The organism is Polaribacter sp. (assembly GCF_036480315.1).
In the GTDB taxonomy this organism is placed as follows: Bacteria; Bacteroidota; Bacteroidia; order Flavobacteriales; family Flavobacteriaceae; genus Polaribacter.
On the sequence record NZ_JAZGGG010000009.1, the window covers coordinates 1 to 57,671 of the forward strand.

Annotated in this window: 58 protein-coding genes (1 of these 58 running past the window's edge); 24 read left to right on the forward strand and 34 right to left on the reverse strand. The window is 29.1% G+C overall.

Going from position 1 to position 57,671, the window contains the following annotated elements:
- Positions 1-132 precede the first annotated feature (132 nt).
- Genes V3V28_RS01460 through V3V28_RS01470 form a run of 3 tightly spaced genes read right to left on the reverse strand, consistent with a single transcriptional unit; the run spans position 133 to position 2,046 of the window.
- Entirely contained in the window at positions 133-576 is a 444-nt protein-coding gene (locus tag V3V28_RS01460) for a YHS domain-containing (seleno)protein (protein WP_331363241.1), read from the reverse strand.
- Positions 577-578: 2 nt separating this feature from the next.
- Positions 579-1,028: a YHS domain-containing (seleno)protein gene (locus V3V28_RS01465; protein ID WP_331363242.1), complete on the reverse strand. Its 450-nt coding sequence runs from the start codon at positions 1,026-1,028 to the stop codon at positions 579-581.
- A gap of 43 nt (positions 1,029-1,071) precedes the next feature.
- Positions 1,072-2,046: a LuxE/PaaK family acyltransferase gene (locus V3V28_RS01470; protein WP_331363243.1), complete on the reverse strand. Its 975-nt coding sequence runs from the start codon at positions 2,044-2,046 to the stop codon at positions 1,072-1,074.
- Positions 2,047-2,124: 78 nt separating this feature from the next.
- On the opposite strand from V3V28_RS01470, the gene V3V28_RS01475 reads away from it, so the two are divergent.
- From V3V28_RS01475 to V3V28_RS01500, 6 genes are all read left to right on the forward strand, one after another.
- Positions 2,125-2,484 carry a DUF6970 domain-containing protein gene (locus V3V28_RS01475; protein ID WP_331363244.1) on the forward strand — a complete coding sequence of 120 codons (360 nt, stop codon included), beginning with the start codon at positions 2,125-2,127 and terminating at the stop codon, positions 2,482-2,484.
- 13 nt (positions 2,485-2,497) lie between these two features.
- Positions 2,498-3,181 carry a hypothetical protein gene (locus V3V28_RS01480; RefSeq protein ID WP_331363245.1) on the forward strand — a complete coding sequence of 228 codons (684 nt, stop codon included), beginning with the start codon at positions 2,498-2,500 and terminating at the stop codon, positions 3,179-3,181.
- A 17-nt stretch (positions 3,182-3,198) separates the two neighbouring features.
- Complete coding sequence (locus tag V3V28_RS01485; RefSeq protein ID WP_331363246.1) at positions 3,199-3,606, forward strand: hypothetical protein; 408 nt, start codon at positions 3,199-3,201, stop codon at positions 3,604-3,606.
- 6 nt (positions 3,607-3,612) lie between these two features.
- Positions 3,613-4,146 (forward strand): RNA polymerase sigma factor, encoded by a 534-nt coding sequence (locus V3V28_RS01490; protein WP_331363324.1) that lies wholly within the window; start codon positions 3,613-3,615, stop codon positions 4,144-4,146.
- A 3-nt stretch (positions 4,147-4,149) separates the two neighbouring features.
- Positions 4,150-5,547 carry an outer membrane beta-barrel protein gene (locus V3V28_RS01495; RefSeq protein WP_331363247.1) on the forward strand — a complete coding sequence of 466 codons (1,398 nt, stop codon included), beginning with the start codon at positions 4,150-4,152 and terminating at the stop codon, positions 5,545-5,547.
- Between the two features lie 115 nt (positions 5,548-5,662).
- A complete protein-coding gene (locus V3V28_RS01500; protein ID WP_331363248.1) occupies positions 5,663-6,025 on the forward strand; it encodes a hypothetical protein in 363 nt (120 codons plus the stop codon).
- Here the strand turns inward: V3V28_RS01500 and V3V28_RS01505 are convergent.
- Complete coding sequence (locus V3V28_RS01505; protein ID WP_331363249.1) at positions 6,013-7,065, reverse strand: isoaspartyl peptidase/L-asparaginase family protein; 1,053 nt, start codon at positions 7,063-7,065, stop codon at positions 6,013-6,015. The two genes, V3V28_RS01500 and V3V28_RS01505, sit on opposite strands and share 13 nt — an antisense overlap.
- Before the next feature lie 111 nt (positions 7,066-7,176).
- On the opposite strand from V3V28_RS01505, the gene amaB reads away from it, so the two are divergent.
- Together amaB and V3V28_RS01515 are read left to right on the forward strand one after the other, a co-directional pair.
- Complete coding sequence (amaB, locus tag V3V28_RS01510; protein WP_331363250.1) at positions 7,177-8,718, forward strand: L-piperidine-6-carboxylate dehydrogenase; 1,542 nt, start codon at positions 7,177-7,179, stop codon at positions 8,716-8,718.
- A gap of 188 nt (positions 8,719-8,906) precedes the next feature.
- Positions 8,907-9,935, forward strand: coding sequence for an HNH endonuclease (locus V3V28_RS01515; protein ID WP_331363251.1), 1,029 nt, complete (start codon positions 8,907-8,909; stop codon positions 9,933-9,935).
- A gap of 156 nt (positions 9,936-10,091) precedes the next feature.
- Here V3V28_RS01515 and V3V28_RS01520 read toward each other — a convergent pair whose 3' ends face one another.
- The 18 genes from V3V28_RS01520 to V3V28_RS01600 all read right to left on the reverse strand — a co-directional run bounded on the left by V3V28_RS01520 (position 10,092) and on the right by V3V28_RS01600 (position 25,569).
- A complete protein-coding gene (locus V3V28_RS01520; protein WP_331363252.1) occupies positions 10,092-11,234 on the reverse strand; it encodes an ATP-binding protein in 1,143 nt (380 codons plus the stop codon).
- A complete protein-coding gene (locus V3V28_RS01525) occupies positions 11,235-11,870 on the reverse strand; it encodes an HD domain-containing protein (RefSeq protein ID WP_331363253.1) in 636 nt (211 codons plus the stop codon).
- Positions 11,871-11,875: 5 nt separating this feature from the next.
- Positions 11,876-12,628, reverse strand: a complete 753-nt coding sequence (locus V3V28_RS01530; protein WP_331363254.1) for an SDR family NAD(P)-dependent oxidoreductase — start codon at positions 12,626-12,628, stop codon at positions 11,876-11,878.
- A gap of 174 nt (positions 12,629-12,802) precedes the next feature.
- A complete protein-coding gene (locus tag V3V28_RS01535; RefSeq protein WP_331363255.1) occupies positions 12,803-13,744 on the reverse strand; it encodes a hypothetical protein in 942 nt (313 codons plus the stop codon).
- Between the two features lie 99 nt (positions 13,745-13,843).
- A complete protein-coding gene (locus tag V3V28_RS01540) occupies positions 13,844-14,329 on the reverse strand; it encodes a hypothetical protein (protein WP_331363256.1) in 486 nt (161 codons plus the stop codon).
- A 138-nt stretch (positions 14,330-14,467) separates the two neighbouring features.
- On the reverse strand, positions 14,468-15,334 hold the full coding sequence (gene atpG, locus V3V28_RS01545; RefSeq protein ID WP_331363257.1) for an ATP synthase F1 subunit gamma: 867 nt from the start codon (positions 15,332-15,334) through the stop codon (positions 14,468-14,470).
- A 49-nt stretch (positions 15,335-15,383) separates the two neighbouring features.
- Complete coding sequence (gene atpA / locus V3V28_RS01550) at positions 15,384-16,961, reverse strand: F0F1 ATP synthase subunit alpha (RefSeq protein WP_331363258.1); 1,578 nt, start codon at positions 16,959-16,961, stop codon at positions 15,384-15,386.
- 21 nt (positions 16,962-16,982) lie between these two features.
- Positions 16,983-17,540, reverse strand: a complete 558-nt coding sequence (atpH, locus tag V3V28_RS01555) for an ATP synthase F1 subunit delta (protein ID WP_331363259.1) — start codon at positions 17,538-17,540, stop codon at positions 16,983-16,985.
- Between the two features lie 7 nt (positions 17,541-17,547).
- On the reverse strand, positions 17,548-18,048 hold the full coding sequence (locus V3V28_RS01560) for a F0F1 ATP synthase subunit B (protein ID WP_331363260.1): 501 nt from the start codon (positions 18,046-18,048) through the stop codon (positions 17,548-17,550).
- Between the two features lie 99 nt (positions 18,049-18,147).
- Positions 18,148-18,336, reverse strand: a complete 189-nt coding sequence (gene atpE, locus V3V28_RS01565) for an ATP synthase F0 subunit C (protein ID WP_013993139.1) — start codon at positions 18,334-18,336, stop codon at positions 18,148-18,150.
- A gap of 36 nt (positions 18,337-18,372) precedes the next feature.
- On the reverse strand, positions 18,373-19,509 hold the full coding sequence (gene atpB, locus V3V28_RS01570; RefSeq protein ID WP_442957512.1) for a F0F1 ATP synthase subunit A: 1,137 nt from the start codon (positions 19,507-19,509) through the stop codon (positions 18,373-18,375).
- Positions 19,510-19,591: 82 nt separating this feature from the next.
- Positions 19,592-19,978, reverse strand: a complete 387-nt coding sequence (locus V3V28_RS14640; protein ID WP_442957513.1) for a DUF6168 family protein — start codon at positions 19,976-19,978, stop codon at positions 19,592-19,594.
- Complete coding sequence (locus V3V28_RS01575) at positions 19,971-20,189, reverse strand: AtpZ/AtpI family protein (RefSeq protein ID WP_331363262.1); 219 nt, start codon at positions 20,187-20,189, stop codon at positions 19,971-19,973. Before V3V28_RS01575 ends, V3V28_RS14640 begins: the two co-directional genes overlap by 8 nt.
- The gene (locus V3V28_RS01580) at positions 20,155-20,565 is read right to left on the reverse strand and encodes a bactofilin family protein (protein ID WP_331363263.1); all 411 of its coding nucleotides are present in this window, start codon (positions 20,563-20,565) and stop codon (positions 20,155-20,157) included. The genes V3V28_RS01575 and V3V28_RS01580 overlap by 35 nt, the downstream gene beginning before the upstream one ends.
- Positions 20,566-20,569: 4 nt before the next feature.
- Positions 20,570-22,798 carry a type IX secretion system periplasmic lipoprotein PorW/SprE gene (porW, locus tag V3V28_RS01585; RefSeq protein ID WP_331363264.1) on the reverse strand — a complete coding sequence of 743 codons (2,229 nt, stop codon included), beginning with the start codon at positions 22,796-22,798 and terminating at the stop codon, positions 20,570-20,572.
- 90 nt (positions 22,799-22,888) lie between these two features.
- Positions 22,889-23,584, reverse strand: a complete 696-nt coding sequence (locus V3V28_RS01590) for an ABC transporter ATP-binding protein (RefSeq protein WP_331363265.1) — start codon at positions 23,582-23,584, stop codon at positions 22,889-22,891.
- Positions 23,585-23,615: 31 nt separating this feature from the next.
- Entirely contained in the window at positions 23,616-25,082 is a 1,467-nt protein-coding gene (locus V3V28_RS01595) for a DUF5687 family protein (RefSeq protein ID WP_331363266.1), read from the reverse strand.
- Between the two features lie 127 nt (positions 25,083-25,209).
- Complete coding sequence (locus V3V28_RS01600) at positions 25,210-25,569, reverse strand: thioredoxin family protein (RefSeq protein WP_331363267.1); 360 nt, start codon at positions 25,567-25,569, stop codon at positions 25,210-25,212.
- A 307-nt stretch (positions 25,570-25,876) separates the two neighbouring features.
- Between V3V28_RS01600 and V3V28_RS01605 the strand changes: the two genes are divergently transcribed.
- On the forward strand, positions 25,877-28,036 hold the full coding sequence (locus tag V3V28_RS01605) for a prolyl oligopeptidase family serine peptidase (RefSeq protein ID WP_331363268.1): 2,160 nt from the start codon (positions 25,877-25,879) through the stop codon (positions 28,034-28,036).
- 69 nt (positions 28,037-28,105) lie between these two features.
- Entirely contained in the window at positions 28,106-30,181 is a 2,076-nt protein-coding gene (locus V3V28_RS01610) for a M13 family metallopeptidase (protein WP_331363269.1), read from the forward strand.
- A gap of 120 nt (positions 30,182-30,301) precedes the next feature.
- On the opposite strand, the gene V3V28_RS01615 is transcribed toward V3V28_RS01610, so the two are convergent.
- A complete protein-coding gene (locus tag V3V28_RS01615; RefSeq protein ID WP_331363270.1) occupies positions 30,302-30,829 on the reverse strand; it encodes a hypothetical protein in 528 nt (175 codons plus the stop codon).
- Positions 30,830-31,140: 311 nt separating this feature from the next.
- Here V3V28_RS01615 and pyrH point away from each other — a divergent pair, with 311 nt between their 5' ends.
- The 6 genes from pyrH (at position 31,141) to V3V28_RS01645 (ending at position 38,525) form a co-directional block, all read left to right on the forward strand.
- Positions 31,141-31,851, forward strand: coding sequence for a UMP kinase (gene pyrH, locus V3V28_RS01620; RefSeq protein ID WP_331363271.1), 711 nt, complete (start codon positions 31,141-31,143; stop codon positions 31,849-31,851).
- Positions 31,852-31,877: 26 nt separating this feature from the next.
- Entirely contained in the window at positions 31,878-32,432 is a 555-nt protein-coding gene (frr, locus tag V3V28_RS01625; protein WP_331363272.1) for a ribosome recycling factor, read from the forward strand.
- A gap of 98 nt (positions 32,433-32,530) precedes the next feature.
- Positions 32,531-34,906 (forward strand): efflux RND transporter permease subunit, encoded by a 2,376-nt coding sequence (locus V3V28_RS01630; RefSeq protein WP_331363273.1) that lies wholly within the window; start codon positions 32,531-32,533, stop codon positions 34,904-34,906.
- Positions 34,907-35,010: 104 nt separating this feature from the next.
- Entirely contained in the window at positions 35,011-36,444 is a 1,434-nt protein-coding gene (gene asnS / locus V3V28_RS01635; RefSeq protein ID WP_331363274.1) for an asparagine--tRNA ligase, read from the forward strand.
- A gap of 24 nt (positions 36,445-36,468) precedes the next feature.
- Positions 36,469-37,926: an RNA polymerase factor sigma-54 gene (gene rpoN, locus V3V28_RS01640; protein WP_331363275.1), complete on the forward strand. Its 1,458-nt coding sequence runs from the start codon at positions 36,469-36,471 to the stop codon at positions 37,924-37,926.
- A complete protein-coding gene (locus tag V3V28_RS01645; RefSeq protein ID WP_331363276.1) occupies positions 37,926-38,525 on the forward strand; it encodes a hypothetical protein in 600 nt (199 codons plus the stop codon). The genes rpoN and V3V28_RS01645 overlap by 1 nt, the downstream gene beginning before the upstream one ends.
- Here the strand turns inward: V3V28_RS01645 and V3V28_RS01650 are convergent.
- The 6 genes from V3V28_RS01650 to V3V28_RS01675 all read right to left on the reverse strand — a co-directional run bounded on the left by V3V28_RS01650 (position 38,520) and on the right by V3V28_RS01675 (position 42,894).
- The gene (locus V3V28_RS01650; protein ID WP_331363277.1) at positions 38,520-39,197 is read right to left on the reverse strand and encodes a porin family protein; all 678 of its coding nucleotides are present in this window, start codon (positions 39,195-39,197) and stop codon (positions 38,520-38,522) included. The two genes, V3V28_RS01645 and V3V28_RS01650, sit on opposite strands and share 6 nt — an antisense overlap.
- Positions 39,198-39,321: 124 nt before the next feature.
- Positions 39,322-39,786, reverse strand: coding sequence for an ExbD/TolR family protein (locus V3V28_RS01655; protein WP_331363278.1), 465 nt, complete (start codon positions 39,784-39,786; stop codon positions 39,322-39,324).
- A 17-nt stretch (positions 39,787-39,803) separates the two neighbouring features.
- A complete protein-coding gene (locus tag V3V28_RS01660) occupies positions 39,804-40,424 on the reverse strand; it encodes an ExbD/TolR family protein (RefSeq protein ID WP_331363279.1) in 621 nt (206 codons plus the stop codon).
- 4 nt (positions 40,425-40,428) lie between these two features.
- On the reverse strand, positions 40,429-40,890 hold the full coding sequence (locus V3V28_RS01665; protein ID WP_331363280.1) for a hypothetical protein: 462 nt from the start codon (positions 40,888-40,890) through the stop codon (positions 40,429-40,431).
- An 8-nt stretch (positions 40,891-40,898) separates the two neighbouring features.
- On the reverse strand, positions 40,899-41,621 hold the full coding sequence (locus V3V28_RS01670; RefSeq protein ID WP_331363281.1) for a MotA/TolQ/ExbB proton channel family protein: 723 nt from the start codon (positions 41,619-41,621) through the stop codon (positions 40,899-40,901).
- Positions 41,622-41,856: 235 nt separating this feature from the next.
- On the reverse strand, positions 41,857-42,894 hold the full coding sequence (locus V3V28_RS01675; RefSeq protein WP_331363282.1) for an asparaginase: 1,038 nt from the start codon (positions 42,892-42,894) through the stop codon (positions 41,857-41,859).
- A gap of 95 nt (positions 42,895-42,989) precedes the next feature.
- Between V3V28_RS01675 and V3V28_RS01680 the strand changes: the two genes are divergently transcribed.
- The 6 genes from V3V28_RS01680 to V3V28_RS01705 all read left to right on the forward strand — a co-directional run bounded on the left by V3V28_RS01680 (position 42,990) and on the right by V3V28_RS01705 (position 49,399).
- Positions 42,990-43,688 (forward strand): zinc metallopeptidase, encoded by a 699-nt coding sequence (locus tag V3V28_RS01680; RefSeq protein ID WP_331363283.1) that lies wholly within the window; start codon positions 42,990-42,992, stop codon positions 43,686-43,688.
- 228 nt (positions 43,689-43,916) lie between these two features.
- On the forward strand, positions 43,917-46,286 hold the full coding sequence (locus V3V28_RS01685) for an outer membrane beta-barrel protein (RefSeq protein WP_331363284.1): 2,370 nt from the start codon (positions 43,917-43,919) through the stop codon (positions 46,284-46,286).
- A gap of 5 nt (positions 46,287-46,291) precedes the next feature.
- Complete coding sequence (locus tag V3V28_RS01690) at positions 46,292-47,068, forward strand: CPBP family intramembrane glutamic endopeptidase (protein ID WP_331363285.1); 777 nt, start codon at positions 46,292-46,294, stop codon at positions 47,066-47,068.
- 5 nt (positions 47,069-47,073) lie between these two features.
- Entirely contained in the window at positions 47,074-47,616 is a 543-nt protein-coding gene (locus V3V28_RS01695) for a hypothetical protein (protein WP_331363286.1), read from the forward strand.
- On the forward strand, positions 47,613-48,620 hold the full coding sequence (locus tag V3V28_RS01700; RefSeq protein ID WP_331363287.1) for a sensor histidine kinase: 1,008 nt from the start codon (positions 47,613-47,615) through the stop codon (positions 48,618-48,620). Before V3V28_RS01695 ends, V3V28_RS01700 begins: the two co-directional genes overlap by 4 nt.
- Positions 48,621-48,634: 14 nt before the next feature.
- Positions 48,635-49,399 (forward strand): LytR/AlgR family response regulator transcription factor, encoded by a 765-nt coding sequence (locus V3V28_RS01705; protein WP_331363288.1) that lies wholly within the window; start codon positions 48,635-48,637, stop codon positions 49,397-49,399.
- Between the two features lie 104 nt (positions 49,400-49,503).
- Here V3V28_RS01705 and V3V28_RS01710 read toward each other — a convergent pair whose 3' ends face one another.
- The 4 genes from V3V28_RS01710 to V3V28_RS01725 all read right to left on the reverse strand — a co-directional run bounded on the left by V3V28_RS01710 (position 49,504) and on the right by V3V28_RS01725 (position 54,301).
- Positions 49,504-50,622, reverse strand: a complete 1,119-nt coding sequence (locus V3V28_RS01710) for an ATP-binding protein (RefSeq protein WP_331363289.1) — start codon at positions 50,620-50,622, stop codon at positions 49,504-49,506.
- A 328-nt stretch (positions 50,623-50,950) separates the two neighbouring features.
- Complete coding sequence (gene lepA / locus V3V28_RS01715) at positions 50,951-52,747, reverse strand: translation elongation factor 4 (protein ID WP_331363290.1); 1,797 nt, start codon at positions 52,745-52,747, stop codon at positions 50,951-50,953.
- Positions 52,748-52,857: 110 nt separating this feature from the next.
- Positions 52,858-53,133, reverse strand: a complete 276-nt coding sequence (locus V3V28_RS01720; protein WP_331363291.1) for an EF-hand domain-containing protein — start codon at positions 53,131-53,133, stop codon at positions 52,858-52,860.
- A gap of 61 nt (positions 53,134-53,194) precedes the next feature.
- The gene (locus V3V28_RS01725) at positions 53,195-54,301 is read right to left on the reverse strand and encodes a TolB family protein (protein WP_331363292.1); all 1,107 of its coding nucleotides are present in this window, start codon (positions 54,299-54,301) and stop codon (positions 53,195-53,197) included.
- Between the two features lie 62 nt (positions 54,302-54,363).
- On the opposite strand from V3V28_RS01725, the gene V3V28_RS01730 reads away from it, so the two are divergent.
- Positions 54,364-55,587 (forward strand): M28 family peptidase, encoded by a 1,224-nt coding sequence (locus V3V28_RS01730; protein WP_331363293.1) that lies wholly within the window; start codon positions 54,364-54,366, stop codon positions 55,585-55,587.
- A 22-nt stretch (positions 55,588-55,609) separates the two neighbouring features.
- A complete protein-coding gene (gene dusB / locus V3V28_RS01735; RefSeq protein ID WP_331363294.1) occupies positions 55,610-56,611 on the forward strand; it encodes a tRNA dihydrouridine synthase DusB in 1,002 nt (333 codons plus the stop codon).
- A gap of 44 nt (positions 56,612-56,655) precedes the next feature.
- Here dusB and V3V28_RS01740 read toward each other — a convergent pair whose 3' ends face one another.
- Positions 56,656-57,671, reverse strand: the 3' portion of a protein-coding gene (locus V3V28_RS01740; protein ID WP_331363295.1) for an ABC transporter permease. It continues 187 nt past the right edge of the window; only the last 1,016 of its 1,203 coding nucleotides appear in the window; its start codon lies beyond the right edge, outside the window; the stop codon is at positions 56,656-56,658.

The following is a 57,671-nucleotide window of genomic DNA, read 5'->3' on the forward strand; positions in this document are numbered from 1 at the left end:
TTAATACCTCTAAAATTTTCTCGTAATTTGCTCTAAAGCTGTTCATCTATTTAAATGTTTGAAATTCAATTAAATATACGATTCTCTTAATCAATGAACAGCTTTTTTATAATGCACAACAGGTAGAATTTATTATTCTTTTATAATTTTTAACCAGTTTGTATCTGCAGCTTCTTTCAATTTCTCTGCTCCTTCGTTTGTCCAAAGTTCTAATGTATTTGTTCCCCAAGAATTATAAAATAGGTACAATTTACCATCTCTAATTTCAAAGGTTTTTGGATTTATAGACACTTTTTTTGCTTTTGCGCCAATTGCATAAGCACAATATCCTCCATATTCTGGAACATACTTTTTAGACGATTTTTTAAAAATCTCTAAATTTTCTTTTGTTGAAAACTTAAATTTTACACCTTCAAATTCAGTAGTAAACTTTTTATTACCTTCTATTGCTTTGTTAAAAAAATAAGCAACAACATCATAACCTTCTGCAACGTACCCTTTTTTTAGATTAAAATTTGTTTTTTGTGCGAATACACTTGTTGAAACAAGTAATAATAAAATAACTATTTTTTTCATTTTTAATCTTTATTATTTTTTAGAGTTTTCCAATTTTCAGCAGCTTCTTTCTGCAATTTAGAAGGATTTTCTTCTAACCAACTTTCTAATTTATTAGAAAACCATTTGTTATAAAACAGGTACAGTTTTCCGTCTCTAATTTCATAAGATTCTGCGTCTATCTCTTTTCTTTCATTTCTTGTTGCAATAGCATAGGCACAAAAACCACCACATTGTGGCATATATTTTTTAGGATTCTCTATAAAAAGTTGTAAGTTTTTGTCTGATGAAAACTTCAGTTTTACTTCGTTAAAAGTAGTTTGAAACTTTTTATTGCCTTTTAAAGGTTTTTTGTTTGTAAAATAGGAAACAACATCAAAACCATTAGCTATATAACCATTTTCTAAATTGTATTCTTGTGCAAAAAAAGTAGTAGAAACTAAGAGTAATAAAATTAAGGAAAAACGCTTCATCTGGTTTGTAATTTTTTCTATAGTCGATAAAAATTTATAGTTCTTACAAAACCATTAAATTACAACCTCTAATATCAGAATTATCAAAACGACCAATGACTTCAAAACTTCCGTTATCATATGCTTTTCCTAAATCTTGTGTAGCAATAAATGAACAAGAATTATAATTTGCTAAATCAATTACATTAATTCCACCGTTTTTTCCTACCCTATTTATTGTCAATGCATCATCGGTATCTCTTGTAATAATTCTCATCCAAGGTGGTGTTTCAAAAACTCCATTTCCTTTAGAATAACCTTGACTTAATAATTCTGTCATTCCGTATTCTGAATGAATTTTTGATACTCCAAATCCGTTTTGTAAAACTTGATGCAATTCTTCTCTAACCAATTCTTTTCTTCTACCTTTCATACCGCCAGTTTCCATAACAATAGTGTTATTTAACCTGAATTCTTGCATTTCAGTCAAATCTAACAAAGCGAAAGAAACACCAATTAATAGCGTTTTTTGTCCGTTTTTATCTAATTCTATCAATTTTTTTGCTAATTCTTCTAAATTATCAAGATAAAATCCACTTTCTATGTTTTTAGATTTTCTAATTAAATCATTTACCATAAAAACCAAAGAAGAACCTTTTCGTTCTAAATAATTTGGTAACAATGCCAAAACAACATATTCTTCTATATCTCCATAAAAATGAGCAAAGCCTTTTAAATAACTTTCTTTATAAACTTCAATATCTGTTACAAAATGCTTACTTGTAGTATTACCTGTTGTTCCAGAACTTGTAAAAATTTCTTCAACTTCATCTAAAGAGGAAACTATTTTTTTACTTTTAAAAAATTGAATAGGTAAAAACGGAATTTCTTCAACTTTAGAAACATCAGAAGGATGTATATATAACAAATCGCAAAAAGACCTATAGACTTTATTATTTTTAAATTGATGTTTAAAAACTTCTAAAGCTACTTTTGTGAATTCTTGCTCGTTTTGTATGTTGAAAATTTTGTTTTCCATATATTTTTGCAAAAATAGAATTAATTAACGCAACCTTTTTACAATTTTTGCATCTTGTGTAAGAAAAGAACAAGTTTTATGAAATTAAATACTATTTTTTTAGTCTTAACTATTGCTGTTTTTTCTTGTAATGATAGTAAGAATATTTCTATGATTTGCGGAGTTGAAAATCCGTTAGAAGAATTAGTTTTTTTAAAAGAAGCTAAAAATAACATAGACAGAATAGATTGTGCTGGTAAAAGTTCTATTAAACAATACACATATAATTCAGAAATAGTTTTTGAAGTAAATATTTGTAGCCAAATTGCAGACGGACAAACATTGGTTTACAATTGTGCTGGCGAAGTAGTTTGTACGTTTGGTGGCATTTCAGGAGAAAATACGTGTCCAGATTTTGACAAAGAAAAAACCAATGAAATTATTTTATATGGAAATTAAGAAGCTTTTAATCATGAAAAAAATTATCACTCTATTAATTTTTGCAACACTTTTATCGTGTGACGAAAACAACCAAAATATAGAAGACACAAACAATCTTCTAATCGGTAATTGGACGCATTTAACTTATGATGATGAAGAAACAACCTTTTCTCGTGTAAACTCTTTACCTGAAAATAAATACGGAGTCTCCTTTAAAACAAATGGAGATTATCTAGAAAAGTCTTCCGGTTTTTGTGGAACACCACCGTTAAGTTTCTATAATATAAATGGAAGTTATGAGTTAAAAGAGGGTTTAATCAATATTAATTTAAACAATTATAGTTTTGGTTGGCGTATTATTTCACTTACAAAAACCACATTAGTGGTTAAAAGAGAATTAACACAACAAGAAATAGAGCACAGAGAATTAATGGATTTGTATAATGAATTCTTCAACTTGTCTGTTAGTGTTTCATGTACAGACTCTAAAGATTGGTCCTTTGTTGGCTACGGCGCAAAAGCTTGTGGAGGTTTTCAAGGATATATAGCTTACTCAAAGAATATAGATGTCGTTTCTTTTTTAGATAAAATAAAAACTTACACAGAAGCAGAAAAAGAATTTAATGTAAAATGGGGAATTGTGTCAGATTGTAGTTTAATTCCGCAACCAACTTCTGTAATCTGTAATAATGGATATCCTGTTTTAGAATATTAACATCATAAACCAAAATCATGAAAAAAATTTCACTTTTATTACTTTCACTCTTTATATTATCTTCTTGTTTAAATAATGATAATAACACCTCTAATCATACATTTGAATATCTATCTATAGATGAAGCAATAACACCTACTAGTTTTACTTTCGGAGAAAAAGATACCATTACCGTTAAATATTCTTTAACCAATGGTTGCTATTCTTTTGATAGAATGTATTACGAGTATGAAGACAGTACAAGAATCGTTGCTGTTATTGCTCTTCTAGATTTAAATGAAAATTGCACACAAGACATAAGACAAGAAGAGTATAAATTTGAAGTTACGGCAACTCAAAGAGAAGATTATATTTTTAAATTTTATAAAGGAAGAGATGCAGATGGAGAAAGTATTTTTGAAGAAGTTGTAATTCCTGTAAATTAAAAAAAAATCAATTTAGAAGAACTCATACAACAATGTTGCCAACAAAAATTGGCAGCGCAAGCACAGGTTTATCAGCTTTTTTCTGGTAAGCTTTTTGCACTTTGTTTAAAATATTCTCGAAATCGAGAAGATGCAGAAGACACATTACAAGACAGTTTTTTAATCATTTTTGATAAGATAAAGCAATATAAAAACAAAGGTTCTTTTGAAGGTTGGTTAAAACGAATTACCATAAACACTGCATTGCAAAAATACAGGCAAAAATCTCCTTTACAAATTGTAAAAGAAATTTCTGATGTTGATGAGGTTGCAGAATTTGATGTAGAAAACACTGTTTTTAATGTTGATGTTTTACTAGACTTTATTCAAAAATTACCAGATAGATATCGATTGGTTTTTAACCTATATGTTTTAGACAAGTACTCTCATAAAGAAATTGCAAGTCTTTTAAATATTTCTGAAGGAACCTCTAAATCTAATTTATCTAGAGCTCGTAAAAAATTAAAAATACAATTAGAAATTCATCAACAAAAAGCATAACTGATGGAAAACAAAAATATAGATAGATTATTCCAAGAACAACTTAAAAACTTAGAGGCAACTCCAAATAAAAAAGTGTGGAATAATATTGAATCTAAACTCACAAAAAAGAAACGTAGAATCTTACCTTTTTGGTGGTTTTCTGGCGGAATTGCTGCGTTGCTAATTCTTGGTTTATTTTTATTCCCTTTTTCAAAAAATAAAAATTCTATTGAAAATAAAACCAATATTATAATTACAAATACACCTGATAAGAAAAAAGATATTGATAATAGCCTTACAAAAAATCTAGATTCAGTTATTTTAAATAAAAACGAACAGAAAAACATATTGGTTGCTGAAGAAGAAACGGGTATAAAATTTAAAAAAGAAGGGATAAATAACAGGAAAAGCAAGTCAAAAGAAAAAATAATTATTACAAAAAACGATATAAAGAATACTGAAGAAAAGAAGGAATTAGTTAGCACAAAAAACGCTATGAAAAAGATTTTTTTAGCTGACAATTCCTCAAATGAAATTTTAAATTCTTCGAAAAAAGAACCTGTAATTATTGATGAAAGTTTAGATAAAAAGTTAGAAAATAATCAAAAAAAGGTTCAAACAAATTCTGAAGTTTTAAAAGAAAATACAATTGCAAAGAAAACGGATTTAAATGAATTCATTAATCAAAAAGATTCTTTAAAAATTAAAAAAACAATCAAAAAACAATGGACCGTTGCACCGCTTTTTGCTGTTTTAAATTCTAATTCATTTACAAACACATCACCAATTGATAAAAATTTAGCAAATTCAACCGAAGGGAAAAATACATTTTCTTATGGTCTACAAGTTGCCTACAAAATTAATAGTAGGTGGACGGTACAATCTGGAATTCACTTTCAAGAAATGAGTTATGCAAATAGTAAAGTTGCTGTGGTAGTTACAAACTCAAGCAGCGCAGCTTCTGTTGCATTTAATAATGGAGAATCGTTTTCTTTTAAAGGAAATACTGCAGAAAATTTCGATTTTGCAACAAGTTCTTTAGCAAGCGTTGTTAGCTCTAGCGGTAGTTTAACTCAAAATTACGGGTATATAGAAATCCCTGTAGAAATAAAATATAATTTTTCTAGAAACAAAAAACTAGAAACCCAATTAGTGGCAGGTTTTAGTTCATTATTTTTAAATACGAATAGTATTCAATTAAATACAAATTCGTTTTCTAAAAAAGGTAAGGCAGACAATTTAAATAACATTAATTTCAGTGGAAATTTAGGTTTTGATATTAATTATTTCTTTGATAAAAATTGGTCTATAAACCTAAACCCAATGTTTAAAGCACAATTAAATACGTTTAAAAATAATTCTAATGGGTTTTCTCCGTTTAATGTTGGTGTTTATACAGGAGTGAGATACACCTTTTAACGAGGTTATTTAACAGTTTAACGAAAACAACAAAAGAGAATTACTTATAAATAGTAATTTGGTCTTGTTTTTGATTCAAGTTTTATAATACATATTTAATTTAGATTCAGAAAAAATGAAAAAAAATAAAAAAATGAAGTTTTTAGCAACAACATATAGAACATTTAGCGGTACAAAAGAAATTTTGGAAATCCCTAAAAAGAAAGAAACACAGTGGGTTATTTATCAAGATAATAAACCTAAATTCTTTGTAGATTTTTTCGATTTAGCAAAAGAATCTAACGCCATGATGAATAGTTTGGTATTATGTACCAAAAGATCAATGGATGAAGTTCTTGAGATTATTAATAAGAGAAACAACATCAACTTATCTGTACCAAAAATATCTCGTTTAGGTTTTAGTATGAAAGTAAAATCTGAAGTAAAACATATAGAATTACAGACAATTCCAAAAGAATGGTTAGCTTATTCTTTATAAATTTTTACAATTAGTTCACCCTTATCATTCATAGAGGCTCTGTACATTCCGGCTGTATTAAATTCAAAAGACATGTTTCCATTTTTGTCTAAAGCTACAACACCGCCAGTTCCACCAAGTTTTGTTAATTTATTCTGAATTACATCTGTGGTAGCCTCTTTTAAAGATTTATTTTGATATTCCATTTGTGCAGAAATATCATAAGCTACTTGACTTCTTATAAAATACTCACCCCAACCCGTAGAAGAAACACCACAAGTAAAATTATTTGCATAGGTACCAGAACCAATAATAGGTGAATCACCTATTCTACCCCAACGTTTATTTGTCATTCCACCAGTAGAAGTTCCAGCAGCAATATTTCCAGCTTTATCTAAAGCTACACAACCTACAGTTCCAAATTTTGCGTTTTTAATATCTGCATCATAAAAAGCAGCTTTTTTATCATCATGATCTAGTTCAGTTTTATTTCTATTTTTTATTCTTTGTAAAGATTTAAAACGTCTTTCTGTGTAAAAATAACCTGGATCTACAATTTCTAATCCTTTTTCTTGAGCAAATAATGACGCACCCTTTCCAGACAACATTACATGATCTGAATCTGTCATAATTTTTACTGCCAATTCAATCGGACTTTTTACATTTGTAACTCCAGCAACTGCACCAGCATTTAATGTTTTTCCGTCCATAAAAGAAGCATCTAATTCGTTCGTTTCTTCATGTGTAAAAACAGCTCCTTTTCCTGCATTAAATAATGGAGACTCTTCCATTACTTGTATCGTTTTCATTACTGCTTCTTGGCTTGTTCCTCCATTTTTTAAAATTGCATGACCAACTTTAATAGCTTCTTCTAATTTTAATTTATATGCTAATTCTTTTTCATCAGACAAGTTTTTCTTTAAAATAGTACCAGCACCGCCGTGAATTATAATGGCAAAATCATTTACTTTTTTAGGTATTTCTTTTTCTGTTGATGGTTTTTCTGTTTTACATCCAAAAGAAAGTAATAATAACACTGTAATAAAAAAGGCTTTTTTCATAAAAATTGTTTAGTATTAAACAAAAATAGTTATTTGTGTTTAATTTATAAATGTGTAAAATTATTCGTAAATTCGTTCTTCAAATTTAAACAACTAAAACGTAACAACAAAATGGCAGATTTTGGTATCAAAGAAGCTTTAGCCGAATTAGGCGTAAAAGACATAAATAACGGAACTTCTACAGGTTCTAACAATTTTTCTAACGGAGAAATTATTGAATCATATTCACCAGTTGATGGTAAATTAATTGGTAAAGTAAAAACTACTACAAGAGCAGATTACGATAAAGTAATGGATGCTGCAACTAAAGCATTTTTATCTTTTAGAGATATGCCTGCTCCTCAAAGAGGAGAAATTGTACGCCAGTTTGGTAATAAGTTAAGAGAAAAGAAAGAAGCACTTGGTAAATTAGTTTCTTACGAAATGGGAAAATCTTACCAAGAAGGTTTAGGTGAAGTTCAAGAAATGATAGACATCTGTGATTTTGCAGTTGGTTTATCTAGACAATTAAACGGACAAACAATTCCGTCTGAAAGACCAGGACATGTTATGAGAGAACAATGGCACCCAATTGGTGTTGTAGGTATTATCTCTGCATTTAACTTTCCAGTAGCAGTTTGGGCTTGGAACACAGCTTTAGCTTGGATTTGTGGTGATGTTTGTGTTTGGAAAGGTTCTGAAAAAGCACCTTTATGTACAGTTGCTTGTCAGAATATTATTGCAGAAATATTAAAAGAAAATAATTTACCAGAAGGAATTTCTTGTATTATAAACGGAGATTATAAAGTTGGTGAAATGATGACTACAGATACTAGAATTCCACTAGTTTCTGCTACAGGTTCTACAAGAATGGGAAGAATTGTTGGTGCAACTGTTGCACAACGTTTTGGAAAATCTTTATTAGAATTAGGTGGAAATAATGCAATTATTATTACACCAACTGCAGATTTAAAAGTAGTGGTTCCTGGAGCTGTTTTTGGAGCTGTTGGTACTTGTGGACAACGATGTACTTCTACTAGAAGATTAATTATTCACGAATCGGTTTATGATAAAGTACGTGATGCTATTGTTGGAGCTTATGGCCAAATTAAAATTGGTAATCCTTTAGATGAAACTAAACATGTTGGTCCGTTAATCGATCATGATGCAGTGAATACATATTTAGCTGCAATTGAAAAAGCGAAGGCTGAAGGTGGAAACGTATTAGTTGAAGGTGGAGTTTTAGAAGGTGAAGGTTACGAAAGTGGGTGCTACGTTAAACCAGCTATTATTGAAGCAGAAAATCATTTTGAAATTGTACAGCATGAAACTTTTGCTCCTATTTTATATTTAATGAAATATTCTGGAGAAGTAGAAAATGCAATTGCAAAACAAAACGGTGTTGCTCAAGGATTATCTTCTGCAATTATGACCAATGAAATGAAGGAAGCAGAGAAATTTTTGTCTTACGCTGGTTCAGATTGTGGTATTGCAAATGTAAATATTGGTACTTCTGGTGCAGAAATTGGTGGTGCTTTTGGTGGTGAAAAAGAAACAGGTGGTGGACGTGAGTCTGGATCTGATGCTTGGAAAGTGTACATGAGAAGACAAACCAACACTGTAAATTATTCTGATGAATTGCCATTAGCGCAAGGGATTAAGTTCGATTTATAGTAAGTAATACATATTTTTATTTTTAAAAAGCTCAACTTTTAAGTTGGGCTTTTATTTTTTTAGCATAATACTAAAACTTGACTTTCTAAAAAAAAACCGCTAACTTCGTTTAACTTCTGATATAAAACATTAAAACGTCCCATATCATTAGAGTTGTGTGCAATGAGGGGAAACTGAACTGAATTCAAATGAATAACAAAAAAAGAAAAGAAATTCTATTCAAAATTTACTCGGAGAATTTTAAATTCATAAAAGATAATTCAAGTTTAAAAGATAATTTTGACAAAGGTTTTGGCTGTTTTTGCCCAATTTGTTTAGACTTCTTTGTAAAAGAGGATTTAGAAGACAAAATAAATCCTCTGACTCTTGAACATAATCCACCACAATCTTTAGGAGGAAAAAGTAGCATTTTGACCTGTAAAAAATGTAATTCAGACGCTGGACATAAAATAGATAATGAGATTTTAACAGCATTATTAGAAATTGATGCATTACACTTCAAACCAAACTCTGAAATTAAAACACAATTCTATAATGAATCAACTGATGGAAAAGGTGTAAATGCAAAAATCAAAATTGAGGAAGATGGAAAGTTCTTGATTAATATAGATACTAAAAACAACAATCCTAAAATTCATAAGAAATTTTTTGACAGTGAAGTTCAAGAATATAATTCACCTTTATTTAGCAATGATATATCTAAAAGTGGATGGAGTAAAAAACTAAATTTCACATTTGATAAACCAAATAAAACAAACGAAAGATTAGCCTCAATTTCTCTATTAAAAATTGCTTATTTAATGGCTTTCGAAAAACTTGGATATCTTTATATTTTTAATAAGAATACAGAAATAATTAGAGAACAAATAAAACATCCTGAAAAGGAAATTATTAAAAATCCTTTTTGGATAACATATCAGTTTCCTGATAATCTTCTTGGAGTAAACATAATTACTAAACCTCGTGAATTACGTTCTATTTTAGTAATCTTTAATTTAAAAACTAAATCTGATAGTTATAAAATTTCGATTTGTTTACCTGGATTTAGTGAAGGAGATGAAAAAATATATGAAAAGATTAAAGACATTTTATGTCAAGGAAATGGATTTCAAAATATCGAAGTGAATAATTATATAAATTCTGAATACAACATTAAGGATATCGAAAAAACATTTCGTTTAGTTCAATTTTGGGAATCTTTTGTAGAAAAACAGTAAAATAAATAAATCACTGCACACAACAACGCGTATAATCAATTGCTAGTTCTAGCCTACTTACGAAAATCCTCGCGGATTTTCTATTCGGTTTATATTTGCTAAATTAGTTGCTTGAAACACGCAACTAATCATACACAAACCGTTAAACGAACCATTCTAACCATACTTTACTTTTCTAATTATACGTAATGTCTTTTTATATTTTACATAGGTGAATTTTCTTTCTAAATTTTTAATATAATTTTTTGCTTTTTTAAGTTGTTCTTCAGCATCTAAAAAACCATGTAAATAACAAATTAGATAATTCGTAGGTAAACGTAAAACATCTTCTTGTTCCGTTTTAGAAAGTAGTTTATGCAATTCAATTTTCTTGATAATTAAATTACAGTTATTATAAATATGTACCATTATTTCATCATTAAAAACTGGCGGTTTAAATAGAAACTTTGCTACAATATCATGTTTTCCATTTTCTTTAAAATTGATAATTGTTTTCTCTAAAGGATACAGCTTTTCTTGTTTTTCTAATCCTAAATAAATGAACTCTGTAATTAGAAATGAGTTTTTATTATATCTAATTTGTACATCATCTAAAGCAGAAAAAAAAAGTTGCACTTGCTCATTTATTAATTCAATATCTACTCTAGAAAAGTAAATTTCATTATTAATAATTTTTTGTTCTCCTGCCCAACACAAAACAAACTGTTCGTTAAAAACTTTGTATTGTGGTTTATGATCTGGTTTGTGGTTCTTAATAAAATCGAAAACGCCGTTTAAAGTCAACTCTATATTATTGCTAGCATTTTTTTCAATTGCAGTAACAATTTCTTTGTTGGTATTATTTAATTCGAAATTTTTACCTAAAAAAGGCATAGAATTACTGCCTCTTCTATAAAAAATGATATCTTTTTTATATTTCCATGCATTTTTTAATAGTGATGTAATTTTTTTATTCGAGTGAATAGTAACCAAACCAATTACTTTATTACGCGGTAAACTAGGAAACGGAACATTTTCATATTCTATTTTTGGTGGGTTTTTTAAATACGCATTTACCAAGTTTTGTATTTTACTATCATCAAAAAAATCGACTCCAAAAATCTTGTTTTCTTCGTCTTCAACACCAATAATTATATAAGAATTGTTTTCTGGATTAGAATTGGAAAGTGCACAAATATGTTTTAAAAACTTCGCTTTTCCGTCTTTTGAAGTTAAGGACAATTTTTGCTTTTTATCATAAAAACTATTCTCATCATTATGAGATAGTAAATTTTTGATTAAAAGTCTTTTGTTAATCATCTAGCTAAATAAGTCTAATTCTTTTTGAAGGTTTCTTCTAGCTTGTTCTTCAAATAATTCTTGATACTTTTCAGTAAAAAATAGTTTCTCTCTATTTAAAAAACCTTGTAAAACTTTTTTTCTTGCTGGGATATATAAAAAGTTGGGAAACATTCTATATTCTTTTCTAATTTGTTGCGTATATTCTTGATAAACATCCCAATTTTTTCCTAAAATTGATAAATCGAAATCTAATAAAAAAGCATTATCTAAATCAGTATCAACTATAATTTGATGTTTTTTTGTAGCCATGATTAATTGGTCTATTTTATCATTATTTAAACCTTTGAATTTAGATTTTCTCAAAAGTTTCTTCAAGTATTTAGCACTTTTTTCTTCATTCTTTTTGGATCTAGACTTGTAAATGATATCATGAAACCAAATAGCAAATAAGACTTCGTCTAAATCTTTTATTTCGGATGCATTTTCTTTCGCAAGTTTCAACATAGTATCAATATGTTGTAAATTATGATAATGCCTATTTCTTTCTGAATACTTCTTTTTTATTTTTATTGAAATGGTATTTAGAACCGACAAATCTTGGCAATATTTTTCTGCTAATTCTATCCAATCTTTGTATAATTCTTTAATATCCATTTTAATTAATTTTTATTCATAATTGTTGCACTTGCTTGCGCTGTTGGATATACTACTAAATCTTCTATATTTACGTGATAAGGTCTTGTTACCACAAAATGAATAATATCTGCAATATCTTCTGCCTGTAATGCTTTATAGCCTGCATAAACTTTTTTTGCTTTTTCTGTATCTCCTTTAAATCTTACTTCAGAAAACTCGGTTTCTACAGCGCCAGGATGAATTGCCGAAACACGGATGTTATGTTTGTTTAAATCGATTCTCATACCCTTATTTAAAGCATCTACAGCATGTTTAGAAGCACAATATACATTTCCATTAGTATATACTTCTTTAGCGGCAATGGAGCCAATATTTACAATAAAACCATTGTTTCTATTTACCATTTGAGGTATAATTGCCTTAGAGACGTATAACAAACCTTTTACATTTATATCTAGCATTGCATCCCAATCATCAATATTTCCATCTTGTATGGTTGATAAACCATGTGCATTACCTGCATTGTTAATTAAGATATCTATATGTTTAAATTCTTTTGGTAGACTTTTTACTGCAGCATCAACTTCATTTCTTTTGGAAACATTGAATTGTAAAGTGGTAACTTCTGTAAGTTTACTTAATTCTTTTTGAAGGTCTTGTAAACGTTCTACCCTTCTTCCGCAAAGAATTAAACGAATATTATTTTTGGCAAAAATTTCTGCTGTTGCTTTTCCAATTCCGGAAGTTGCGCCTGTTATAAATGCAGTAGTTTTCATTATATTTTTTAAAGTTTAATTTCTTTTAAAATTATGAAAAACATATTGTTCTTTATTGTTTTTAAAGTATTTTATTTTTATTGAAAAAAGAGCATAAAAAAAACCGCTCTCTTCAGAGCGGTTTTCCATTCAATTGACTATAAAATAGTCAACCAAAAATCAACTAACCAAACTTTATTTTAAATTTCTTCTAATCTTTGTCTTTCTTACTACTTTAGTACGTTTTCTACTTGTATTCCTTACAATACTTTTAGCTTCTTTTTTTACAGTTTCGCCTTTTAAATATTGTACAAAACCTCTTCCTAAAAAATCGTATGTAGTTTCTGAATTTACATTATACAAACGAATCTTTCCATCATTTATAACGCTTAACTCAAACTCTTCAACATCTCCACCATCATAATTAAGTGTTAATATTTTTAGGTCTTCATAACCTGTTACATCATACACTTCATATCCGCCTACGTAACTCCAATTAATAGAATCAATATTTGTGCCAAAGTTATCTTGTGAACTATAAAAAGTTGTTATATTTTCTGGTGTAAATGCTAAGTAGTTTTCATCATCAAAAGCATTTGGTACACCACCAGTTGTAGTTGTTTTTTCCCAAGCAACATATTCTTGTAAAAAATATTCTATGTTTTCATAAAACAGCTTATCGTAATCGAATGTGTTTGTTTGATATCCTATTAAATAATAGTTCACATTTTCTCTGTAATTATATAATCTAATTTCATTGTTAGAAACTATAGTAACTTCAAAGTCATTTGCGCCATCTAAATCATGGTTTGTTTTTAATATACCACTGTAAGTATTGTAGGTACCAACATCTATTCCTAGACCGTTTCCTGTAATACCAATATCTGCAATGTTATTATTTGCATATAACGTTCCATTAAAAAACGATAATGTAAATGCTTTAGAAACATAAGGAACATCTCCGTTACCAGAAGTTCTATGATAATCTACATACCATAAATCATAATCTGTTACAACTTGCTCTAAAGAAATTTCATTTTGAAAATCGTCTTCAAATGAATCTTGAAATACTGTTGTACAAGAACTTAATAAGGTTCCTGTTAGTATAATTGTTAAAAGTAGTTTTAAAGATTTCATAAGCTTGTAATTTAATGGTTATGCTTATGTAATTTCAAAATGCGTGCCAAAAATAAAACCACTCAAGACTGAGTGGTTTATTTACTGATTATCAGTTATTTAATTTATTTTTTTAGCTTTAGGATAAAAATCAGATTTTGTTGCTTCAATATTTTCAATTTTATAAAATTTTATTTTACCTGCTACTTTGTAACTTAGTACAGCTTCATTTTCTTTTAATTCAAAAGGAAAATCATCATTTTTAGGAACTTCATTTTTTATTTCCTTTCTAGAGTCTGAATCTAAAATAAGATCTCTACCACCACGTGATTTTGAAGTATTAAAATGAGCCGTTAAGAAAGTCTTTCCGTTTTCTTCTCTCACTTCTATTTTTGTTGATTTATTTTTAAAAAACAAAGATTCAAAATCAATGTTTTCTTTTTCTGATAAACGAATTTCTACTCTTGTTCCGCTTACACCAGGCAAACCACCAACCCAATTATTATAGGTTGCAGAAGCTATTTTAAAAGGTGGAGTTTTTACTAATTTTGAAGTTCCACATTGCGTAAAACCAAATAAGATTGCGATTACCGATAAAATTTTCATTGTTTTCATTGTATTACTATTTCTTTAATAAGATTCAAACGCTATGCCAAGATATAAAAAAAGAGCTTATCAAATAAATGATAAGCTCTGTATTATAAAAATTAAACTTCTAAAAAATCAGAAGAAAAATTAAGATGTCTAGTTTTTCAATGCTTCCGCTCCACCAACAATTTCTAAAATTTCATTAGTAATTGCTGCTTGCCTTGCTTTGTTATAAGTTAATAATAACTCATCTCTTAATTCAGTTGCGTTGTCTGTTGCTTTGTGCATTGCAGTCATACGTGCTCCATGTTCCGAAGCAAAACTATCTCTAATAGATTTGTATAATTGTGTCTTTAAAGATTTTGGTATTAAAGCTTCTACAATTTCTTCTTTAGTAGGTTCAAAAACATAATCAGAATTTACTGCTTCTGCATCACCACCTTCAATAGGTTTAATTGGTAAAAACTGTTCTACTTGTGGAAGTTGTGTTGCTGCGTTTTTAAATTGATTGTAAACAATTTCTATTTTATCATAAGAACTATCAACATACAATTCCATTAACTCTTCTGCAATTGCTGCAACATTATCAAAAGTTAAATCATCAAAAATATCATTTCTTCTTTCAACAACGCTAAATTGTTTCGCTAAAACATCTCCTCCTTTTTTACCAATAGCAAAAATATCTACAGAAGTATTAGTGTACTTTTCTTCAATTATTTTAATAACTTTTTTAGTAATAGATGAATTAAACCCACCACATAAACCTCTATTTGAAGTAATTGCTACTAATAAAACTTTAGAAACTTCTCTTTGTGTAGAATATGCTCCACCAGCATCACTATCTAAAGTTGCACTTAAATTTTGCAACAATTCAGTTAGTTTAGAAGAATACGGTCTCATTGCCGTAATTGCATCTTGTGCTTTTTTCAACTTTGCAGCAGATACCATTTTCATGGCAGATGTAATCTGCATTGTTGATTTAATAGAGGTAATTCTATTACGTATTTCTTTTAAGTTTGCCATTCTATTGGAATTTTGAAATTCCCGCTTCCGCGGGAATGACAACTATGTTTTATGCGAAATGAGTAGAAATTTCTTTAGCTGCTGCTTCTAGAACAGAAATTGCTTCTGGTGTTAATTTACCAGACTTCAATGTATCTAAAGTATCTCTATGTTTTGCGTTTAAATAATCGATATAATCTTTTTCGAATTTTTTAACTTGATTAACAGGTACATCTTTTAACAAGTTTTTAGAACCTGCATATATAATTGCAACCTGATCTTCTACTGAAAAAGGATCATTTTGAGCTTGCTTTAAAATTTCAACATTACGTTGTCCTTTAGAAATTACGCTCATTGTAGCAGCATCTAAATCTGAACCAAACTTTGCAAACGCTTCTAATTCACGATATTGAGCTTGATCTAATTTTAAAGTACCAGATACTTTTTTCATTGCTTTAATCTGTGCGTTACCACCAACACGAGATACAGAAATACCTACGTTAATTGCTGGACGAACACCAGAGTTAAATAAATCTCCATCCAAGAAGATTTGTCCATCTGTAATCGAAATTACATTTGTTGGAATATATGCAGAAACATCTCCTGCTTGAGTTTCAATAATTGGCAATGCAGTTAAAGAACCTCCACCTTTTACAATTCCTTTTAAAGAATCTGGTAAATCGTTCATTTCACTAGCAATTTTATCATCATTGATTAATTTTGCAGCTCTTTCTAATAATCTTGAGTGTAAGTAAAATACATCACCTGGATATGCCTCACGTCCTGGAGGTCTTCTTAATAATAAAGAAATCTCACGGTATGCAACTGCTTGTTTAGATAAATCATCAAAAACAATTAAAGCTGGTCTACCAGTATCTCTAAAAAATTCTCCAATTGCAGCTCCAGCAAATGGTGCATATACTTGCATTGCTGCAGGATCTGATGCATTTGCTGCTACGATTGTAGTATAAGCCATTGCGCCTTTTTCTTCTAACATATTTGCAATTGCTGCAACTGTAGAAGCTTTCTGACCGATAGCTACATATATACAATATACTGGTTCACCAGCATCGTAAAATTCTTTTTGATTTAAAATAGTATCTAAAGCAACTGTAGATTTACCAGTTTGTCTGTCTCCAATGATTAACTCACGTTGACCTCTACCAACAGGAATCATTGCATCAATAGACTTAATACCAGTTTGTAATGGTTCTGTTACAGGCTCACGATAAATTACACCAGGAGCTCTACGCTCTAATGGCATTTCGTAAGTTGTTCCTTCAATAGGACCTTTACCATCAATAGGACTTCCTAAAGTATCTACAACTCTACCTACAATACCTTCACCTGCTCTTAAAGAAGCAATACGTTCTGTACGTTTTACAACAGAACCTTCTTTAATTGAAGTAGAAGCACCTAATAATACAACACCTGCATTATCTTCTTCTAAGTTTAATACAATACCTTCTAACCCATTTTCGAATTCTACTAGTTCACCGTATTGAACATTAGAAAGACCGTAAACACGAGCAATTCCATCTCCTACTTGTAAAACAGTACCTACTTCGTTTAAAGTAGCTTTTGCTTCGAAATTTGTTAATTGTTGCTTTAAAATTGCTGATACTTCAGCTGGTTTGATACTTGCCATCTTGTATAATTTGATGTATAATTAAATTTTTGGAATGTAATGACTGTTGTCAAATTCCTTTTTCAATTCGTTTAAATAGTTAGAGATACTTGCATCGTATTGCACATCTCCTACACGTAAAATAAATCCTCCTAAAATATTTGGATTGATTTCGTTTTCTAAATTTGCATTGTTACCAGTTAAAGCAACTATTTTAGCTAAAACTTTTTCTTCTAATTCTTTTGATAAAGGAACCGCTGTAGTAACTTTTGCTACTTGTAAGTTTTTATCAAAATCATAAATGATTGCATATTGTTTTGCAACAGAATGCAACATTGCTATTCTTTTATTATCTTGTAATAAGTGAAATAAACCTAACGTAATATTGTTTACTTTACCGCCAAACAAAGCATTTAATACTTTTATTTTATCTGAAGCTTTAACAATAGGGCTTCTTAACATTACTTCAAATTCATCATTTTCAGAAATTGTAGTTGTAATAAATAACATATCGTCATTAACTACACTTTCTTCTTTAGAATCTTTAGCAAGATTTAAAATTGCTTTTGCATAACGTATTGCTGCTCTTGCGTTTTTCATTCTTTGCTTAATTTAAGGTAACATCTTTTAAAAGTCCTTCAACTAATTCTAATTGATCGTTCTTATTAGATAATTCTTTCTTAATTACAGATTCTGCTATACCAATAGATAATTCTGCAACGTTCTTTTTAATTTCTGCTAAAGCTGCTTGCTTTTCTTGTTGAATAGCTGCTTGTGCTTTTTCAATTAAACCAGAAGTTACTTCTTTTGCATCTTCTTTTGCAGTAGCTATAATGTTATCGCTAATATCTCTAGCTTCTTTCATCATTGCATCTCTTTCTGCTCTTGCTTCTTTTATAAGCTTTGCATTGTCTGCTTGTAAATTTTGCATTTCTTTACGAGCATTTTCTGCTGCTGCTAATGCATTTTCTATACCAGATTCTCTTTCTTCTAAAGAGTTTAAAATTGGTTTCCAAGCAAATTTTACCATTAAAGCGATTAACGCTAATAATAAGATTAACGAAACTACAAATAACCCTGGTGAAAAATCGTTTAATAAAGTTTCCATTCTATAAACTAATTAATTTTTTGTTACTTTTTAATGCTTAATTAAAAACATACTCTGTAACCAACCGTTACAGAGATATGCTTTTTGTTTTTGTTTGGATTATTTCCCTAAGAATAATGCACCAAATGCTAAACCTTCTAATAATGCAGCGATAATAATCATTGCTGTTTGAATTTTCCCTGTCGCTTCTGGTTGTCTAGCAATACCTTCCATTGCTTTTCCACCAATTTGACCTAAACCAATTCCTGCTCCGATTACGATTAATCCTGCTCCAATTAAATTGTACATAATAAATGTATTTTTATTAAATTAAACAAATGTGTATTAATGAGCCTCTGAATGGTCTGCTACTGCCATACCTATAAATAATGCTGAAAGCATTGTAAAGATATAAGCCTGTAGAAAAGCCACTAAAACCTCAATTAATGTTATAAAAAATGATAATACTAAAGACAATCCTGTTGCTCCAACCACACCAAGTGATTCTTTTAGAGTAAACATAATTGCTATTAAGCTCATTACCACAATATGACCTGCTGATATGTTTGCGAACAAACGTACTAATAATGAAAATGGTTTAATTATTAAAGCTCCGGCTAATTCTATAACTGCTAAAACTGGTCTAATTAAAACAGGAACTCCTGGCATCCAAATCATGTGCATCCAGTAATCTTTGTTTCCACTAACTGTATAAATTACTAATGTAAAAATTGCTAAACAAGCAGTTACTGCTAACTGACCTGTTACATTAAAACCTAATGGAGTTAAACCTGCAAGGTTTAAAACCCAGATAAAGAAAAATACAGTTAATAAATACCCTGTAAATCTTCTATAATGTTTTTCACCAATGTTTGGTCTTGCAATTTCATCTCTAACATATAATACTAAAGGCTCTAAAACTCTTGCAAAACCAGTTGGTATTTGTTTTGTTTTATATTGTCTTGCCAATCTAGAGAACCAAAATAATAATAAGAAACCTATTAATAAGATACCAAAAACACTTTTAGTTATAGAAAAATCTAATAATTTATGTGCGTTTGTTGCATGATGTGTTTTATCAAAAGAAACTGTTGCTGCCCCGTTATCTAATTCATAGATTTTAGAGTGAATCTTTGCAAACTTTAAACCTTTCTTTTCAACAATTACATGACCATCATCATTATGATGAAATTCTGAAGACATAAAAGAAACCAAACCTTCACTAGACCAAATAATTACTGGTAAAGGAAAACCAACGTGTTTTCTTTCCCCTGCATCTGATGTGTAAGAAAATAAAGAAAAATCGTGCGAATCTTTAATGTGATGAAGTATATACTCATCAACTTCTGTTTTTGTATTAACACGACCTCCATCATTTTGGTTGTCTTGTTTTTTATCAGAATCTGAAGCAAAACCAGTAGCTGTAAAAAAGGCCATAGCTGCTATTGTAAGAAACTTGATTGTTTTATGTGCAATACCCATTGTTATAATACGCTTTCTAAATTCGGCGCAAAAATACGTAATTATTCAAACTTACAAAGTATTTTTAAGGAATTATTTTTGTTTATTTTTTGTTTAAGATTTTTACAGTAAAGAGAGCTTCTGCAAATAAAAAAATAAAAAGAGGAATTAGAAGCGATGTTTTTTCTGACAAAGTAAAATCAACTACTGTAAATACTGGATTGTAAAAAATAATACAGAACAATACAAGTTTAAAAATTAAGCTTCCTAAATAGATAAAACCTAGTTGTGGTTGCACTTTTTCGAATGTATAGAAGACTCTTAAATTAATGCAAACAATTGCAGAAAAGAAAGCATGAAAAAAATATATGTTTTCTAAAGAGAAAGACAACGTAACTTCTTTTGAAGTTAAAATTAAATTATGGGAATAAAAACCTACTAAAAATAAAATAACAAATACCACTATGTAAGTAAAAATGTCTTTATTCATTAATTTTATTTGCTTGTTTTATTAATGAATACATCGCTAGAAAAATGGCCAATAAAGTAATTGTTTCTGTTAAAAATTCGAGTTCAAATTTTTTATCTAACCATGTACCCAATAAAAAACCGAGATAAATCGTTAAACCCATTTGTAAACCAGCACCAGAAAGTGCCAATGCTTTATTAAGCGGTTTTTTCGGAACGCTTTTTTTGTTCATTACTGTTTAGTTCTTTTAAAGCCCCTTTCATTGCACAAGTTGCATTAAATGTTGCTCCTGGCTCTATAGATAACTTACCAATAATAACATCTCCAGAAATATTCGCTGTTCCTTTTATGGTTAATGTTTGTGAAACTTGTAGTTGTCCAGAAAATTTTCCTTCAATTTCTGCATTTGTAGCATCTACGTTTCCTTTAATAAAACCGTCTACACCAATGATTACACGTCCGTTTGTTTTTAAAGTACCTTCTAGAGTACCATCTATTCTAAAATCACCATCAGACTTAATATCACCAACAATTGTTGTGTTTTTTGCAATCACATTTCTTTCCATAGCTTTTGGTTTTTGCGAATTTTTATCTTTGTTGCTAAACATTTGGTTATTTGCTTAATTGTTTTACTATTTCTCTTGCTTTCTTTCCTTCTTCTGTATTTGCATATTTTATTGCCACAGCTTCTAATGCAAATTTATATTCTTTGTCTCCATTGTATTTTCCTATTGCATAAGCTCTTAAAAGTTCAAATTTAGCAATTAATTTTGAATTCTGAATTGTTGGTAGATAATCAACAATACTTTTTACCGTTTCTTGGTACTTATGTTCTTTATATAAGTAATAGATTTCTTTATACTTATCTTTTACTTCATCAATTTCAACATCTTGAGTTATTTTTTCATTAGGATTCAAAATTATTTTTGCAAATACAGTATTTGAGTATTTTGTGAGAATGATATTTTTATGAATATCCGACTTTGCTTCTTCGCCTACATCTTTGTAAACTTGATATAAATGCCAGTTAATTGGTAAAATTAAATCTTCTTTCGGATTTAAATTTTTAACTCTCTCTAATCGATTAACAGCAAAAGTTGGATTCTTAAATTGCTCTTTATAAATGATGCCAAGTTCGTACAAAGCTTGATTTCTATCCATTTTTAAGGTATCAATTACTTTTTCATTGGTTGGGATTCTTTCTAAATAACTCGCCAAATCATAACGTAAATCTTTTGAATTAATTTGTAAAGAATCTTTACTTATATCATTCGTTGAAATTTTTGACGACCAACGCCAATCATCTGCTAACTTTCTATTTCCCCAAACTTTTAAAAATTCAGTTTTACCAAATCCTAAAGATTGGTTGTTATAAAAATACCATTTTCCTTGTTTGCTAGATTTTAACGAACTACCACCAAAAGAACCACCAAAAGCAATTTGATTTAATCTTAATTGAGCAGCTTCTTCGTCTTTCACTTTTAAATCATCTATATATTTTTGAAAAAACAACTCTTGATCGTTTTTAGAAAGTGATACTATTTTAAGAATACTATCATTTTCTGCAACCACGTTTTCAAACTTAATTAAGGAAGCTAAATTTTTGTGTTTTCTTTTTATACGTCTAATACGAAGATCTGAACTGCTAGATGCTGCATTTAAAACGCTATCATAATAAGCACTTGCTAATAGGTAATCATCTTTTTTAAAATACAAATTACCTAATTTTTCATAAGTAAATGTTTTCTGTTTATTGCCACCATTTTTTGCTTTTATAGACTGATTATAATAATCTATTGCTAAATTAATACTATCATTTTTTTCATGTAAAAAACCTACTTGGTAATACAATTCATCTAAATAAGGTCTGTTATCTCTATTCTTAATTAGCTTTTGCATTTTCTCAATTAATGCAACTGTAGAAGAATCTTTAGTTGCATTTTTAGCAATTTCTATATTGGCATGAATCTTAAATTTATAAGGTGCTTTTTTAAAACTTGCCAATCTATTAAAAACCATTATTGCTGAATCTTTTTTATTTTCTGAAGCATAAATCTGACCTAAAATAAATAAGTTTCTAGCTCCTTGAGCTCTATTTAATAATGTTTTTGTTGCTAAATGTAAATGTTTTTTTACTTTTTGAACACTATCTGCTTTAACATAAGCCATTGCCAAAGCAGTATGCCCTTGTTCTTTAATTTCGTCTGGCAAATCTGCTTCTAAAGTATCTTTTACTTGTAAAAGTAGCTTCATAGATTCTATAGCAAACTCTTCATTATCTAATCTTACATTTGTTTTTGCTCTCCAAATTTTTGTTTCAGCAATTAAACTTGCATCTGGATAATTGGCAATTACATAATTAAAAGCTTCAATTGCAGGAATAAAACGCTGCGAATAATAACGAGATTTGCCTAATAAAAAATAAGCATCATCAATTTGATTATTACGTTCTAAACCGTCAATATTCATACCGTGTCTTTGAATTGCTTTTACGGCTTTTTCTTCAGCTTTCTCAAAAGGAGTTGATGCTTTTTTTGTTGCATCCTTTTTATCATTTCCAAAACCAGCTCCCATTCCACCATTAGAATATGTAGGAATTGTTATTTTATCCTCTTCAAATTCTATAGGTTCTATTGGTAATTGTGTAAAATAATCGTCTTTATAACCATTATTTATTCCTGCCATTCCTTCTTTAAAGGCTTCTTTACCATTAAATAATACGTTATATTTTGTGGTAAGTGCGTGGAAATTTCTATTAATAACTGTGTCTTTTTTTGTACTGCATGCATACAGCACTCCAAAAACAGCAAGTATTAAAATAATTTTTTTTATATATTTCATAAACATAAAAAGCTCTTATTTACAACTGATTTCTTTAGGAAATAGTATAAGTAAGAGTGTAAAAATAGTAATAAATTAAGAATAGTCTACTTATACTGCAAAATAGCTTTCTAATTCTTTTAAAGTTTCTGATGATGTAACGATGTCTTTTACCACATTTCCTTTGTCTAAAACAACAATTCGTTCACAAACTTCGGTAACATGTGTTAAATCGTGACTAGAAACTAACACCGTAATATCTCTATTTTCGGTTAACGTTTTTATGATTTTCTTTAAACGAATTTGTGTGGTTGGATCTAAATTAGCAAAAGGTTCATCTAAAATTACTACTTGAGGGTTACCCATCATAGCAGCAACAATTCCTGCTTTTTTCTGATTTCCTTTACTTAAATCTCTTAAATATTTTTTCTTTCCAATAATTTCATCATTGAAAAATTCTTCAAATTGTGTAACATATTTTGTAACATCGGCTTTATTCATTCCGCGTAAATCTCCAATAAATTCAAAATATTCTTCAGCTGTTAAGTAACCTATCAAAAAAGATTCATCAATAAAAGATCCTGTAAAATTTTTCCATTCTTCACTTTTATTCACTTGAATCTCATGATTTACAATTGCGCCAGTTGTTGGTCTAATTAAATCTAATAAAATGTTAAAATAAGTGGTTTTTCCTGCTCCATTATTACCAACTAAACCAAAACTTTGTCCTGTTGGTATTTCTAAAGAATCTATGTTTAAAACCTCTGCTTTTCCGTATTTTTTTGAAAGTTGTGTAGTTTGTATCATTGTAATTTTTACTTAAAAGTTTGTATTGTAATTATGCTTCTTTTCCAAATGCATTTATCATAATGTATTTGTCTTTAATATATTTTTTTTCGATAAAATTCATGGCGTAATTTTTTAGTAATAAACTAATAATACCAATTGCGGCAACAACTATAAAACCAGTGTTGTGTCCAACAAATTTATCGAAAACCCAAAACAATAACATTGGTAAAACCATTAATGGAATAACAATTAAAAACTGTGTAGCACTTGTACCTTGTGTATTTCCAAAACCACCTTTTGTTAAGTCTATTCTTTTTCTATTAAAAGAACCTGCATATAATAAAAACAACGAGTTAAAACCTATATTAAAAATTGCTCCAGCAGTAATCATTAAGAAAATTTCTGTTCCAAAATACAAATAAGGAAAACTTAAAAAGTAAAGAATAGTGGTCATTGCAACCATTAAAACCCATTTAGATTCTAAAAATTTACGGTACCTAAAACTCTGACTCATCAGCATTTTATAATGCGCACTGTCCCAAGCAGGTATAAATTGTCCGTAATTTAAAGTAAAACCACCTGTAATAAATAAAGATGCAAACATCAACATAGCTGGCATTTTATTATATGTGTCACTTGTAAAAAAGATTAACCCATAAAACAAGAATAAAAAAGACATTAGAAACACCGTTTTAGTTCTTTTGTTTCTCCAAATTAATCGGATATCATTTTTAATAAACGGTGCAACATCACCAAATTTATCTGCCCAAGATAAATCTACCGAATTAGCTTCTTCTACTTTAGTTGCAACTGCTTCATCTAAATAGACTTGGTTGCGTAATTGTTTGTAATTCAATTGATATAAAACAGCTAACACTACAACACCAATTAAAGAATATATAGGGTTTTGATAAATAAAATCGAAAACCGAACCCCCAAAACCAACAACATCTGCAAAACCAAATTTCTGTAATCCTATTAAACCAGCTAAAATAACACCAATTACAATGAATGCTTTATTATTTTTATTGATTAAAAAATTTAAAAAGTTTGAAGATTGAATTATTAAAATCATAGTTGATAACCAACCCAAAACTCCTGCTGTATTATAACCTTCTTTTATAAGAACAATAGAAAACGGAATGTAAAAAAATAGACTTAAAATATTAAAGATGGAAAATGCAGATTTCCCTAAAACATAATGCACCAATTTATTTTTCTTTATTGGTAAAATAAGCATCGGTTTAATATTCATTATGGGCAACTTCTGCATTAAATAGCGGACAATTAAATCACTTAAAATTGCAAAAAGTAAGTATGAATTTACTAGCTGTAAAGGATCTGATTCTGGAAATTCTTTCTTTAAAAGAAAATATCCTCCAATACCAATTGCTAAAAAAATAACTAAAAAATAGAGCACAAAAAAGCCCGTAATTATTTTTAAAGCGATTCCTTTTTGCCAATGTGATGAACGAAAATATTGTTTCCATTCTAATTTTAAAAAGTGAGAAATCATAAGTTTAGTAAATTAGTTTGATTGGTTATAAGTAGTTTAAAATTTGAGTTTGTTACAAAAAAACTAAAATAAAAAAATCCTGAATTATAAATTCAGGATTTAAATTAAACTTTATTATAATTAAGTTTTACTTCTCTATCTTTAAAACATCTGCAATAATACGCTCTAAATCTGCTTTTGGTAAAGCGCCATTTGCCATTTGCGGTTCTCCCTCTAAAGGACAAAACAACATAGAAGGTAAACTTCTAATACCAAATGCAGCAGACAATTCTTGCTCTACTTCTGTATCTATTTTATAAATATCTATTTTCCCTTCATATTCATTTGAAAGTATTTCTAAAATAGGCGCTAATGATTTGCAAGGCCCACACCAGTCAGCATAAAAATCAATTAATGCTGGTCTTTTCCCTTCAAATTTCCAATCTTTATTTTTTTCAAAATTGAAAACTTTTTCTAAAAATGTTTCTTTTGTTAAATTCTCTGTCATAATAATAAACTATTTTTCTCAACATAGTTGAGGTTTCTTTAATACTTCTTTTCCTATACAGAAAAGATTTCGCAAAAGTAGTCGTTTTTATAATTGATAAATAACACTTAATAGGTAAAAGCTAAAAAATATTAAATCCACTTGTAATTATGCTGAAAAACACCTTCTTTTTTAATTTGATAAGTCACAAACTATTAAAGAAAGTATATTTAAAACGTTAAAAACTGTTAAAACATTAAGTATAAGTTATATGTAAGTAGTTTTTTACTGTAACTTTGATTTTTATCGACCAAATTTATTAGAACTTATGAAAAATAAACTAATCATACCAATCTTACTTGCAGGCACACTATTTGTCTCTTGTAAAGAAGAAATCAAACAAAGAAATATTGAAGTGAATTACCCAGAAACAGCCAAAAAACCAGTTACAGATACTATTTTTGAAACAGCAGTTGTAGACAATTACAGATGGTTAGAAGATGATAGAAGTAAAGAAACTGAAAATTGGGTAAAAGCAGAAAACGCGGTAACTTTCGATTATTTAAGTAAAATTCCATACAGAGAACAATTAAAAGAACGTTTATCTGAACTTTGGAATTACGAAAAAGTAGGAACACCTTTTATAGAAGGCAATTATACTTATTTTCGTAAAAATGACGGGTTGCAAAATCAATCTGTAATTTATAGAAAAAAAGGAGATGCAGAACCAGAAGTATTTTTAGATCCAAATACTTTTTCTGAAGATGCAACTACTTCTTTGGGCTCATTAAGTTTCTCTAAAGATGGTAAAACATTGGCATATTCAATTTCTGAAGGCGGTTCTGATTGGCGTAAAATTATTATTATGGATGCTGAATCTAAAATAATTAAAGAAGATACGTTGGTAGATGTAAAGTTCTCTGGAATTTCTTGGTACAAAAACGAAGGTTTTTACTATTCGAGTTATGATAAACCAAAAGGAAGCGAATTGTCTGCAAAAACAGATCAACATAAATTATATTATCATAAATTAGGTACTTCACAAAAAAATGACGCTGTTATTTTTGGTGAAATTCCTTCAGAAAAACATAGATATGTTGGTGGTTATTTAACTGAAGATGATAAATATCTAGTAATTACAGCTTCAACATCAACTTCTGGTAACAAGCTATTTATCAAAGATTTATCGAAATCAAACAGCAAACTAGTTACGGTTATCAATGATGTGAAAAGCGATACCTATATTGCTGAAAGTCGTGGAAGTAAATTATATTTAGTAACCAATTTAAATGCGCCAAATAAAAAAGTAGTTACTGTTGATGCTTCAAATCCATCACCAGAAAACTGGAAAGACTTTATTCCTGAAACAGAAAACGTTTTGAGTTTAAATTCTGGTGCAGGTTATTTCTTTGCAGAATATATGGTAGATGCTGTTTCTAAAGTTTTACAGTACGATTTTGATGGAAAATTAATTAGAGAAGTAAAATTACCAGGAGTTGGTTCTTCGGGTGGTTTTGGTGGAAAAACAGATGCTAAAGAATTGTATTTCTCTTTTACAAATTACAACACTCCAAATTCATCTTATAAATTCAACCCAAAAGATGGAACTTATACATCTTATTGGAAACCATCAATTGCTTTTAATTCTAATGAATATGAAAGTAAACAAGTTTTTTACACTTCAAAAGACGGTACAAAAGTACCAATGATTATTACACATAAAAAAGGCGTTGAATTAAATGGTAAAAACCCTACTATATTATATGGATACGGTGGATTCAACATTAGTTTAACACCTTCATTTAGCATTGCAAATGCTATTTGGATGGAACAAGGCGGAATTTATGCAGTACCAAATCTACGTGGAGGTGGAGAGTACGGTAAAAAATGGCACGATGCAGGAACGCAGCTAAAAAAACAAAATGTTTTTGATGATTTTATTGCTGCTGCAGAATATTTAATTGCCGAAAAATATACATCTTCAGATTTTCTTGCCATTCGTGGAGGTTCTAACGGAGGTTTATTAGTTGGAGCAACCATGACACAAAGACCCGATTTAATGAAAGTTGCATTACCAGCAGTTGGTGTTTTAGACATGCTGCGTTATCACACTTTTACGGCTGGCGCAGGTTGGGCATATGATTACGGAACTGCAAATGATAGTAAAGAAATGTTTGATTATTTAAAAGGATATTCGCCAGTACATAATGTAAAAAAAGGAACAAAATATCCTGCAACAATGGTTACCACAGGAGATCATGATGATAGAGTTGTACCAGCACATAGTTTTAAATTTGCAGCAGAATTGCAAGACAAACAAGCTGGAGAAAACCCAGTTTTAATAAGAATTGAAACAAATGCTGGTCATGGAGCTGGAACGCCAGTTGCAAAAACAATTGAACAGTATTCAGATATTTTTGGGTTTACTTTATATAATATGGGTTTTGATCAATTACCAAATCCGCCAAAAGAAAAAATTAAATCATAGTTTTTTTTAGTAAAAACTGTAACATTTTAACTAAATAACTACTAATCAAATAAATTAACACAAATAACAATGAAAATAATTAAAAAGGTATTTTTTGTAACAGCAATAGCTTCTTTAGGAATTGTTGCCTGCAAAACGGATAAACCAGAAGAGAAAGCTCCTGGAATCGCTTTGGAAAACATGGATAAAACGGTGAAACCAACCGATGATTTTTTTAGACATGTTAACGGAACTTGGATTGATAAAACTGAAATTCCAGATGATCAAACTTCTTGGGGTGGATTTAATCAACTTCGTAAAAAAACAGATGCAGATGTTTTAACTATTTTAAATAGTGCAATTGAAGAAAGAGATTTTCCAAAAGTAAAAGACGCTAAAGGAAATGAAATTGATTCAGATCAAGAAAAAGCAGTAAACTATTATGAAACTATAATGGATACTGTTGCTAGAAATAAACAAGGTAAAGCACCTGTTATGCCTTATTTATCAAAAATTGATGAAATTATTACCAAGAAAGATGTTGAAACCTATTTAACAAACATGGCACCCTATGGTGGTGGTGGTTTTTACGGTTTTGGCGTTTTTAACGACTTAAAAAACAGTAGTCAATATGCTGGTTATATGAGTGGTGGTTCTCTTGGTTTATCCAGAGATTATTATGTAGATGCTAAAGTTAAAGACAAGCTTGTAAAGTATCAAGAATTTGTAGCAAAAATATTACAAGAATTTGGTGATGATGAAGCAACTGCTATAAAGAATGCGGGTACAATTGTTGCTTTTGAAACTAGTTTGGCAGAACCAATGATGACTAAAGAAGAGGGTAGAGATATTAGAAAATTATACAATCCAATGACCATTGCAGAATTGCAAAAATTATCTCCTGCCATAGATTGGGCAGCTCATTTAAAAGGTGTTGGTGTAAAAGATCTTGAAACAGTAATTGTTACAGATCTTGGGTATTTTAAAGCAATGAGTGAAATTTTTACAAAACGTTCTGTAAGTGATATTAAATTGTTACTACGTTGGAACACTATTAACAACTCTTTAGGTTCTCTTTCTACGGATTTAGAAACTGCAAACTGGGAATTTTATAGTAAAGAAATGCGTGGAGCTAAAAAGCAACGTCCGAGAAATGAACGTGCTTTAAGCAACTTAAATGGAGCTGTAGGTGAAGCTTTAGGTAAATTATATGTAGAAAAAATGTTTCCACCAGAAGCAAAAGCGAAAGCAAAAGAAATGATTGATAATGTTATGCTTGGTTTTGAAGTTAGAATTGCACAATTACCTTGGATGAGTGAAGTTACTAAAGAAAAAGCTTTAGAGAAATTACACAAATTAACCGTTAAAATTGCATATCCAGATAAATGGAAAGATTATACTGAATTACAAGTTACTGGCTTAAAAGATGGTGGCTCTTATTTCGAAAACGCAATAAACGTTACTAAATGGAACTATAATAAAAACATGGCAAAATTAGGAAGTGAAGTAGACAGAACTGAATGGGGAATGTCTCCTCAAACAGTAAATGCTTACTTTAATCCTGTAAACAATGAAATCGTTTTTCCAGCTGCAATTTTACAACCTCCTTTTTATGATTATAAAGCAGATGAAGCTGTAAATTATGGTGGAATTGGAGCCGTTATTGGTCATGAAATTTCTCATAGTTTCGATGATTCTGGTGCTCGTTTTGATGGTGATGGAAACCTTAATAACTGGTGGACAGAAGACGATTCAGCAAAGTTTAAAGATATTGGTGGTCAATTAATAAAACAATATTCAGATATTATTGCAATAGATAGTATGCATTTAAATGGTGAATATACTTTAGGTGAAAATATTGGAGATTTAGGTGGTGTACAAGCTGCTTATGAAGGTTTACAAGTTTTCTTAAAGAAAAGTGGAAGACCAGCAGATATTGATGGTTATACACCAGAACAACGTTTTTTCCTTTCTTGGGGAACTATTTGGAGAACAAAAATGCGTGATGAAGCACTTAAAAACTTAATCATGACTAACACTCACTCACCAGGAATGTACAGAGCCTATATGCCACTTAAAAACGTAGATGCTTTTTACAAAGCTTTTGATGTTAAAGAAGGTGATAAAATGTATTTAAAACCAGAAGAAAGAGTTAGAATCTGGTAAAATTAAATACCTTTTAAAATAGTTTAAAACCTAATATTACATTTAGTTTAGACACTTTATAAAAATATAAAACCTCGCAATTTGCGAGGTTTTTTTATGCTTAAAAATACTAATGATAGCCTATAATTTATGGAATTCGTTATCTAAAGGTAAATTTTTAAAATCAAAACTTATTCCACTCCAGACTTCACCTAAACCTGCTCCTGATCCATCGTCATGAAATGCTACCGCTTGTATAAAAACGCTTCCAGAAACAGTATTACATTCTTTGTTGATGGAACTTATATAGATTTCGCCTATCGGAGGTATTGGGTTATTTGGTAATGATCGTCCATTACTTTCATAATAAGTAGTAAAAATTAAATCTTTTCCTAAAAATTGTTCGGTAATAATTCCATTAGGATTGCTTTTTAATTGTTGTAAACCCTCATTTAAAACAAAATTATTTACTTCAACAATAGTCCATTTTGTATATAATTTTATACTAGTAGAATTGGCTTTTATAGAATCGTAAGTATGATTATGATAAAAAACAGCACCAGATGAAGGGTTTACAGTTTCTAACTCTGTTAATTTAATTTCACTTTCAACACAATCAACTATAACATCTTCCTCTGTAGTACAATAACACAAAAGTATACATATCAAAAAAAGATAAAAATATTTCATTTTAATAAACTTTATTTTTGAATTCATAATTTGTAATTATATTTATATTTTTCTTATCAAGAAATAAAATCAAAAACCTTAATAAATCTCCAGTTTATTCTTAAGTACAAATTAACGAAAGTAAAAAAGCGTTTAAACTACCTATAAATAGGTATATTATGTGTTTTAAATTTAGGTTTACAAAACATTAAGCTTCACTATTAAGGCAAAACTTATACTTCATTTTTTTTATATACTAAAAAAGGAAAATCAAAAAAAAAACGTAATTTCGCATAACTTTTAAAGAAACTATGGAATATAAAAGAATCCTTTTAAAATTAAGTGGAGAAGCCTTAATGGGCGATAGACAATATGGTATAGACCCAAAACGTTTATCTGAATACGCTAAAGAAATAAAAGAAGTAGTAGAAAAAGGAATCGAAGTTGCCATTGTGATTGGTGGTGGAAATATTTTTAGAGGAGTTGCTGGTGCAGCAAATGGTATGGATCGTGTACAAGGAGATCACATGGGCATGTTGGCAACTTGTATAAATGGTTTAGCTTTACAAAGCGCTTTAGAAGACCAAGATGTAAATACTCGTTTACAAACAGCTTTAGAAATTAAAGAAGTTGCAGAACCATATATTAAAAGAAAAGCAATTCGTCATTTAGAAAAAGGAAGAGTTGTTATTTTCGGCGCAGGTACAGGAAATCCGTATTTTACGACTGATACTGCAGCAGTATTAAGAGCCATTGAAATTGATGCTGATGCTATTTTAAAAGGAACGCGTGTAGATGGAATCTATAATGTAGATCCAGAAAAAAATAAAGATGCCGTTAAATTTGAAACAATTACCTTTAAAGAAGTTATAGCAAAAGGCTTAAAAGTAATGGATATGACAGCATTTACTTTAAGTGAAGAAAACAACTTATCAATTATTGTATTTGACATGAATACTAACGGAAACCTACTAAAGTTAGTCTCTGGTGAAAAAATTGGTACTATTGTTGATAATAAATAATCAAAATCTTTAAATTATTAAAAAAGATGAACGAAGAAATTGAATTTATATTAGACACAGCTAAAGAAGCAATGACAAATGCTCTTGAGCATTTAGAAAAAGAGTTACGCTCAATTAGAGCTGGTAAAGCAACGCCTGCAATGTTAGGAACTGTAATGGTAGATTATTATGGGTCTCAAACTCCATTAGCTCAAGTTGCTAATGTAAACACGCCAGATCCAAGAACATTAAGTATTCAACCTTGGGAAAAAAACATGTTGCAAAACATAGAAAAAGCAATTCAAATTGCTAATCTTGGTTTAAACCCAATGAATAATGGTGATATTATTATGATTAATGTACCACCATTAACAGAAGAACGTAGAATTGGTTTAGCAAAACAAGCTAAAGCTGAAGCTGAACATGCAAAAGTTGGAATTAGAAATGCACGTAAAGATGCAAACAATGATATCAAAAAAGTTGACATTTCTGATGACATGAAGAAAAATGTAGAAGGTGATGTTCAGAAAATGACAGATACTTTTGTAAAAAACATTGAAGAAATACTTTCTTTAAAAGAAAAAGAAATTATGACGGTTTAAAAGCCAAAACAATATATAAAAAAGAGCGTTTTAAAAAACGCTCTTTTTTTGTTTAAAACAATTCTACAAATTAAGTATCTTTGTATAAAATTTATTAAATGAATTTCTGGACAAAAGTTGCAGGTATTATTTTAAGAAACCGCTACTTGGTTTTATTAGGAATTGCCATTATAACAGGATTATTAGCTTCTCAAATGAAGTATATGAAATTTTCATATACAGAAGCAAATTTATTACCAGAAGACCATATTGCAAATCTTGAATACAATAAATTTCTTGAAATTTTTGGTGAAGAAGGTAATTTAGTAATTCTTGGTATTAAAGATTCTACAGTTTTTACACCAAAAAAGTTTAATGCTTGGAATAATTTAGTTCAAAAATTTGATTCATTAGAGGAAGTAGATTTTACACTTTCTATTGCCGATGTTCAAAAATTAAAAGCAGATAGAAAAAAAAGAAAATTTGTTTTAGAACCTTTATATGAAAAAGAGCCTCAAACTTCTGAAGAGGTTTTAGCAATTAAAAAACAGCTTTTCGAAAAACTTCCTTTTTACGATAATTTACTTTTCAATAAAGAAACAGGTACTTTACAAACCGCTATTTACATTAAAAAAGAAATCATTAATACGCCAAAACGTAGAGATTTTATTTTTCACATTCTAAAACCAACTATAGAAAATTTTGAAGAAGAAACAGGATTAGATGTTCGTATTTCTGGTATGCCTTATATTAGAACTTTGAATGCGCAGAATATTCAAGATGAAATTCAACTATTTGTTATAGGTGCTTTAGGTATTACTGCTTTAATTTTCTTCTTCTTTTTTAGATCTTTTAGGGCTACTTTTATAACACTTCTAGTTGTTATTATTGGCGTTGTTTGGGCATTTGGTTTTATTGGTTGGTTTGGTTATGAAATTACCGTTTTAACAGCTTTAATACCTCCTTTAATTATTGTAATCGGTGTACCTAATTGTGTTTTCTTAATCAATAAATATCAGCAAGAAATAAAAAAACATGGGCAACAAGCCAAGGCTTTACAACGCGTAATTTCTAAAATTGGAAACGCCACTTTAATGACCAACATAACAACAGCATCTGGTTTTGCAACCTTTGTTTTTGTAAAAAGTGATTTGTTAAGAGAATTTGGAATTTTAGCCTCTGTTAATATTATCAGTATTTTTATTTTGGCTTTATTGATTGTTCCAATCATCTATAGTTTTATGCCACTTCCAAAGAAAAAACATTTAAGCCATTTAGAAAAAAAATGGATTGAAAATGTAGTAGATTGGATGGAGAAAGCTGTAAAAAACAAAAGAATTAGTATTTATATTGCCACAGTAGTTACTATCGTTTTAGGAATTATTGGCGTTTATCAAATTAAAGTTTCTGGTAGTTTAATTGAAGATATGCCTAAAAGCATGGAATTTTATAAAGATATAAAATTCTTTGAAAAAGAGTTTGGAGGTATTATGCCATTAGAAATTTTAATTGATACTAAAAAAGACAAAGGTGTAATGAAATTATCCACTTTAAAAAAGATGGATAAAATTAACGAAACCATAGAAAATTTTTCTGAATTATCGAAACCTCTATCGGTAGTAAATTTAGTAAAATACTCTAAACAAGCTTACTATAAAGGCAATCCAAAATATTACCAATTACCTACAAATCAAGAGCAAAGTTATATCTTTTCGTATACCAAAAACTCAAACAATGATGCAGGAATGCTTAAGAATTTTGTAGATTCTACAGGACGATATGCAAGGATTACAACCTTTATGAAAGATATTGGTACCGATAAAATGGATGCCATTCAAGAACGATTAAAAGCGGTTATTGCAAAAGAATTTCCTTCAGATAAATATAAAGTTTCAGTAACAGGAAAAGCATTGGTTTTTATAAAAGGAACCAATTATTTAATTAAAAATCTAGTAATATCATTAGCATTAGCAATTTTACTAATTGCAATTTTTATGGCTTGGATGTTTAGATCACCACAAATGATTTTAATTTCTTTAGTTCCAAATATGCTTCCATTGTTAATAACAGCAGGTTTAATGGGCTTTTTAGACATACCTATAAAACCTTCAACAATTTTAGTGTTTAGTATTGCTTTTGGTATTTCTGTGGATGATACCATTCACTTTTTAGCAAAATATAGACAAGAATTAATTGCTAATAAATGGAGAATAATACCATCCGTTTATGCAGCATTAAGAGAAACAGGAGTAAGTATGTTTTATACTTCTATTGTTTTATTCTTTGGTTTCTTAGTATTTACACTTTCTAGTTTTGGTGGTACTATAGCATTAGGTGGTTTAGTTTCCGTTACTTTATTATTAGCAATGGTTTCTAACTTGCTTTTATTACCTTCTTTATTGCTAACTTTTGAAAAGAAAATAGCAAACAAAAAAGTATTTAAGGAACCTAAAATGAGAATATTTCCTACAGAAGAAGATAAAACAAAAGAGTAGATTTTAAGTTTTTATTGACATTCCTTTCGTTGTTTAATTTAGAACAATAAAGTATCTTTACTCTTTTAATTAAGACAATTTTCTAATACAATATATTTAAAGCGATGATGAAAAGTAACGTAGCAGAGATTTTAAAATCAGGAACAGTTTTACAAGAAATAGAAATTAAAGGTTGGGTTAGAACTTTTAGAAGTAATCGTTTTATTGCTTTAAATGATGGTTCTACAATTAACAATATACAGTGTGTTATCGATTTTGAAAACACATCAGAAGAATTACTAAAAAGAATTAATACAGGCGCTGCAATTGCTATAAAAGGAACTTTAGCAGAAAGCCAAGGAAAAGGACAATCCGTAGAAATTCAAGTTTCTAATATTGAAATTTTAGGTGATTCTAATCCAGATGAATATCCTATTCAACCTAAGAAACATAGTTTTGAATTTTTAAGAGAAAATGCACATTTACGTGTTAGAACTAATACTTTTAGCGCAGTTATGCGAGTGCGTTCTAAACTTTCTTTTGCAGTTCATAAATATTTTCAAGATAACGGCTTTAACTACGTAAACACACCAATTGTAACTGGTTCTGATGCTGAAGGTGCTGGTGAAATGTTTAGAGTAACTTCTTTTGAAGACAACAAAGCACCGGTTACTGAAGATGGTAAAATCGATTATTCTAAAGATTTTTTCGGGAAAGAAACCAACTTAACTGTTTCTGGTCAATTAGAGGCAGAAAGTTACGCAATGGCTTTGGGTAAAGTATATACTTTTGGACCAACGTTTAGAGCAGAAAACTCAAATACCACTCGTCATTTAGCTGAATTTTGGATGATTGAACCAGAAGTTGCTTTTATGGATTTAGATGGTAATATGGATTTATCTGAAGATTTTATTAAATCTGTTTTAGGTTATGTTTTAGAACATTGTAAAGATGATCTAGCATTTTTAGATCAGCGTTTAACCCAAGAAGAAAAAAGCAAACCACAAGCAGAACGTTCAGATATGAACTTAATAGATAAATTAAAGTTTGTGGTTGATAACAATTTTAAACGTGTTTCATATACGGAAGCTTTTGATATTTTACGAAATTCAAAACCAAATAAAAAGAAGAAATTTCAATTTCCTATTAACGAATGGGGTGTAGATTTACAATCTGAACACGAACGTTATTTAGTAGAAAAACATTTTAAATGTCCGGTTATTTTATTTGATTATCCAGCAAATATTAAAGCATTCTACATGCGTTTAAATGATGATGGAAAAACAGTAAGAGCTATGGATGTTTTATTTCCAGGTATTGGAGAAATGGTTGGTGGCGCGCAACGTGAAGAACGTTACGATGTTTTATTAGAAAAAATGAAAGCCATGAATATTGATGAAAAAGAATTATGGTGGTATTTAGATTTACGTAAATTTGGTACAGCTGTTCATTCTGGTTTTGGTTTAGGTTTTGAAAGATTGGTACAATTTACTACAGGAATGGGAAATATTAGAGACGTAATTCCGTTTCCAAGAACTCCACAAAACGCTGAATTTTAATAAGATTTATGTATCTTTAAAAATATGCTAAAACAAAGTCTACATTATAAACTTCTTCAGAAATTATCTCCACAACAAATTCAGTTGATGAAGTTAATTCAATTACCTACGCAAGCTTTTGAAGAACGTTTAAAGCAAGAAATTGAAGAAAACCCAGCTTTAGATACTGGTAAAGATGAATCTGATTCTATTGATGATGATCTATCAAATGAATTTGATGATGCTGCAACAGAAAAAACAGAAACAGAAGATATAAATATTGATGAATATTTAAGTGATGATGATGTGCCAAGTTATAAAACACAGGCAAACAATTATTCTGCGGATGATGAAGAAAAAAATGTGCCTTATGCCGCAGGAACAAGTTTTCATCAATCCTTAAAGAATCAATTAAGCACCTATAGTTTTGATGATGAAGAACTTGCAATTGCAGAATTTCTAGTAGGTAGTATAGATGATAGTGGCTATATAAGAAGAGATATTTTAGATTTAGTAGATGATTTAGCTTTTACGGCAAATGTTTTTACTACTGAAGAAAAAGTAATTGGTATACTTAAAAAAGTCATCCATACATTAGATCCAATTGGAGTTGGCGCTAGGGATTTAAGAGAATGTTTAATCATACAATTAAAGTTAAAAGATAAAACCAAAATAAGAAGTTTAGCAATAGATATTTTAGAAAATGCTTTTGATCATTTTGTAAAAAAACACTATAAAAAACTTCAAGAGAAATTTAATATCTCTGTAGATGAATTGAAAGAAGTAAATACCGAAATTTCTAAATTAAATCCCAAACCAGGTAGTTCTTATGCAGGTAATAATAAAATAGCGGAACAAATTGTACCCGATTTTTCTATAAAGATTATAGATGGTGAATTAGATTTAATTCTAAATTCTAGAAATGCTCCAGAATTACATATTTCTAGAGAGTACAACAATATGCTAAAAGGCTATCAAGAATCTACTGTAAAATCCAAATCACAAAAAGATGCAGTATTCTTTATCAAACAAAAACTAGATTCAGCAAAATGGTTTATTGATGCTATTATACAGCGTCAGCAGACTTTATTAGTGACAATGAACACCATTATGCATTATCAGTACGATTACTTTTTAACTGGCGATGAACGAAAGTTAAAGCCAATGATTCTAAAAGATATTGCAGATAAGATTAACATGGATGTTTCTACTGTTTCTAGAGTTGCAAATAGTAAGTTTGTCTCTACACCTTATGGTACAAAGTTAATTAAAGAGTTCTTTTCTGAATCTATGAAAAATGATCAAGGAGAAGACGTTTCTACAAAAGAAATAAAGAAGATTTTAGAAACAGTTGTTATAGAAGAGAACAAGAAGAAACCGCTTACAGATGAAAAATTAGCTGCTATTTTAAAAGAAAAAGGGTATCCGATTGCACGTAGAACTGTTGCAAAATATAGAGAACAGTTAGATTTACCAGTAGCTCGTTTACGAAAAGAAATTTAGTGAGATTTAACAGAATCATATCTGTAATGTTGCATCCTATTGTAATTCCTACAATTGGTGTAATGTTGTATTTTCTATTGATTCCCAACAATTTTGGTAGTAAACAAAAACTTGCAGTTTTAGGTTTAATATTTGCCACTACTTACCTAATTCCTTTATTTATTTTAATTCTTTTCAAAAAAATTAAACTTATTAAATCATTTAGAGCAGAAACTATTTCAGAAAGAAAGATACCTGTTATTGTTATGATTATTTTGTTTTATCTATTAGGAAACACACTTCAAAACATACCTAATTTAAGAGATTTAGGACTTTTGTTTTATGCTACCTCTTTAGGGTTAATTTTTATTTACCTCTTTTTTGCTTTCAAAATAAAAACTAGTATTCATTTACTTTCTTTAGGAATTTCAACAGGATTTTTTATGGTACTAGGTAGTATATATTCACAATTTTTTTTACCTGTTATTCTAGTTGCTTTCTTACTTGCTGGTTTGTTAGCAAGTGCAAGATTGCATTTAAATGCACATACAACAAAAGAAGTCTATCTTGGTTTTTTATTCGGAATTCTATCTCCTTTTGTAGTTTTTTATATCTTATAAGATATAAAATATCAGTCCAAATTTTAATATTTTAGTGTTTATAGATTCTGCATTTAAAGCAGCATCTTTAAAAATTGATGTTAATCCGTAAAAAATATTAATATTAAATTCATCATAACCAGCAGAAATGGTTAAACCATATTGCAATTTATTATATTCAGTAATATTAGAATATTGAAATGCATTACCATTATTATCTTCAAATTGAAATTTGTTAGATAGGTTATACATAAATTTAATTCCGGTATAGACTCTCCAAAAACTATATCTATTTGCTGTAGAAGTTCTCCAACGTATTTCTAAAGGAAATTCTATATTATGAGATTTAAAAATATTTGCACTTATTGTAGCATCACTACTAAAGGTTGTAACGTTATTTAATTCTTCAACTTTTAATTTATGATTGAATAAATCGAATCCGTAACCAATTCCACCAGCTATTGAAAAACTGCCTTGTTTATTTAGAATAAAGTCTTTCATAAAACCAGCTGAAATTCCATAAGAAAAACTACTTTTTATAATTAAGGAAGGTTGATCAGTAAATTGTGCAAATGAAACAGATGCATAAATTTGATCGTCTGCATAACGATCTCCTAATTCTAAAGTTTCTTTTTGTGAGAAAGTATTCAGTGTAATAAAAAATAAAAAGAGTGTTTTAAAAGCTTTATTCATAATATTAGAAACGTAGTATAAAGATACAATATTTCATAACAAAGAGATATTACTTAAAAAATAAGTTCAAAAAAAAAGGATGATTCTTTCGAATCATCCTTTTTTAATATTCTATTTTGAATAATTAATTTGAACTTGCTTTAGAAGCAGAATAACTAATTTTAAGAGCATTTACATCTCTTAATTTTAATCTAATATCAACTATAGTTCCAACACTAGATTCTTTATCTGCTTTAATTGAAGTTGTCATAAATGGAACTTCAGCTTCAGATACTTTTAATCTTGCATTCATAATAAATGCAGGAACATCTTCTGCTGTACCAATTTTATCATTCAATTGTATTCTATTAAAGCTTGTACCGTATTTACCATCTTTTGCTTTACCAACATAAATAGTACTTACCAAACTTTTGTGCTCCAATTTTTTCACTTCTGATGCAGAAGGAAGTCTTGGATTCTCAATTTTTAAATCAGTTTCTCTCATGGTAGTAGTAACCATAAAGAAAAATAACAACATAAAAACGATGTCTGGTAAAGCTGCAGTATTAACTGCTGGCATTCCTTTTTTCTTTTTTCTAAATTTAGACATATTGTTATATTTAAAAATTAATTGGTTGGTTCTGCATCAGAAATAATTTGAGGATAACTTGTTTTGATATCTTCAACTTTTTTCTTTAATGCCTCATTGTTCTTGTCGTCTTTGTAAGCTTCTTCTAATTCGTTAAAAGGAATCTTATACTTTTCCATAGATAATCTATTTCTTAATTCAGTATAAGCTCTTAATAACTCATTTTGAACAATTAGATAAGTACCATATTCAGTACCTCTATCACTTTGAACAGAAATAATTGCCTTGTTAGGGTGATCGGATGATGATTCACTTTTTTCACCTTTACAATAAGTACAAGGCCCTGTCTTAACACCATCTTCTACTTTACCTTCACCTCCACCATTATCTACAAAAGCAATTGTAGCATCTTTTAAGTCTTTAACTTCCATTCTTTCGCCTTCTACTAAAAGCTCATTATTTCTGTTAATATTTACCTCAAAGATATTTTTTTGCTTTATAATTGGTGGTACATAATCTGGTGGTGGTTTTTCAGATAGCTTTTTAGAAATACCTGAATCTACATTCATTGTGGTAGTTACTAAAAAGAAGATTAATAACAAGAAGGCAATATCTGCCATAGAACCTGCATTAATTTCTGGATTCTCTCTTCTTGCCATAGTTTTATGATTTTATTAATCCTTTTACTAAATCTAATACAAAGAATGCACTTGCTACTAAACCTAAAATAATACTATAATAGATTCCTGCACCTACCCATTTATTCATAGCTGTACCTGCTTCTCCTCCCTTTAAGATAGACCCTGTAGTATCTAATACTGCATTATCATCTGCTAAAAAGTAAGCTATAACAAGCACTACTGCTAAAACAGCTACTCCTAAGAAGGTCTTCTTTAAACTTTCTGGGTTACGTATTAAACTTAACATAGAAAGTACTAGTGTAATAATTACTGCTGCATAAAACAAAAAGGTAGAGAAATAAATAATTGGACTAATTACTTTATTCTGCAATGCTCCGTCTGTTTGAAGTGCATCTGCATCTTCCATAAAAATTCTTATGAAAAGGATAGCACCTATGATCGCTATAACAGCAATTAAAATATTTAATATTTTATTACTTTTCATAATTATTTTTATTTTTTATATTTTACTAATAAATCGATTAATTGAATAGAAGAATCTTCCATACTATTAACGATACTATCTATCTTAGAAACGATATAATTATAAAAAATCTGTAAGATAATTGCAACAATTAAACCAAATACTGTTGTTAATAATGCAATTTTAATACCACCTGCAACTACTGCTGGAGAAATATCATTTGCTATTGCAATTCTATCGAATGCATCAATCATACCAATTACAGTTCCCATGAAACCAAGCATTGGTGCTAATGCGATAAATAAAGATAACCAAGAAACATTTTTCTCTAAAAGTCCCATTTGAACTCCTCCATAAGAAACAACTGCTTTTTCTGCTGCCTCAACTCCTTCATCTACTCTATCTAAACCTTGGTAAAAGATAGATGCTACTGGTCCTTTTGAGTTTCTACAAACTTCTTTTGCAGCTTCTACACCACCAGAACTTAAAGCCTCATCTACACTAGCTACTAATTTCTTAGTATTAGTTGTTGCCATGTTTAAATAAATAATTCTTTCAATTGCAATAGCTAAACCTAAAATTAAGGCTACTAATACAATTCCCATAAATCCTGGGTCACCTTCAATAAAACGAAGTTTTAATTCTTGGTGAAAAGTTCTTGATTCTTCAGCTGCATCTTGTGCGAAAGTTGATTGAATAGCTCCAAAAAACATGAATCCTGTTACAGATAGTACATTTACTACTTTTTTCATCTTTGTTATAATTAATTTTTAATAGTTAACGGGTTAAAGATATAGATTTTCATTTCAAATAAACAAAAATATTTAATACTTTCTCTTCTTTTTTTAAGTAGCAAAAGCTAATTATCTATTTTAGAGAGTGCCAAGTAACAAAAAAAATGTCAAATTCTAAAAAATATTTTATTTAATTTATGATAAAAATACTGTTTTTATTCTTTTTTTACTTTTTTATCAATTAAACAGCTTGTTATTTATTAGAAATCTCTCCTCGTAAAGATTTCTCGAAATAATGTTTAAAATCTTCTTTCGATAAGTTTTTACTTAACAAATACATCAATTTTGCAACCGCAGATTCAGTAGTAATATCCTTACCACTTACAACGCCAATTTTTTTTAGACCTAAACTTGTTTCATAATGACCTTGTATTACACTTCCACCTGCACATTGTGTAACATTTATTATTTTAATACCTTTCTCGATAGCATTTTTTAATAAGCTTACAAACTCTTTTGTATCAGGCGCATTTCCTGCTCCGTAGGTTTCTAAAACTACTCCTTTTAAATCTTTAATATTTAGAATACTTTCGATAACATTTATAGTTATACCAGGAAATAATTTTAAAATAACAATATCAGATACCAAGTTCTTTCTAACAATTAAAGGTGGTGTGTCTTTTTTTGGTTGATGAATTAAATGCTCATTAAAATTTAAATGAACACCACTTTCTGCCAAAGGCGGATAATTCATAGAAGTAAATGCTTCAAACTGTTCTGAATTAATTTTGGTAGTTCTATTGGCTCTGTACAATTTATATTCAAAATACAAACAGACTTCTGCAAGTACTGGTTTGTTATTTTTTCTAGTAGCAGCAATTTCAATAGAAGTAATTAAGTTTTCTTTTGCGTCTGTTCTTAAATCTCCTATTGGCAATTGAGAACCTGTAAAAATGATTGGTTTTTGTACATTTTCTAACATAAAACTAACCACAGAAGACGTATAAGACATAGTATCTGAACCTGTTAAAACTACAAAACCATCAAATTTTGTATAGTTTTCTTCTATAATTTCTACAATATCTATATAATAGGTTGTATTCATATTTGATGAATCTATTGGTTCATCAAAAGAAATACTTTCTATATTACAATTTAACTGCTGTAATTCTGGTATTTTGTTTATAATTTGACTAAAATCAAATGCTTTTAAGGCATTTGTTTTATAATCTTTAATCATACCAATAGTACCACCAGTATAGACTAATAAAATATTAGGTTTGTTTGTCATTTTGTCATTTTTATATTCCGAATAATAATTTGGAACACTTTATGTTGTAAATTTATCAAACAAAAGTGATATAATTATTTAAAACAATATACATTATGATGGGATTTTATATTTTAATTGGTCTAATCTCTTTAGTAAGTATGCTAGTTAGCAACAAACTAAAAAGTAAATTCAAAAAATATTCTCAAGTTGAATTAAGAAACGGAATGAGTGGTGCAGAAATTGCTGAAAAAATGTTAAAAGACAATGGCATTTTTGATGTAAAAGTAATTTCTACTCCAGGTATGTTAACAGATCACTACAATCCGCAAAATAAAACAGTCAATTTAAGTGAAGGTGTTTACAACCAAAAAAACGCAGCCGCAGCTGCAGTTGCTGCTCATGAATGTGGTCATGCAGTACAACATGCAGCTGCTTACAGTTATTTAAAAATGCGTTCTCAATTGGTACCAATTGTTAGCGTTACTTCTAAATTTTCTCAATGGTTAGTAATTGGTGGTTTATTTTTAGGAGCTGCTTCTGCCTCTGCCGGAATTGGATTTTACATTGCCATAGCTGGTTTAGTTTTTATGGGTTTAGCAACACTTTTTAGCTTTATAACATTACCTGTAGAATATGATGCAAGTAATAGAGCTTTAGCTTGGTTAAAAAATAAAAATATGGTTTCTCAACAAGAATTAGCTGGCGCAACAGATGCTTTAAAATGGGCTGCAAGAACTTATTTAGTTGCTGCTTTAGGTTCTTTGGCTGCCTTATTATATTGGGGACTTCAAATTTTAGGAGGAAGAGATTAACATTACAAATGTTCTTTACACTTTACTACTGTTAACTTAATTGAAAAATACTCTTGAGAAATTCTAGAGTATTTTTTTTTTGCAGGAAACTTTTTTGGAATTAATGACGTCTAGCTTTTAAGATGTAAATTCTATCAACTTGTCGGGAATTTATCCCAATTCGGCAGATTATAGTTTTTCTTCTGTAACAAAATGAACATTTTTGATGTCTATTATAAAACCAACCAAATGAAATTTTTAACTACAATTTTTATTTTACTTTTCGGAATTTTATCATTCACAGCACAAAACACCATTTCTGGTAAAATAATGGATGAACAAAATGAATCTTTACCGTATGCAAACATTATTTTATATAAAATAGGTGATGAAGCAAACCCAAAAGGAACTGTTTCTAATGATAATGGAGCATATACTTTTGATAATGTTGCTTCCGGAAAATACAAAATTGAAGTTTCTATGTTGGGCTTTCAAACTCAAAAAATTAAAGAATTTGACTTAAATTCAAACAAAACTTTTAACATCATATTAAAAGAAGAGACACAAACTTTAAATGAAGTTATAGTAAAAAGCAAACGACCTGTTATTAGACAAACTGCAGAAAAACTAATTGTAGATTTAGAAAAATCTGAAATGTTGAATTCTAGTTTACAAGATGTAATGCGTAAAGTACCTGGGATTTTAGTTACAGATAGAGGAATTTCGATTGCAGGAAAAGGTGGTGTTCGAATTCTAATTAACGGAAAAACTACAGAATATATGGATGTTGAAACTTTACTTCGTGATTTTCCAGCAGACAATATTGCTAAAATTGAAGTTGTAGAACAACCTGGTGCTGAATATGATGCATCTGGTTCTGGAGCAATCATTAATATTATTTTAAAGAAAAATGTTCGTTTAGGAACTCATGGAAGTATAACAGGTTGGGTAGGTGAAGATGAAGGTTTCGAATACGGAACAAGAGCTTCTATTGCTAGTTATAAAAACAAATTAAATTGGCAAACAAGTATTGGACACTCAAAACCTACATGGAGAGATGATTTGTTTTTAGTGAGAACTGTTGGAAATGAAACGTATGATCAAACAACTAAATCTCCTTATAAACCAAATCGTTTTAATGTGAGCGGGAATGTAGATTATTATATTAATGATAATAATTCAATTGGAATTGGTGGACGATGGAATAATAGAAAATCCGACAGAATTACTTCTAGTAAAACATTTATTATAAAACCTACTGAAACTAAAGTATTGTTTTCAGAAAATAGATTCGATAGAGATCGTGTAGACTTCAATATCAACCCATATTATGAATATAAGTCTGATACAGATAAATTAGTTATCGATTTTAATTATATTGATTATAAAAATGACAACATAAATATGTTAGTTGACGTTCCTGGAAGTACTGAAGTTTTTCAGGACAGAAAATATATACAAGATGGAAAATATACTATAAAAACATATAAGGCTGATTACTCTAAAACTTTTTCAGAAAACTTAAAATTAAGTATTGGTAGCAAGTATGCAAAAATAAATACTGATAGTGATTTGCAATCTTTTTTAGAAAACACTTCTAGCGGTTTTGATTTAGACGTAGATGGAACTAGTCGTTTTTTAGTAGATGAAACTATTTTCGCTTTATACTCTAAAATAAACGCAACGTCTGGAAAATGGTCTTTTTCTGGTGGATTACGTTATGAAGATAGTAATACAGAAGGAACATCAAACTTTATGGAAAATGGAGTTTTAAAAACAGTAATTAAAAAAAGACCTATTCAAAAATTATTTCCAAGTGCGTCTATCAGTAAAAAATTAACAGAAGTTCTAGGTGCAAGTATGTCTTATAGTTATAGAATTAGAAGACCTTCTTATGGAAGTTTAAATTCTTTTCAAGAGTTTTTAGATCCATTTTCTTCAGAAAAAGGAAACCCAAACTTAAAACCCGCTTTTACTAATAATTATCAGTTTAATTTAACTTATGAAGGTCAACCGTTTTTTACAGTTGGATATAGTAAAACAGATGATGTTATTTTCGATCTAATTCAACAAAATGGAGCTCAAATTACTCAACAAGCGGTTAATGTTGAAGATTACACAAATTGGAATTTTAGATTATTTGCTCCGTTAAGTTTTCTAAAAGGAGTTGAAGGTTATACTGGTTTTATTGTAAATAAAAACTCATATAATTCGTTAATGCATGGTGTAGATTTATCTAAATGGAATATGTTTTGGTTTATCCAAGCGAGTTATAAATTACCTTGGGATGTAAATTTTGAAATGAGTGGAAACTATGGAACAGGTGCTTTAGAAGGTCAAATACAAGTAGATTGGTTAGCAGGTTTAGATTTCTCTTTTGGAAAGAAATTTTTAGATGATAGATTAAAAGTAAATCTTGGTTTTAATAAAATGCTAAACAGAGGTTTTAACGGAACTATTGATTATGGCGGAAGTGAAACTGCACAAGTAGAAAGCAATGGCTCTAGACAAAACATTCAATTACGATTAGTGTATAGTTTCGGTTCTAAATTCGGTAAGAAGAAATCGAAACGTAATTCTTCAAAAGATGAAGAGAATAGAATTCAAAATGATAATTAATCGCAATGAAAAATAAATCAATTTTAAATCAAATTACATTGTTTACAATCTTTATTGCTGCTATTTTAGTTGCTAATAATGTATTAAAATCATATTTAATAAATAATGGAATTGAGGATTATAACATTCATCTTGGTTTTAAAACTTTAAGTAATTGCATTCTTGGTTTTGGTTCTTTTCTGATAGCAAAAGAATTAGATTTATTTCATCTTGGAGGATTAACTAAAACGAGACCAAAAAAACTATGGCTAATTATTTTTCCGTTAATATTTCTTGTTTTATTAAATGGTTTGTTTTTAGATACAATTCCAAATGTTAGTATTTTAAATCTGATAATATTAGCCGTTTACTGTTTAAGTATTGGTTTTTCTGAAGAGTTAAGTTTAAGAAGTGTATTGCTTCCTTTAATTTCTAAATATTTTGGTAATAACAGAAAAGCACAAATAAAAGCTGTTTTTATTTCTGCTTTAATATTCGGTTTATTACATCTAATTAAATTTGATAAAGGTCTTTATGGTGAAATTTCTCAAGTATTTTTCGCAACTTTTATTGGTGTTATGTTTGGGGCAATTCTTATGGTAATAAAAAGAGTGTATCCGTTAATTATTATTCATGCAATTATAGATTTTGTCGCCAAATTAGATACTGTAGGGCAACCAATAAAAGAAACAACTTCTAACGCTATAGATGTAGAAAGTGCAATACTCACAATTTTATTAACTTTACCATGTTTAATTTATGGTATTTATGTTATAAAAAAGCAATTGCCACTTAATAATTAGTTTAAATGAATTACAAACCATTTTTTATATTAGGTTTACTTTTTGAAGCAATTGGACAATTGCTACTAGCTCAAGGAAATGACTTTGTCTATGCTTTAAAACCTATAGATTTTGCACATTGGTCTTTATTGATTGGGGTTGCTTTTTTAATTCCACAATTAGGTCAATTTCCGAAAAGTTTATTTACTTATATTGGTGTTCCAACTATAATAATTGGTATTGTGTGTATTATTGGAATGTGTGTTTTAGATTTTATTTGGTGGAGTCAATCAACTCAAGAAATTAGAAGTGAATTTGCAAGTCATATTTCTAAAATTCCATCAATCTGGAAACCATTTATTACTATAGGTCCAAATTTTTTAAATGTTGGTCTGTTACTTTTAGCATTAAACTATTTTAAGGAAAATAAATTAGGCGTTTCGCTAATTATTTTAGCTACATTAATTGTGTTTTTTGGAAGATTTTTTCCATCTAGATTAATTTATACATATTTAATTACTGCATTAGGGTTTAGTTTAATCTTCTACAAAAAAAAACAAATTAAATGAATATCAAGCTTAATAAATCTGATTGGATAATACTTTCTGTGGTATTTGTTGTTACAGCTATATTAAATTGTTTAGATTATTATAGAGTTGGAAATAAGTTAATTGAATATGTAGTAGACTTACCAATCTCTATAATAATATCAATTACTTTAATTCTTATTTTTATTCAGATATTAGTACCACGGCTTTTAATTAAAGAAAAAAAATATTTACAATTTTTTGTTTTTGCCTTATTAATACTAATCTTTTTTGGTACTCTAGATAATTTAATTGGAAGATTAAGTGCAGGTAAAACTTTTAAAAGCATTTCTAATATTTTTTTATATTTACAAAATGGATTATACAATGCAACAAGTATGGTTGGTTTTCCATTAGGATTACTTCTAATAAAAAAGTTTTACGAAGGGCAAACACAGTTAGTTGAATCACAAAAACAACAAAAAGAAAACGAATTAAAATTATTACGTTCTCAAATAGATCCTCATTTTTTATTCAACAATTTAAACACGTTAGATAGTTTAATAGATAGCAATCCTACAAAAGCAAAAGAATACATAAACAGATTGTCTTTAATTTACAGGTATTTAATAAAAACAAAAGACGCTGAAGTTATGGAACTTGCCAGCGAAATTGAGTTTGCAAAAAATTACATTTTTTTAATACAAACAAGATTTGGTAACGATTATGAGTTTAATATTAAAGAAAATACTTCTTTGGCTGATAAATTTATTCCAACAGGTGCAATACAATCATTATTAGAAAACGTGGTAAAACACAATAAATCTGATGGTAAAACTTCAATAAAAACAACCATTGCAATTAATGAAGGTTGGTTAATTATTACCAATTGTAAATCTGCTGTAAAGATAAAAGAAGAATCTTTTGGTACTGGTTTAGAAAACTTAAAAGCACGTTATAAATTACTTTCAGATGAACAAATTCAAGTTCATAATATGGATTTAAAATTTGAAGTTTTTATACCGATAATTACTTTGAGTGAATAATAAAGTTGATGAAAATGAAAATACTAATTCTTGAAGACGAAATACCTGCATATCAAAAACTACAGAAATGTTTAGACCGTTTTTTTGATATAAAAATATCTCATGATTGGGCAAGAAGTATTGCTGATGGAGAAAAATTTTTAAAAGAAAATACCTACGATTTTATTTTGTCTGACATTCAACTTTTAGACGGTCTTTCTTTTGATTTGTTTGATAAAACAGCGATTAATTGTCCGATTATATTCTGTTCAGCTCATGATAATTATCTATTTCAAGCTTTTAACACCAACGGAATTGCATACATTTTAAAACCTTATTCTCAAACGGATTTTAATAAAGCATTGGAAAAATACCAGTCATTATTTAAAAAAGGTGATTATAATTCTTTGGATAAAACCACAATTAATGCTTTAAAGTCTGCTTTACAAGAAGAAAATACCAATTACAAAAAAAGATTTGTAATTAAAAAAGCAACAGGAATTCAATTACTAAATGCAATTGACATTGCGCTAATTACTGCTTCTGGTGATTTTTGTTTGGTAATAGATAACAATGGAAAACGACATACAATATCACAGAATTTAGGAAGTATTTTACTGCAACTAAATCCTAAAAAATTCTTTAAAGTGAATAGAAGTGAAATTGTAAATATCGATTTTATAGAAAAAATAGAATCTCATTTTAAGAACCGTTTGCTAATTTCTATAAAAAAACACAAAGAAAAAGTAATGACAAGTTCTTCTACAACATCTGATTTTAGAAAGTGGTTGGAAAGTTAAGTTAGTTCTATTTGTCATTCCTGTGAAAACAGGAATCTATAATAAGTTAGTTTAGCTTCCTGCCTTGGCAAGAATGACAAAAAGTTAGCAAACAAGTTTACTTGTTAACCATCAACAAAAACCCTAAAGTTACTAGAATCAATAACATTAACTTTTACATTATAAGTACTTTCAAAAGTTTTAGGGATTTTTACTTTTTGTTTGCTATTCCATTTAAACTCATAAGCTTCAATAGAATTGTGTAAAGTTTCTACATAATCTACTTCTTGTTGTCTTGTAGTTCTCCAAAAAAAGGTTTTTGCAAAAGATTTGTTATATAAATTGCTCTTTAAACGTTCTGTAATTAAAAAATTTTCCCACAACATTCCTTTATCTTGTCTAATTGACAAGGGTCTAAAATCTTTTATAACTGCATTTCTAATGCCTAAATCGTAAAAGTATATTTTTTGATTGCGTTTTATTTCGGTTCTTAAATTCTTACAAAAACTTGGCAATCTAAAAATCACATAGTTGTTTTCTAAAATATCTATGTAAGTACTTACTGTATTTTTATCGATTCCTAATAGTCTAGAAAGCTCATTGAAACTAACCTCTTGCCCAATTTGGTATGCTAAAGCTTGCAGTAATTTTTCTAAAATTTCTGGTTTTTTAATTTCATGAAAAGACAAAATATCTTTGTACAAATAACTGTCTGATAAATTGGTTAACAATTCTACTTCTTCACCTAAATTATTAATAATGTCAGGATACATTCCGTATAGAATACGTTGCTCTAGTTGTTGTGTAGCTTTTAAATAACCAACATTGTCTTCAAACTCTTTCCAAGAAATAGGTAATAAATTAAATTGAAATTTCCTACCTGTTAAAGGTTCATTTGTAAGATTTTTTAATTCGAATGCAGATGAGCCACTTACTAAAAGTTGTACTTCTTTAAACTGGTCTGTTATTATTTTTAAAGTCAGCCCAATATTAAGAATTCTTTGAGCTTCGTCTATAAAAATGAATTTAAAACCACCAATAATAGATTTTAGTTGCTCTGTATTTACTTTTTCTAAAAGTGTTCTTACTGTTGGATCATCTCCATCTAAAAAAAGATGCTTATTTTCTCTTAAGACAGTGTTTAATAAAGTTGTTTTACCTACTTGTCTGGGTCCTACTAAAACAATTGCTTTTCCTTTATGATATTTTTCTATAATTTGATGATACAACTGTCTTTTTATCATTTTTTATAATTACAATTCACCAAATATACGCTTTTTTAGTGAATACATTCACCAAATATACATTTTAATAGTGATTTAATTCACTAATATTACTTTTTATAGATAAAAAAACTAGCAAACGAGTCTAGCCCAGATTGAAACGGCATCCTTTTTTATTTTTCAGAAAAAAGATATAGTGAAAAGCTGGAAATAGCTTCAAATAAAAAACCTTCTTGATTTCTCAAAAAGGTTCTTATAATATTTATTTTGTATAGATTCCTGCCTACGCAGGAATGACAATTATATTGTTTTTGTCTTGTTTCTTGGTTCTAAAATCTTGATTATCTACTTAATCATTCAACTTTAAAACGGCCATAAATGCTTCTTGCGGAATTTCTACATTACCAACTTGTCGCATTCTTTTCTTTCCTTTTTTCTGCTTTTCTAATAACTTACGTTTTCTAGAAATATCACCACCATAACATTTTGCGGTAACATCTTTACGCAATGCTTTTGTAGTTTCACGTGCAATAATTTTTGCTCCAATTGCTGCCTGAATAGGAATATCGAACTGTTGTCTTGGAATTAATTCTTTTAGTTTTTCAACTATTTTTTTACCAATTGTATAGGCATTATCGGCATGTAAAAGTGCAGAAAGTGCATCTACACCAGAACCGTTTAATAAAATATCTACTCTTACCAATTTAGAAACTCGCATACCAATTGGCGAATAATCGAAAGATGCATATCCTTTAGAAACGGTTTTTAAACGATCGTAAAAATCGAAAACTATTTCTGCCAAAGGCATATCGAACGTTAGTTCAACTCTTTCTGTTGTTAGATAAGTTTGGTTTGTGATTTCTCCACGTTTTTCGATACACAAACTCATTACTTGCCCAACAAAGTCAGATTTTGTAATAATACTTGCTTTAATATATGGCTCTTCTACTCTTTCTAATCTTGATGGATCTGGTAAATCTGTAGGATTGTTTAATAAAAGAATCTCTGTAGGATTTTTCTTTGTATAAGCATGGTAAGAAACATTGGGAACTGTTGTAATAACAGTCATATTAAACTCACGTTCTAACCGTTCTTGAATAATTTCCATGTGTAACATTCCTAAAAATCCACAACGGAAACCAAAACCTAAAGCTGCAGAGCTTTCTGGTACAAAAACCAAAGAAGCATCGTTTAATTGCAGTTTTTCCATAGAATAACGCAACTCTTCATAATCTTCTGTATCAACAGGATAAATTCCTGCAAAAACCATTGGCTTTACATCTTCGAAACCTTCAATATTTTCTGTTGTTGGATTTACTGCATCTGTAATTGTATCTCCAACTTTAACTTCTTTTGCTGTTTTAATTCCTGTAATTAAATATCCAACATCACCTGCTTTTACAGACTTTCTTACAACTTGCTCTAATTTTAAAGTACCAACTTCATCAGCAAAATACTCATTATCGGTTGCCATGAACTTAATACGCTGACCTTTTTTTATTTCTCCATTAAAAACACGGAAATATGTTTCTATACCTCTATAAGAATTGTAAACTGAATCGAAAATCAATGCTTGTAATGGTGCATCTGGATCTCCTTTTGGAGCTGGAACTCTATCTATAATTGCTGTTAATATATTATCTACACCAAAACCTGTTTTTCCACTTGCATGAATTACATCTTCTGGGTCACATCCTAATAAATCTACAATATCATCTGTTACTTCTTCTGGATTTGCAGAAGGTAAATCTATTTTATTTAAAATAGGAATAATTTCTAAATCGTTCTCTAAAGCTAAATATAAGTTAGAAATTGTTTGTGCTTGTATACTTTGTGCAGCATCTACAATTAACAACGCTCCTTCACAAGCTGCAATTGAACGAGAAACCTCGTAAGAGAAATCTACGTGACCTGGAGTATCAATTAAATTTAAAACAAATTGTTCTCCTTTATGCTCAAAATCCATTTGAATGGCGTGCGATTTAATGGTAATACCACGTTCGCGTTCCAAATCCATACTATCTAACAACTGATCTTTCTTTTCTCGATCTGTTACAGAGCCTGTATATTCTAATAATCTATCTGCTAACGTACTTTTACCATGATCTATATGTGCGATAATGCAAAAGTTTCTAATATTCTTCATACTTCGTTTTCTAACTGCGTTCAACTTACAAATATATGCTATTTACAAACCTTGTCAAATAAAAAAAGTACAATGAAATTCATTGTACTTTTCTTTAAATTGTAAACTGATTATAAATCTCTTTCTAATTCTGAAATTGCGACTTTAAACTCTTCCCAGTTTATGGTATCATCACTAGATTTATCATATCCTTTTAGTAGTTCTCTTGCAACAACGCCTCTTATAAAACCATTAACAGCTGCACTTTTTAACATTTTTTTGATTTCAGATTTTTTTAATCTACCATCTTTGTCTGAATCAAAAAAACTAAAAGCTTCTTCTGGTGAATCAAATTGATTTGTTATTAAAATTCTAATTTTTCTTAAAATATTTTCTTTTGCCCCCAATAGTTTATAATTTTTAGATTAATATGCTATAAGATAGCAAATAAAATTGAATATAATCCTTTTAGTCTTGCCATTCTGCAATAAACAAGTTGGTATCATGACCACCTCCATTATTTCTATTAGAGGAAAAGATTAGTTTTTTTCCATCATTAGAAAACACTGGAAAAGCATCAAATGTTTCACCATGTGTTACTCTTTCTAGGTTTTTTCCATCTAAATCTATCATATATAAATTGAAAGGAAAACCTCTTTCTGATTCAAAATTTGAAGAAAATAAAATCTTTTTTCCTGAAGGATGAAAAAATGGGCTCCAATTTGCGCTTCCTAAATCTGTTAATTGACGTAGTTCAGAACCATCCGCATTACAAATGTATAATTCCATTTCAGTTGGTTGCACCAAACCTTCTTTTAATAAATCTTGGTATTCTTTTATAGCTGCTTCCGTTTTTGGTCTCGAAGAACGGAAAATCAATTTTGTTCCGTCTGGTGAGAAAAATGCGCCACCATCATATCCTAATTGATCTGTAATTTGTTTTACATCAGAACCATCAATATTCATTGTAAATAACTCTAAATCACCAGTTCTCATAGAAGTAAAAACAATTTTATCTCCTTTTGGAGAAACCGTTGCTTCTGCGTCATAACCTAGTTCTGTAGTTAATTGGTTTGTAATGTTTCCTTCTAAATCTGCTACAAAAATATCATAGCTTTCATAAATTGGCCACACATATTTCCCTTCTCTTCTTAATGGAGCTGGCGGACATTCTTTTCCTTCTAAATGTGTTGATCCATAAACATAACTCTTATTGTCTGGTAAAAAATACGCACAAGTTGTACGGCCTAAACCTGTAGAAATCATTGGTGGTATAGAATTTTTAAAAGTTTCACCAACATTCATTAAAAACATTTGATCGCAATTTACTCCCCAATTTTTATTATTAGATTGAAAAATGATTTGTTTGTCGTCAAAACTCCAATAAGCTTCCGCATTATCACCGCCAAACGTAATTTGTTTCATGGTTTTAAAATGAGTTTCTTCAGGGAAAATTAAACCACCTTCCCATTTTTTTGTTTCGCCAGATTTAGCATCAGCATTCTCTTTTTTGTTGGTTTTACATGCAGTTATAGAAACTACTAATAGAAGTAAAAAAAGGATTTTTAATTTCATTTTTTATAGATTATAATAAGTGATAATAATTCTCTAATTTTGCAAAAATAATATTTATCATCATGAGAAACATCCTATTTTTAATCTTTTTCAGTTTTTTAATTTCTTGTAAACCAGCAATTAATCAAGAAACCCGAATTCAAGAAGATGTTACGTTTTTAGCTTCAGATAAATTAGAAGGTAGGCAAACAGGAACAAAAGGAGAAAAGGCAGCTGCAGAATATATTTCTAATCGTTTTAAAGAATTAGGATTACAACCAAAAGGAACGCAAAAATATTTACAACCTTTTACTTTTAAGCCCAAAACAAATCCGCATGATGAAGTGAAATTTGATGTAAATGGTGATGGAACAATTACTGGAAATAACGTGCTTGGTTTTGTAGATAATAAAGCTGAAAACACAGTTATTATTGGTGCCCATTATGATCATTTAGGTTTTGGAGGTGAAGGTTCTTTATACAGAGATTCTATTAAAGCAATACACAATGGTGCAGATGATAATGCTTCAGGAATTGCGATTTTATTAAATTTAGCTGCAAAATTAAAAGCAAAAAACATCAAGAATAATTATCTTTTTATGGCTTTTTCTGGAGAAGAAATGGGACTTTTAGGCTCTAATTACTTTGTAAAAAACCCAACAATAGATACAAAATCGGTTTCTTATATGATTAATATGGATATGGTTGGTCGTTTAAAAAAAGATTCTGCTTTGGCTGTTTATGGAACAGGAACTTCACCAATATTTAAACAAACTTTAAAATCTCATAATGACAATTTTAAATTAATTCAGCAAGAATCTGGAGTTGGACCAAGTGATCATACAAGTTTTTATTTGGCTGATATTCCTGTTTTACACTTTTTTACAGGACAACATGAAGATTATCATAAACCAGGTGATGATTCAGAAAAACTGAATTATGAAGGAATGGAAACGATTAGTAAATATATTTTTAATATTATTTCTGATTTAGATGATAACGGCAAACTTGCATTCAGAAAAACAAAGAATGAAGGAAAAGATTCACCACGTTTTAAAGTTGGTTTGGGTGTAATACCAGATTATATGTTTGATGGAAAAGGAATGCGTATTGATGGTATTTCTGAAGGTAAACCTGCACAAAAAGCTGGTTTACAAAAAGGTGATATTGTGATAAAGTTGGGTGATAGTTTAGTAACAAATATGATGAGTTATATGCGAGCGTTATCAGTTTTTGAAAACGGAAACAAAACAAAAGTAGTTGTAAAAAGAGGTAAAAAAGAAGTTGAAAAAGAGATTAACTTTTAAGAAGAAAACATAAATTTGCAACATGATTAAAATTGGCAACATAGAACTTCCAGATTTTCCACTTTTATTAGCACCAATGGAAGATGTTTCAGACCCACCATTTAGAGCTTTATGCAAAGAAAACGGGGCAGATGTTGTGTATACAGAATTTATTTCTTCGGAAGGATTAATTCGTGATGCTGCAAAAAGCATGATGAAATTAGATATTTACGAGAAAGAACGTCCTGTTGGAATTCAAATTTTTGGAGCCAATTTAGAATCGATGTTAAAAACGGTGGAGATTGTAGAAAAATCGAATCCAGATATTATTGACATCAATTTTGGATGTCCTGTTAAAAAAGTAGTTTCTAAAGGTGCTGGAGCAGGAATTTTAAAAGATATAGATTTAATGGTTTCACTTACTGAAGCTATGGTAAAACACACCAATTTGCCTGTTACTGTAAAAACTCGATTAGGTTGGGATCATGATTCTATTAGAATCGTTGAAGTTGCCGAACGCTTGCAAGATGTTGGTTGTGCTGCAATTTCAATTCACGGTAGAACACGTGCACAAATGTATAAAGGTGATGCTGACTGGAAACCTATTGCTGAAGTAAAAAATAACCAAAGAATGCACATTCCTGTTTTTGGAAACGGTGATATTACAACTCCAGAAAAAGCAATGGAAATGCGAGATTCTTATGGCTTAGATGGTGCTATGATTGGTAGAGCAGCTATTGGCTATCCTTGGTTTTTTAATGAAGTTAAACATTTTTTTAATACCGGAAAGCATTTGGCTAAACCCACTATTGCAGAAAGAACACAAGTTGCTAGAACTCATTTACAAATGGCAATTGATTGGAAAGGTAATCATCTAGGTGTTATGGAAACTCGAAGACATTACACCAATTATTTTAAGGGGATTCCACATTTTAAAGAATACAGAATGAAAATGGTAACTTCTGATGATGCAAAAGATGTTTTTGATACTTTTAATGAGGTTGAAGCAAAGTTTGGGAATGTTATTATTCCACAGAATTATTAAAAACTCTACTTATCTGCAAGGTTTTAAAATCTTGTAGAATAAATTTACTTTTCTATAAAATCTTCAGAAATTCTACTACTTGCAATTTTAGCAGCTATAAAACCTAACACTGTAATTGTACAAATAACAATAAAAAGATTTGTAAATCTAAATTCTACTGGATATGCTAAGTTTGGTACAATCATAAATAACTCAAATTTCTTTTGAAGAAATACCAAAACTACTCCTAGAAATAAGCCAATAGACATTCCAAATAAAGTGAGCAAGAAACCTTGAAAAACAAATATTTTCTTAATTTCTTTTATAGTTGCTCCTAAATTAAAAAGTGTTTTTAGGTTTTGTTTTTTATCAATAATCATCATAATTATTGCACCAATTACATTGAATAATGCAATAATTACAATTAGTGTAAATATTAAATATGAAACAAAATTTTCAGTATTTATAACCTTATAAAAAACCTCGTTAAGTTGTTCTTTTGTTTGTACTTTAAAATTTGCTCCTAGTTTTTCTTGAATTTCTTCTGAAATAAGATCAACATCTACATTCTCAATTAGTTTTAATTCAATACCCGTAATTTGATTTTCTTTAAAACGAAGTAATTCTTTTGCTTGCTCAATTGCTACAAAAACAAATTTACTTTCAAACTCTTCAGTTCCGGAATACAAACCAACTATTTGAACATTTGTTTTATAAAAGGCATTATTAGGGTTGATAAAACCTGTACCTGGTTTAGGAACCATAATGGAAAGCGGTTCTCCAAAATTAAGAACACCTAATGATAATTTATTAGAAATTTGACGACCAATAACAGCCGTGTTTTTAAATTCTTTGTTTAACCAATTACCAACAATTATTGCTGAATTTATAGGTGTAACTATGGCATAATTAGAATCAACTCCTTTAATATATGCAATTTCGTTTTTATCATTATATTCTAAAAAAACACGTTCTTCAATAATTTTAGAAGTAGCTGCTATTGATTGATTCTTTTTTAAAATGTCTTGAATATCATCTGTAAATAAAAAAGATTTTCCTATAATGGATGTGATTTTAATAT

What these genes read in the sequence shown, in the direction of transcription:
- V3V28_RS01460 (WP_331363241.1), bottom strand. Translation starts at nt 576, where the DNA reads ATGAAAAAAATAGTTATTTTATTATTACTTGTTTCAACAAGTGTATTC.
- V3V28_RS01465 (WP_331363242.1), bottom strand. Translation starts at nt 1,028, where the DNA reads ATGAAGCGTTTTTCCTTAATTTTATTACTCTTAGTTTCTACTACTTTT.
- V3V28_RS01470 (WP_331363243.1), bottom strand. Translation starts at nt 2,046, where the DNA reads ATGGAAAACAAAATTTTCAACATACAAAACGAGCAAGAATTCACAAAA.
- V3V28_RS01475 (WP_331363244.1), top strand. Translation starts at nt 2,125, where the DNA reads ATGAAATTAAATACTATTTTTTTAGTCTTAACTATTGCTGTTTTTTCT.
- V3V28_RS01480 (WP_331363245.1), top strand. Translation starts at nt 2,498, where the DNA reads ATGAAAAAAATTATCACTCTATTAATTTTTGCAACACTTTTATCGTGT.
- V3V28_RS01485 (WP_331363246.1), top strand. Translation starts at nt 3,199, where the DNA reads ATGAAAAAAATTTCACTTTTATTACTTTCACTCTTTATATTATCTTCT.
- V3V28_RS01495 (WP_331363247.1), top strand. Translation starts at nt 4,150, where the DNA reads ATGGAAAACAAAAATATAGATAGATTATTCCAAGAACAACTTAAAAAC.
- V3V28_RS01500 (WP_331363248.1), top strand. Translation starts at nt 5,663, where the DNA reads ATGAAAAAAAATAAAAAAATGAAGTTTTTAGCAACAACATATAGAACA.
- V3V28_RS01505 (WP_331363249.1), bottom strand. Translation starts at nt 7,065, where the DNA reads ATGAAAAAAGCCTTTTTTATTACAGTGTTATTATTACTTTCTTTTGGA.
- amaB (WP_331363250.1), top strand. Translation starts at nt 7,177, where the DNA reads ATGGCAGATTTTGGTATCAAAGAAGCTTTAGCCGAATTAGGCGTAAAA.
- V3V28_RS01515 (WP_331363251.1), top strand. Translation starts at nt 8,907, where the DNA reads ATGAATAACAAAAAAAGAAAAGAAATTCTATTCAAAATTTACTCGGAG.
- V3V28_RS01520 (WP_331363252.1), bottom strand. Translation starts at nt 11,234, where the DNA reads ATGATTAACAAAAGACTTTTAATCAAAAATTTACTATCTCATAATGAT.
- V3V28_RS01525 (WP_331363253.1), bottom strand. Translation starts at nt 11,870, where the DNA reads ATGGATATTAAAGAATTATACAAAGATTGGATAGAATTAGCAGAAAAA.
- V3V28_RS01530 (WP_331363254.1), bottom strand. Translation starts at nt 12,628, where the DNA reads ATGAAAACTACTGCATTTATAACAGGCGCAACTTCCGGAATTGGAAAA.
- V3V28_RS01535 (WP_331363255.1), bottom strand. Translation starts at nt 13,744, where the DNA reads ATGAAATCTTTAAAACTACTTTTAACAATTATACTAACAGGAACCTTA.
- V3V28_RS01540 (WP_331363256.1), bottom strand. Translation starts at nt 14,329, where the DNA reads ATGAAAATTTTATCGGTAATCGCAATCTTATTTGGTTTTACGCAATGT.
- atpG (WP_331363257.1), bottom strand. Translation starts at nt 15,334, where the DNA reads ATGGCAAACTTAAAAGAAATACGTAATAGAATTACCTCTATTAAATCA.
- atpA (WP_331363258.1), bottom strand. Translation starts at nt 16,961, where the DNA reads ATGGCAAGTATCAAACCAGCTGAAGTATCAGCAATTTTAAAGCAACAA.
- atpH (WP_331363259.1), bottom strand. Translation starts at nt 17,540, where the DNA reads ATGAAAAACGCAAGAGCAGCAATACGTTATGCAAAAGCAATTTTAAAT.
- V3V28_RS01560 (WP_331363260.1), bottom strand. Translation starts at nt 18,048, where the DNA reads ATGGAAACTTTATTAAACGATTTTTCACCAGGGTTATTTGTAGTTTCG.
- atpE (WP_013993139.1), bottom strand. Translation starts at nt 18,336, where the DNA reads ATGTACAATTTAATTGGAGCAGGATTAATCGTAATCGGAGCAGGAATT.
- atpB (WP_442957512.1), bottom strand. Translation starts at nt 19,509, where the DNA reads ATGGGTATTGCACATAAAACAATCAAGTTTCTTACAATAGCAGCTATG.
- V3V28_RS14640 (WP_442957513.1), bottom strand. Translation starts at nt 19,978, where the DNA reads ATGAATAAAGACATTTTTACTTACATAGTGGTATTTGTTATTTTATTT.
- V3V28_RS01575 (WP_331363262.1), bottom strand. Translation starts at nt 20,189, where the DNA reads ATGAACAAAAAAAGCGTTCCGAAAAAACCGCTTAATAAAGCATTGGCA.
- V3V28_RS01580 (WP_331363263.1), bottom strand. Translation starts at nt 20,565, where the DNA reads ATGTTTAGCAACAAAGATAAAAATTCGCAAAAACCAAAAGCTATGGAA.
- porW (WP_331363264.1), bottom strand. Translation starts at nt 22,798, where the DNA reads ATGAAATATATAAAAAAAATTATTTTAATACTTGCTGTTTTTGGAGTG.
- V3V28_RS01590 (WP_331363265.1), bottom strand. Translation starts at nt 23,584, where the DNA reads ATGATACAAACTACACAACTTTCAAAAAAATACGGAAAAGCAGAGGTT.
- V3V28_RS01595 (WP_331363266.1), bottom strand. Translation starts at nt 25,082, where the DNA reads ATGATTTCTCACTTTTTAAAATTAGAATGGAAACAATATTTTCGTTCA.
- V3V28_RS01600 (WP_331363267.1), bottom strand. Translation starts at nt 25,569, where the DNA reads ATGACAGAGAATTTAACAAAAGAAACATTTTTAGAAAAAGTTTTCAAT.
- V3V28_RS01605 (WP_331363268.1), top strand. Translation starts at nt 25,877, where the DNA reads ATGAAAAATAAACTAATCATACCAATCTTACTTGCAGGCACACTATTT.
- V3V28_RS01610 (WP_331363269.1), top strand. Translation starts at nt 28,106, where the DNA reads ATGAAAATAATTAAAAAGGTATTTTTTGTAACAGCAATAGCTTCTTTA.
- pyrH (WP_331363271.1), top strand. Translation starts at nt 31,141, where the DNA reads ATGGAATATAAAAGAATCCTTTTAAAATTAAGTGGAGAAGCCTTAATG.
- frr (WP_331363272.1), top strand. Translation starts at nt 31,878, where the DNA reads ATGAACGAAGAAATTGAATTTATATTAGACACAGCTAAAGAAGCAATG.
- V3V28_RS01630 (WP_331363273.1), top strand. Translation starts at nt 32,531, where the DNA reads ATGAATTTCTGGACAAAAGTTGCAGGTATTATTTTAAGAAACCGCTAC.
- asnS (WP_331363274.1), top strand. Translation starts at nt 35,011, where the DNA reads ATGATGAAAAGTAACGTAGCAGAGATTTTAAAATCAGGAACAGTTTTA.
- rpoN (WP_331363275.1), top strand. Translation starts at nt 36,469, where the DNA reads ATGCTAAAACAAAGTCTACATTATAAACTTCTTCAGAAATTATCTCCA.
- V3V28_RS01650 (WP_331363277.1), bottom strand. Translation starts at nt 39,197, where the DNA reads ATGAATAAAGCTTTTAAAACACTCTTTTTATTTTTTATTACACTGAAT.
- V3V28_RS01655 (WP_331363278.1), bottom strand. Translation starts at nt 39,786, where the DNA reads ATGTCTAAATTTAGAAAAAAGAAAAAAGGAATGCCAGCAGTTAATACT.
- V3V28_RS01660 (WP_331363279.1), bottom strand. Translation starts at nt 40,424, where the DNA reads ATGGCAAGAAGAGAGAATCCAGAAATTAATGCAGGTTCTATGGCAGAT.
- V3V28_RS01665 (WP_331363280.1), bottom strand. Translation starts at nt 40,890, where the DNA reads ATGAAAAGTAATAAAATATTAAATATTTTAATTGCTGTTATAGCGATC.
- V3V28_RS01670 (WP_331363281.1), bottom strand. Translation starts at nt 41,621, where the DNA reads ATGAAAAAAGTAGTAAATGTACTATCTGTAACAGGATTCATGTTTTTT.
- V3V28_RS01675 (WP_331363282.1), bottom strand. Translation starts at nt 42,894, where the DNA reads ATGACAAACAAACCTAATATTTTATTAGTCTATACTGGTGGTACTATT.
- V3V28_RS01680 (WP_331363283.1), top strand. Translation starts at nt 42,990, where the DNA reads ATGATGGGATTTTATATTTTAATTGGTCTAATCTCTTTAGTAAGTATG.
- V3V28_RS01685 (WP_331363284.1), top strand. Translation starts at nt 43,917, where the DNA reads ATGAAATTTTTAACTACAATTTTTATTTTACTTTTCGGAATTTTATCA.
- V3V28_RS01690 (WP_331363285.1), top strand. Translation starts at nt 46,292, where the DNA reads ATGAAAAATAAATCAATTTTAAATCAAATTACATTGTTTACAATCTTT.
- V3V28_RS01695 (WP_331363286.1), top strand. Translation starts at nt 47,074, where the DNA reads ATGAATTACAAACCATTTTTTATATTAGGTTTACTTTTTGAAGCAATT.
- V3V28_RS01700 (WP_331363287.1), top strand. Translation starts at nt 47,613, where the DNA reads ATGAATATCAAGCTTAATAAATCTGATTGGATAATACTTTCTGTGGTA.
- V3V28_RS01705 (WP_331363288.1), top strand. Translation starts at nt 48,635, where the DNA reads ATGAAAATACTAATTCTTGAAGACGAAATACCTGCATATCAAAAACTA.
- V3V28_RS01710 (WP_331363289.1), bottom strand. Translation starts at nt 50,622, where the DNA reads ATGATAAAAAGACAGTTGTATCATCAAATTATAGAAAAATATCATAAA.
- lepA (WP_331363290.1), bottom strand. Translation starts at nt 52,747, where the DNA reads ATGAAGAATATTAGAAACTTTTGCATTATCGCACATATAGATCATGGT.
- V3V28_RS01725 (WP_331363292.1), bottom strand. Translation starts at nt 54,301, where the DNA reads ATGAAATTAAAAATCCTTTTTTTACTTCTATTAGTAGTTTCTATAACT.
- V3V28_RS01730 (WP_331363293.1), top strand. Translation starts at nt 54,364, where the DNA reads ATGAGAAACATCCTATTTTTAATCTTTTTCAGTTTTTTAATTTCTTGT.
- dusB (WP_331363294.1), top strand. Translation starts at nt 55,610, where the DNA reads ATGATTAAAATTGGCAACATAGAACTTCCAGATTTTCCACTTTTATTA.